This is a genomic window from Paracoccus lutimaris (assembly GCF_003337565.1).
In the GTDB taxonomy this organism is placed as follows: Bacteria; Pseudomonadota; Alphaproteobacteria; order Rhodobacterales; family Rhodobacteraceae; genus Paracoccus; species Paracoccus lutimaris.
In genome coordinates this window covers 1-53,506 of record NZ_QPJL01000016.1, presented here as the reverse complement: position 1 = coordinate 53,506, position 53,506 = coordinate 1, and the positions used below count along the sequence as shown (strand labels likewise).

General features: G+C 66.4%; 58 protein-coding genes, 1 pseudogene and 2 riboswitches (1 of these 61 cut by a window edge). Of the genes and pseudogenes, 27 read left to right on the top strand and 32 right to left on the bottom strand.

Going from position 1 to position 53,506, the window contains the following annotated elements; translation table 11 throughout:
- The 3 genes in view from DFP89_RS14155 to plsY are tightly spaced (each overlapping or abutting the next) and all read left to right on the top strand, a layout consistent with a single transcriptional unit that may run on beyond the window.
- Window positions 1–892: the 3' portion of an aspartate carbamoyltransferase catalytic subunit gene (locus tag DFP89_RS14155; RefSeq protein WP_114350046.1), read on the top strand. It extends 68 nt beyond the left edge of the window; the window shows 892 of its 960 coding nt (coding positions 69–960); its start codon lies off the left edge, out of view; its stop codon occupies window positions 890–892.
- Window positions 889–2,160 carry a dihydroorotase gene (gene pyrC, locus DFP89_RS14150; protein WP_114350045.1) on the top strand — a complete coding sequence of 424 codons (1,272 nt, stop codon included), beginning with the start codon at window positions 889–891 and terminating at the stop codon, window positions 2,158–2,160. The genes DFP89_RS14155 and pyrC overlap by 4 nt, the downstream gene beginning before the upstream one ends.
- Window positions 2,157–2,741 carry a glycerol-3-phosphate 1-O-acyltransferase PlsY gene (plsY, locus tag DFP89_RS14145; protein ID WP_114350044.1) on the top strand — a complete coding sequence of 195 codons (585 nt, stop codon included), beginning with the start codon at window positions 2,157–2,159 and terminating at the stop codon, window positions 2,739–2,741. Before pyrC ends, plsY begins: the two co-directional genes overlap by 4 nt.
- A 70-nt stretch (window positions 2,742–2,811) precedes the next feature.
- Here plsY and DFP89_RS14140 read toward each other — a convergent pair whose 3' ends face one another.
- The 6 genes from DFP89_RS14140 to DFP89_RS14115 all read right to left on the bottom strand — a co-directional run bounded on the left by DFP89_RS14140 (window position 2,812) and on the right by DFP89_RS14115 (window position 7,293).
- Entirely contained in the window at window positions 2,812–3,687 is an 876-nt protein-coding gene (locus DFP89_RS14140; RefSeq protein WP_114350043.1) for a 3-hydroxybutyryl-CoA dehydrogenase, read from the bottom strand.
- 186 nt (window positions 3,688–3,873) lie between these two features.
- Window positions 3,874–4,800: an electron transfer flavoprotein subunit alpha/FixB family protein gene (locus tag DFP89_RS14135; RefSeq protein ID WP_114350042.1), complete on the bottom strand. Its 927-nt coding sequence runs from the start codon at window positions 4,798–4,800 to the stop codon at window positions 3,874–3,876.
- Window positions 4,800–5,558 carry an electron transfer flavoprotein subunit beta/FixA family protein gene (locus tag DFP89_RS14130; RefSeq protein ID WP_114350041.1) on the bottom strand — a complete coding sequence of 253 codons (759 nt, stop codon included), beginning with the start codon at window positions 5,556–5,558 and terminating at the stop codon, window positions 4,800–4,802. The genes DFP89_RS14135 and DFP89_RS14130 overlap by 1 nt, the downstream gene beginning before the upstream one ends.
- Window positions 5,559–5,677: 119 nt before the next feature.
- Window positions 5,678–6,250 (bottom strand): cob(I)yrinic acid a,c-diamide adenosyltransferase, encoded by a 573-nt coding sequence (locus DFP89_RS14125; RefSeq protein ID WP_114350040.1) that lies wholly within the window; start codon window positions 6,248–6,250, stop codon window positions 5,678–5,680.
- On the bottom strand, window positions 6,250–6,450 hold the full coding sequence (locus DFP89_RS14120; RefSeq protein WP_114350039.1) for a twin transmembrane helix small protein: 201 nt from the start codon (window positions 6,448–6,450) through the stop codon (window positions 6,250–6,252). Before DFP89_RS14120 ends, DFP89_RS14125 begins: the two co-directional genes overlap by 1 nt.
- A gap of 24 nt (window positions 6,451–6,474) precedes the next feature.
- Window positions 6,475–7,293, bottom strand: coding sequence for an SDR family NAD(P)-dependent oxidoreductase (locus tag DFP89_RS14115; protein WP_114350038.1), 819 nt, complete (start codon window positions 7,291–7,293; stop codon window positions 6,475–6,477).
- A gap of 103 nt (window positions 7,294–7,396) precedes the next feature.
- Between DFP89_RS14115 and parC the strand changes: the two genes are divergently transcribed.
- The gene (gene parC, locus DFP89_RS14110) at window positions 7,397–9,625 is read left to right on the top strand and encodes a DNA topoisomerase IV subunit A (RefSeq protein ID WP_114350037.1); all 2,229 of its coding nucleotides are present in this window, start codon (window positions 7,397–7,399) and stop codon (window positions 9,623–9,625) included.
- Window positions 9,626–9,687: 62 nt separating this feature from the next.
- On the opposite strand, the gene DFP89_RS20345 is transcribed toward parC, so the two are convergent.
- From DFP89_RS20345 to cbiE, 9 genes are all read right to left on the bottom strand, one after another.
- Window positions 9,688–9,843 (bottom strand): hypothetical protein, encoded by a 156-nt coding sequence (locus tag DFP89_RS20345; RefSeq protein WP_181870343.1) that lies wholly within the window; start codon window positions 9,841–9,843, stop codon window positions 9,688–9,690.
- Window positions 9,844–9,989: 146 nt separating this feature from the next.
- Window positions 9,990–10,628: a cytochrome b/b6 domain-containing protein gene (locus tag DFP89_RS14105; protein WP_114350036.1), complete on the bottom strand. Its 639-nt coding sequence runs from the start codon at window positions 10,626–10,628 to the stop codon at window positions 9,990–9,992.
- Window positions 10,628–11,086 carry a c-type cytochrome gene (locus DFP89_RS14100; RefSeq protein WP_114350035.1) on the bottom strand — a complete coding sequence of 153 codons (459 nt, stop codon included), beginning with the start codon at window positions 11,084–11,086 and terminating at the stop codon, window positions 10,628–10,630. Before DFP89_RS14100 ends, DFP89_RS14105 begins: the two co-directional genes overlap by 1 nt.
- Window positions 11,087–11,453: 367 nt before the next feature.
- Entirely contained in the window at window positions 11,454–12,206 is a 753-nt protein-coding gene (gene cobF / locus DFP89_RS14095; protein WP_114350063.1) for a precorrin-6A synthase (deacetylating), read from the bottom strand.
- Window positions 12,207–12,231: 25 nt separating this feature from the next.
- Entirely contained in the window at window positions 12,232–12,897 is a 666-nt protein-coding gene (locus DFP89_RS14090) for an energy-coupling factor ABC transporter permease (protein WP_114350034.1), read from the bottom strand.
- Window positions 12,898–12,933: 36 nt separating this feature from the next.
- A riboswitch (cobalamin riboswitch) is annotated at window positions 12,934–13,132 on the bottom strand.
- 31 nt (window positions 13,133–13,163) lie between these two features.
- A complete protein-coding gene (locus DFP89_RS14085) occupies window positions 13,164–14,471 on the bottom strand; it encodes a cobyrinic acid a,c-diamide synthase CobB (RefSeq protein ID WP_114350033.1) in 1,308 nt (435 codons plus the stop codon).
- The gene (cobM, locus tag DFP89_RS14080) at window positions 14,468–15,241 is read right to left on the bottom strand and encodes a precorrin-4 C(11)-methyltransferase (RefSeq protein ID WP_114350032.1); all 774 of its coding nucleotides are present in this window, start codon (window positions 15,239–15,241) and stop codon (window positions 14,468–14,470) included. Before cobM ends, DFP89_RS14085 begins: the two co-directional genes overlap by 4 nt.
- On the bottom strand, window positions 15,238–15,588 hold the full coding sequence (locus tag DFP89_RS14075; protein WP_114350031.1) for a cobalamin biosynthesis protein: 351 nt from the start codon (window positions 15,586–15,588) through the stop codon (window positions 15,238–15,240). The genes cobM and DFP89_RS14075 overlap by 4 nt, the downstream gene beginning before the upstream one ends.
- Window positions 15,585–16,763 (bottom strand): precorrin-6y C5,15-methyltransferase (decarboxylating) subunit CbiE, encoded by a 1,179-nt coding sequence (gene cbiE, locus DFP89_RS14070; protein WP_114350030.1) that lies wholly within the window; start codon window positions 16,761–16,763, stop codon window positions 15,585–15,587. The genes DFP89_RS14075 and cbiE overlap by 4 nt, the downstream gene beginning before the upstream one ends.
- On the opposite strand from cbiE, the gene DFP89_RS14065 reads away from it, so the two are divergent.
- A complete protein-coding gene (locus tag DFP89_RS14065) occupies window positions 16,762–17,502 on the top strand; it encodes a cobalt-precorrin-6A reductase (protein ID WP_114350029.1) in 741 nt (246 codons plus the stop codon). The two genes, cbiE and DFP89_RS14065, sit on opposite strands and share 2 nt — an antisense overlap.
- Here DFP89_RS14065 and cobJ read toward each other — a convergent pair.
- The 7 genes from cobJ to DFP89_RS14030 are packed head-to-tail and all read right to left on the bottom strand — an operon-like array spanning window position 17,475 to window position 25,441.
- Entirely contained in the window at window positions 17,475–18,209 is a 735-nt protein-coding gene (gene cobJ, locus DFP89_RS14060; protein WP_114350028.1) for a precorrin-3B C(17)-methyltransferase, read from the bottom strand. The two genes, DFP89_RS14065 and cobJ, sit on opposite strands and share 28 nt — an antisense overlap.
- The gene (locus DFP89_RS14055) at window positions 18,206–18,961 is read right to left on the bottom strand and encodes a precorrin-2 C(20)-methyltransferase (RefSeq protein ID WP_114350027.1); all 756 of its coding nucleotides are present in this window, start codon (window positions 18,959–18,961) and stop codon (window positions 18,206–18,208) included. The genes cobJ and DFP89_RS14055 overlap by 4 nt, the downstream gene beginning before the upstream one ends.
- 5 nt (window positions 18,962–18,966) lie before the next feature.
- Window positions 18,967–19,596: a precorrin-8X methylmutase gene (locus tag DFP89_RS14050; RefSeq protein WP_114350026.1), complete on the bottom strand. Its 630-nt coding sequence runs from the start codon at window positions 19,594–19,596 to the stop codon at window positions 18,967–18,969.
- 56 nt (window positions 19,597–19,652) lie between these two features.
- Window positions 19,653–20,783, bottom strand: a complete 1,131-nt coding sequence (locus DFP89_RS14045; protein ID WP_114350025.1) for a precorrin-3B synthase — start codon at window positions 20,781–20,783, stop codon at window positions 19,653–19,655.
- Entirely contained in the window at window positions 20,780–24,025 is a 3,246-nt protein-coding gene (gene cobN, locus DFP89_RS14040) for a cobaltochelatase subunit CobN (protein ID WP_114350024.1), read from the bottom strand. Before cobN ends, DFP89_RS14045 begins: the two co-directional genes overlap by 4 nt.
- A 21-nt stretch (window positions 24,026–24,046) precedes the next feature.
- Window positions 24,047–25,084, bottom strand: coding sequence for a cobalamin biosynthesis protein CobW (cobW, locus tag DFP89_RS14035; RefSeq protein ID WP_114350023.1), 1,038 nt, complete (start codon window positions 25,082–25,084; stop codon window positions 24,047–24,049).
- Window positions 25,085–25,087: 3 nt separating this feature from the next.
- Window positions 25,088–25,441, bottom strand: a complete 354-nt coding sequence (locus DFP89_RS14030) for a DUF1636 family protein (RefSeq protein WP_114350022.1) — start codon at window positions 25,439–25,441, stop codon at window positions 25,088–25,090.
- Between the two features lie 85 nt (window positions 25,442–25,526).
- A riboswitch (cobalamin riboswitch) is annotated at window positions 25,527–25,728 on the bottom strand.
- A gap of 38 nt (window positions 25,729–25,766) precedes the next feature.
- Between DFP89_RS14030 and cobO the strand changes: the two genes are divergently transcribed.
- Window positions 25,767–26,378, top strand: coding sequence for a cob(I)yrinic acid a,c-diamide adenosyltransferase (gene cobO / locus DFP89_RS14025; RefSeq protein WP_114350021.1), 612 nt, complete (start codon window positions 25,767–25,769; stop codon window positions 26,376–26,378).
- A gap of 88 nt (window positions 26,379–26,466) precedes the next feature.
- Window positions 26,467–27,981 (top strand): hypothetical protein, encoded by a 1,515-nt coding sequence (locus DFP89_RS14020; protein ID WP_114350020.1) that lies wholly within the window; start codon window positions 26,467–26,469, stop codon window positions 27,979–27,981.
- Window positions 27,982–28,006: 25 nt separating this feature from the next.
- Here DFP89_RS14020 and DFP89_RS14015 read toward each other — a convergent pair whose 3' ends face one another.
- Together DFP89_RS14015 and leuD are read right to left on the bottom strand one after the other, a co-directional pair.
- Window positions 28,007–29,062, bottom strand: a complete 1,056-nt coding sequence (locus DFP89_RS14015) for an endonuclease/exonuclease/phosphatase family protein (protein ID WP_114350019.1) — start codon at window positions 29,060–29,062, stop codon at window positions 28,007–28,009.
- Window positions 29,053–29,658 carry a 3-isopropylmalate dehydratase small subunit gene (leuD, locus tag DFP89_RS14010; RefSeq protein WP_114350018.1) on the bottom strand — a complete coding sequence of 202 codons (606 nt, stop codon included), beginning with the start codon at window positions 29,656–29,658 and terminating at the stop codon, window positions 29,053–29,055. Before leuD ends, DFP89_RS14015 begins: the two co-directional genes overlap by 10 nt.
- Before the next feature lie 96 nt (window positions 29,659–29,754).
- Between leuD and DFP89_RS14005 the strand changes: the two genes are divergently transcribed.
- The gene (locus DFP89_RS14005; protein ID WP_114350017.1) at window positions 29,755–30,336 is read left to right on the top strand and encodes a hypothetical protein; all 582 of its coding nucleotides are present in this window, start codon (window positions 29,755–29,757) and stop codon (window positions 30,334–30,336) included.
- A gap of 19 nt (window positions 30,337–30,355) precedes the next feature.
- On the opposite strand, the gene leuC is transcribed toward DFP89_RS14005, so the two are convergent.
- Complete coding sequence (leuC, locus tag DFP89_RS14000) at window positions 30,356–31,792, bottom strand: 3-isopropylmalate dehydratase large subunit (protein ID WP_114350016.1); 1,437 nt, start codon at window positions 31,790–31,792, stop codon at window positions 30,356–30,358.
- A 288-nt stretch (window positions 31,793–32,080) separates the two neighbouring features.
- Here leuC and DFP89_RS13990 point away from each other — a divergent pair, with 288 nt between their 5' ends.
- The 4 genes from DFP89_RS13990 (at window position 32,081) to DFP89_RS13975 (ending at window position 35,096) form a co-directional block, all read left to right on the top strand.
- Entirely contained in the window at window positions 32,081–33,436 is a 1,356-nt protein-coding gene (locus DFP89_RS13990) for a mechanosensitive ion channel family protein (protein ID WP_114350015.1), read from the top strand.
- A gap of 77 nt (window positions 33,437–33,513) precedes the next feature.
- Complete coding sequence (rsfS, locus tag DFP89_RS13985; RefSeq protein ID WP_114350014.1) at window positions 33,514–33,969, top strand: ribosome silencing factor; 456 nt, start codon at window positions 33,514–33,516, stop codon at window positions 33,967–33,969.
- 3 nt (window positions 33,970–33,972) lie between these two features.
- Window positions 33,973–34,440 carry a 23S rRNA (pseudouridine(1915)-N(3))-methyltransferase RlmH gene (gene rlmH / locus DFP89_RS13980; RefSeq protein WP_114350013.1) on the top strand — a complete coding sequence of 156 codons (468 nt, stop codon included), beginning with the start codon at window positions 33,973–33,975 and terminating at the stop codon, window positions 34,438–34,440.
- A 218-nt stretch (window positions 34,441–34,658) separates the two neighbouring features.
- Complete coding sequence (locus tag DFP89_RS13975) at window positions 34,659–35,096, top strand: hypothetical protein (RefSeq protein ID WP_147273315.1); 438 nt, start codon at window positions 34,659–34,661, stop codon at window positions 35,094–35,096.
- A 22-nt stretch (window positions 35,097–35,118) separates the two neighbouring features.
- Here the strand turns inward: DFP89_RS13975 and DFP89_RS13970 are convergent, their stop codons facing one another.
- On the bottom strand, window positions 35,119–35,946 hold the full coding sequence (locus tag DFP89_RS13970) for an LOG family protein (protein WP_114350062.1): 828 nt from the start codon (window positions 35,944–35,946) through the stop codon (window positions 35,119–35,121).
- Between the two features lie 93 nt (window positions 35,947–36,039).
- Between DFP89_RS13970 and dapD the strand changes: the two genes are divergently transcribed.
- Together dapD and DFP89_RS13960 are read left to right on the top strand one after the other, a co-directional pair.
- Complete coding sequence (dapD, locus tag DFP89_RS13965; RefSeq protein WP_114350011.1) at window positions 36,040–36,864, top strand: 2,3,4,5-tetrahydropyridine-2,6-dicarboxylate N-succinyltransferase; 825 nt, start codon at window positions 36,040–36,042, stop codon at window positions 36,862–36,864.
- 108 nt (window positions 36,865–36,972) lie between these two features.
- Entirely contained in the window at window positions 36,973–37,221 is a 249-nt protein-coding gene (locus tag DFP89_RS13960; RefSeq protein WP_114350010.1) for a GlsB/YeaQ/YmgE family stress response membrane protein, read from the top strand.
- A gap of 70 nt (window positions 37,222–37,291) precedes the next feature.
- On the opposite strand, the gene DFP89_RS13955 is transcribed toward DFP89_RS13960, so the two are convergent.
- Window positions 37,292–37,762, bottom strand: coding sequence for a YbaK/EbsC family protein (locus tag DFP89_RS13955; protein ID WP_114350009.1), 471 nt, complete (start codon window positions 37,760–37,762; stop codon window positions 37,292–37,294).
- 240 nt (window positions 37,763–38,002) lie between these two features.
- On the opposite strand from DFP89_RS13955, the gene DFP89_RS13950 reads away from it, so the two are divergent.
- Window positions 38,003–38,656 carry a response regulator transcription factor gene (locus DFP89_RS13950; RefSeq protein ID WP_114350008.1) on the top strand — a complete coding sequence of 218 codons (654 nt, stop codon included), beginning with the start codon at window positions 38,003–38,005 and terminating at the stop codon, window positions 38,654–38,656.
- Window positions 38,653–39,861, top strand: coding sequence for a sensor histidine kinase (locus DFP89_RS13945; RefSeq protein ID WP_114350007.1), 1,209 nt, complete (start codon window positions 38,653–38,655; stop codon window positions 39,859–39,861). Before DFP89_RS13950 ends, DFP89_RS13945 begins: the two co-directional genes overlap by 4 nt.
- Window positions 39,862–39,950: 89 nt before the next feature.
- Here DFP89_RS13945 and DFP89_RS13940 read toward each other — a convergent pair whose 3' ends face one another.
- Window positions 39,951–40,487, bottom strand: coding sequence for a cytochrome b/b6 domain-containing protein (locus DFP89_RS13940; protein ID WP_114350006.1), 537 nt, complete (start codon window positions 40,485–40,487; stop codon window positions 39,951–39,953).
- On the bottom strand, window positions 40,480–40,740 hold the full coding sequence (locus DFP89_RS13935; RefSeq protein ID WP_114350005.1) for a PepSY domain-containing protein: 261 nt from the start codon (window positions 40,738–40,740) through the stop codon (window positions 40,480–40,482). Before DFP89_RS13935 ends, DFP89_RS13940 begins: the two co-directional genes overlap by 8 nt.
- Window positions 40,741–40,934: 194 nt before the next feature.
- Here DFP89_RS13935 and DFP89_RS13930 point away from each other — a divergent pair, with 194 nt between their 5' ends.
- The 3 genes from DFP89_RS13930 to DFP89_RS13920 all read left to right on the top strand — a co-directional run bounded on the left by DFP89_RS13930 (window position 40,935) and on the right by DFP89_RS13920 (window position 43,449).
- Entirely contained in the window at window positions 40,935–41,258 is a 324-nt protein-coding gene (locus DFP89_RS13930) for a hypothetical protein (RefSeq protein WP_114350004.1), read from the top strand.
- Window positions 41,259–41,337: 79 nt separating this feature from the next.
- Window positions 41,338–42,594, top strand: a complete 1,257-nt coding sequence (locus DFP89_RS13925) for a lytic murein transglycosylase (protein ID WP_114350003.1) — start codon at window positions 41,338–41,340, stop codon at window positions 42,592–42,594.
- A 102-nt stretch (window positions 42,595–42,696) separates the two neighbouring features.
- Entirely contained in the window at window positions 42,697–43,449 is a 753-nt protein-coding gene (locus tag DFP89_RS13920) for an SDR family NAD(P)-dependent oxidoreductase (RefSeq protein WP_114350002.1), read from the top strand.
- A 44-nt stretch (window positions 43,450–43,493) separates the two neighbouring features.
- Here the strand turns inward: DFP89_RS13920 and DFP89_RS13915 are convergent, their stop codons facing one another.
- Window positions 43,494–44,534, bottom strand: a complete 1,041-nt coding sequence (locus DFP89_RS13915; protein ID WP_114350001.1) for a Hint domain-containing protein — start codon at window positions 44,532–44,534, stop codon at window positions 43,494–43,496.
- Window positions 44,535–44,859: 325 nt separating this feature from the next.
- Here DFP89_RS13915 and DFP89_RS13910 point away from each other — a divergent pair, with 325 nt between their 5' ends.
- Window positions 44,860–46,626 carry an L-lactate permease gene (locus DFP89_RS13910; protein WP_114350000.1) on the top strand — a complete coding sequence of 589 codons (1,767 nt, stop codon included), beginning with the start codon at window positions 44,860–44,862 and terminating at the stop codon, window positions 46,624–46,626.
- Between the two features lie 51 nt (window positions 46,627–46,677).
- Here DFP89_RS13910 and DFP89_RS13905 read toward each other — a convergent pair whose 3' ends face one another.
- Entirely contained in the window at window positions 46,678–47,418 is a 741-nt protein-coding gene (locus DFP89_RS13905; protein ID WP_114350061.1) for an N-formylglutamate amidohydrolase, read from the bottom strand.
- A 121-nt stretch (window positions 47,419–47,539) separates the two neighbouring features.
- Between DFP89_RS13905 and pyk the strand changes: the two genes are divergently transcribed.
- The 7 genes from pyk to pheS all read left to right on the top strand — a co-directional run bounded on the left by pyk (window position 47,540) and on the right by pheS (window position 53,135).
- Entirely contained in the window at window positions 47,540–48,985 is a 1,446-nt protein-coding gene (gene pyk, locus DFP89_RS13900) for a pyruvate kinase (RefSeq protein ID WP_114349999.1), read from the top strand.
- A 31-nt stretch (window positions 48,986–49,016) separates the two neighbouring features.
- Complete coding sequence (locus DFP89_RS13895) at window positions 49,017–49,325, top strand: hypothetical protein (protein WP_114349998.1); 309 nt, start codon at window positions 49,017–49,019, stop codon at window positions 49,323–49,325.
- Between the two features lie 108 nt (window positions 49,326–49,433).
- Complete coding sequence (rpmI, locus tag DFP89_RS13890; RefSeq protein ID WP_114349997.1) at window positions 49,434–49,634, top strand: 50S ribosomal protein L35; 201 nt, start codon at window positions 49,434–49,436, stop codon at window positions 49,632–49,634.
- A gap of 12 nt (window positions 49,635–49,646) precedes the next feature.
- A complete protein-coding gene (gene rplT, locus DFP89_RS13885) occupies window positions 49,647–50,006 on the top strand; it encodes a 50S ribosomal protein L20 (RefSeq protein ID WP_114349996.1) in 360 nt (119 codons plus the stop codon).
- Between the two features lie 230 nt (window positions 50,007–50,236).
- Window positions 50,237–51,646, top strand: coding sequence for an alanine/glycine:cation symporter family protein (locus DFP89_RS13880; protein ID WP_114349995.1), 1,410 nt, complete (start codon window positions 50,237–50,239; stop codon window positions 51,644–51,646).
- A gap of 4 nt (window positions 51,647–51,650) precedes the next feature.
- Window positions 51,651–51,995, top strand: coding sequence for an arsenate reductase family protein (locus DFP89_RS13875; protein ID WP_114349994.1), 345 nt, complete (start codon window positions 51,651–51,653; stop codon window positions 51,993–51,995).
- A 57-nt stretch (window positions 51,996–52,052) separates the two neighbouring features.
- Window positions 52,053–53,135, top strand: coding sequence for a phenylalanine--tRNA ligase subunit alpha (pheS, locus tag DFP89_RS13870; protein ID WP_114349993.1), 1,083 nt, complete (start codon window positions 52,053–52,055; stop codon window positions 53,133–53,135).
- 280 nt (window positions 53,136–53,415) lie between these two features.
- On the opposite strand, the pseudogene DFP89_RS13865 reads toward pheS, so the two are convergent.
- Window positions 53,416–53,506, bottom strand: a pseudogene (locus tag DFP89_RS13865) (IS5/IS1182 family transposase); the annotation flags it as partial.

Here is a 53,506-nt window from a genome sequence, read left to right as displayed (position 1 = left end):
TCTGGCCGAAACCTACGTCGATCTGAACCGCCGCACGGTCAAGCATTCCGATGCCCTGCCCGGGATGACGCAGATCAACATGTTCTTCGAGAACTCGACCCGCACCCAGTCCAGCTTTGAGCTGGCGGGCAAGCGGCTGGGGGCCGATGTGATGAATATGTCCATGCAGAACAGCAGCGTGAAAAAGGGCGAAACCCTGATCGACACCGCGCTGACCCTGAATGCCATGCATCCCGACCTGCTGGTGGTGCGCCATCCGCAATCGGGGGCGGTGGACCTGCTGGCGCAAAAGGTCAATTGCGCGGTCCTGAACGCGGGCGACGGGCGGCACGAACACCCGACGCAGGCGCTGTTGGACGCGCTGACCATCCGCCGCGCCAAGGGCCGGCTGCATCGCCTGACCGTGGCGATCTGCGGCGATATCGCCCATAGCCGGGTCGCGCGTTCGAACCTGTTCCTGCTCGGCAAGATGGAGAACCGCCTGCGCCTTGTCGGCCCCTCGACCCTGATGCCCGCAGGCGCCCGCGATTGGGGCTGCGAAGTCTATGAGGACATGCGCGAGGGGCTGAAGGGCGCCGATGTGGTGATGATGCTGCGGCTTCAGCGCGAAAGGATGGATGGCGGTTTCGTGCCTTCGGAGCGGGAATATTACCACCGCTGGGGGCTGGATGCCGAAAAGCTGGATCTGGCGGCGCCCGATGCCATCGTCATGCATCCCGGTCCGATGAACCGGGGCGTCGAGATCGACGGCACCATCGCCGACGACATCAACCGCAGCGTCATTCAGGATCAGGTCGAAATGGGCGTTGCGGTGCGCATGGCGGCGATGGACCTGCTGGCGCGGAACCTGCGGGCCGAACGCGGCGCGAAAGCCTCGGAGATGATGGCATGATCACGCATTTCCAGAACGCCCGCCTGATCGATCCCGAGGCGCAGACGGACGAGATCGGCACGCTGACCCTGCGCGACGGCCTGATCGAGGCGGTGAATGCCGAGGCCCCGCAGGGCGCCGAGCTGATCGACTGTCAGGGCAAATGCCTGGCCCCCGGCCTGATCGACTGGGGCGTCAAGATCGGCGAGCCGGGCGAGCGGCACAAGGAAAGCTTCCGCAGCGCCGGCCTTGCGGCGGCGGCGGGCGGCGTCACCACGATGATCGTGCGCCCCGATACGCTGCCGCCCATCGACACGCCGGAATCGCTGGAATTCGTCACCCGCCGCGCGGCCGACGCGCCGGTGAACATCCGCCACATGGCAGCCCTGACCCGGGCCCGCGAAGGCCGCGAGATGGTCGAGATGTCCTTCCTGCAGGATGCGGGCGCCATCGCCTTTACCGATGGCGTGCGGGTTGTCGCCGACACCCGCCTGCTGTCGCGCTGCATGACCTATGCGCGCGGCCTTGGCGCGCTGATCGTCGGGCACCCGCAGGAGCCGGGTCTGTCAAAGGGCACGGCGGCGACCAGCGGCAAGTTCGCCTCGCTTTACGGGCTGCCCGCCGTCTCACCCATGGCCGAGGTGATGGGGCTGGACCGCGACCTTGCCTTGGTGGCGATGACCGGCGCGCGCTATCACGCCGACCAGATCACCGTCGCGGCCAGCCTGCCGGCGCTGCGGCGCGCGCGTCAGGCGGGGCTGGACGTGACCGCCGGGGTCTCGATCCATCACCTGACGCTGAACGAATATGACGTCGCGGGCTATCGCACGTTTTTCCGCTTTACCCCGCCTCTGCGCTCCGAGGACGACCGCATCGCCATGATCGAGGCGGTGGCCGAGGGGCTGATCGACACCGTCTCCAGCTTCCACACCCCGCAGGACGAGGAATCGAAGCGCCTGCCCTTTGCCGAGGCCGCACCGGGCGCCGTCGGCCTGCAGACGCTGCTGCCCGCGGCGATGCGGCTTTACCAGCAGGGGGGGCTCAGCCTGCCGCAGCTTTGGCGGGCGATGGCGCTGAACCCGGCGAAACGGCTGGGGCTGGCGGCCGGACGGCTTGGCGCGGGCGCGCCCGCCGATCTGGTGCTCTTCGATCCCGACGCGCCATTCGTGCTGGACCGCTTCACGCTCCGCTCAAAATCCAAGAACACCCCATTTGACGGCGCGCGGATGGAGGGCCGGGTGCTGGGCACCTGGGTCGCCGGCCAGCGCGTTTACGGAGAGACGGCATGACTTTGATCCTTTGGGCCGTGATCGGCTATCTGCTCGGCTCGGTTCCCTTCGGGATCGTCATCACAAGGGTGCTGGGTCTGGGCGATCTGCGCCAGATCGGCTCGGGCAATATCGGCGCGACCAATGTGCTGCGCACCGGCAACAAACCCGCCGCGCTGGCGACGCTTTTGCTGGATTCGGGCAAGGGTGCCATCGCCGTGTTGCTTGCGCGCGCGCTTGCCGGCGAGGACGCTGCGCTGATCGCGGGGGCGGCGGCCTTTCTGGGCCATCTCTATCCGGTCTGGCTGGGTTTCAAGGGCGGCAAGGGGGTCGCGACCTTCCTTGGCACGCTTCTGGCGCTGGACTGGCGGCTTGGCCTTGCGGCCTGTGCGATCTGGCTGGTGACGGCGCTGGTGACGCGAATCTCGTCGCTTTCGGCGCTGGTCGCGGCGGTGCTGTCGCCTCTGGTCGCGCTCTGGCTGGATGGGCCGCGCATGGCGCTGGTCCTTGCGTTCATGGCGGTGCTGATCTTCATCCGCCACCACGCCAATATCGCCCGCATCAAGGACGGGACCGAACCAAAGATCGGCAAGAAGGCCTGATCTCTTTCATGCCCAAGTATCCTCGGGGGTCCGGGGGCAGACAGCCCCCGGTCTTGGTGATGATCCGAACCTAGCGCGTCGGCACCGGCACCTCGCCGGAATAGTCATAGAAGCCACGCCCGGTCTTGCGGCCCAGCCAGCCGGCCTCGACATATTTCACTAGGAGAGGGCAGGGGCGGTATTTGCTGTCAGCGAGCCCGTCATAAAGCACGTTCATGATCGCAAGGCAGGTGTCCAGACCGATGAAATCGCCCAGCTCCAGCGGGCCCATGGGCCAGTTCGCGCCCAGCTTCATCGACTGGTCGATGGATTTGACCGAGCCGACGCCTTCGTAAAGCGTATAGACCGCCTCGTTGATCATCGGGATCAGGATGCGGTTGACGATGAAGGCGGGGAAATCCTCGGCGCTGGCGGCGGTCTTGCCGATCCTTTCGACGACGCCCAGCATGGTCTCGTAGGTTTCCTGATCGGTGGCGATGCCGCGGATCAGCTCGACCAGTTGCATGACCGGCACCGGGTTCATGAAGTGGAAGCCCATGAACTTGCCCGGCCGGTCGGTGCGGCTGGCCAGCCGCGTGATCGAGATCGACGAGGTGTTCGAGGTCAGGATCGTGGTCGGTTTCAGATGCGGAAGCAGGTCCTCGAAGATGGCCTGCTTGACGGTCTCGCGCTCGGTCGCGGCCTCGATGATCAGGTCGGTCTTGCCCAGATCGGCAAGCTGCATCGTGGTCGAGATGCGGGCCATGGCGGCGGCCTTTTCCTCGGCCGAAATCTTGCCGCGGCCGACCTGACGCTCGATATTGCGGTCGATCAGAGCCACCGCCTGATCCAGTGCGTCGCGCGAGATGTCGGTCATCAGCACGTCGTAACCCGCCAATGCAAAGACATGCGCGATGCCATTGCCCATCTGCCCGGCGCCGACGACGCCCACCGATTGAATTGCCATGATCCGTCTCCGCTTGGTTGCGGTGAAGATAGGGGCAGGCCGGGGGCGGGTTCAATGTGAAATTGAGGCTGGGCGAAACTGAGGCTGGGGCGAATGGCCGCGGCGTTATCCGGGCGGCGGGGTGGGGCGGGGGCTCTGCCCCCACGCCGTCGGCGTCCCCCCGGGATATTTGAACATGAAAGAAGCTCAGAGCTTCTCGGTCAATTCCGGCAGCACGGTAAAGAGATCGCCGACCAGGCCGTAATCGGCGATCTGGAAGATCGGGGCTTCTTCGTCCTTGTTGATGGCGACGATGACCTTGCTGTCCTTCATCCCGGCAAGGTGCTGGATCGCACCCGAGATGCCGACGGCGACGTAAAGCTCGGGTGCCACGACCTTGCCGGTCTGGCCGACCTGCCAGTCATTCGGCGCATAGCCCGAATCGACCGCCGCGCGCGAGGCGCCGACGGCGGCCCCGAGCTTGTCGGCCAGCTTTTCGATGATCTCGAAGCTTTCCTTGGAGCCGACACCACGCCCGCCCGAGACCACGCGCTTGGCCGAGGTCAGTTCGGGGCGGTCGCTTTCGGCGACCTCGTCGGCGACCCAGGCCGAGAGGCCCGGATCAGCGGCCGGGGCGGCATCCGCGACCGCAGCCGCGCCGTCTTCGCCCGCCGCGTCAAAGCTGGCGGTGCGGACGGTGAAGACCTTTTTGGCGTCTTTCGATTTCACCGTCTGGATGGCGTTGCCGGCATAGATCGGGCGCTCGAACGTGTCGGCGTCGATCACGGCCGAAACATCCGAGATCACCATCGCATCCAGCAGGGCCGCGACGCGGGGCATGACGTTTTTCGCATCCGTCGTCGCCGGGGCGGCGATGTGGCTGTAATCGCCTGCCAGCGACACGATCAGCGCCGCTGTCGGCTCGGCCAGGCGGTGGCCGTAAAGCGCGTTCTCGGCGACCAGAACCTTGCTGACCCCGTCGATCTTGGCGGCCTCGGCAGCGGCGGCCTGGGCCGAGGCGCCGGCGCAAAGCACGGTCACATCGCCCAGGGATTTCACCGCGCCCACGGCCTTGGCCGTCGCGTCGCGGTTCAGTTCGCCATTGGTGACTTCACCCAGCAGAAGAACAGCCATCAGATCACCCCCGCTTCTTTGAGTTTGCCGACCAGCTCATCGACCGAGCCGACCTTGATCCCGGCCTTGCGGCCTTCGGGTTCGCGGGTCGAGACGACTTCGAGGCGCGGGCTGGCATCGACGCCGTAATCGGCGGGCGTCTTTTCATCCAGCGGCTTTTTCTTGGCCTTCATGATATTCGGCAGCGACGCATAGCGCGGCTCATTGAGGCGCAGGTCGGCGGTCACCACGGTGGGCAGCGCGACCTCGATGGTCTGCAGCCCGCCATCGACTTCGCGGGTGACTTTCGCCTTGCCGCCGTCGATTTCCAGCTTGCTGGCAAAGGTCGCCTGACCCCAGCCCAAGAGCGCCGCCAGCATCTGGCCGGTCGCGTTCATGTCATTGTCGATGGCCTGCTTGCCGGCGATGACCAGCTCGGTGCCCTCGGCCTTGGCGACCGCAGCAAGGATCTTGGCGACGGCCAGCGGCTCGATGTCCTGATGCACGTCATCGGCGGCGACGACCAGAATGGCGCGGTCGGCGCCCATGGCCAGCGCGGTGCGCAGGGTTTCGGCCGCCTGCTTGACGCCAATGGAAACCGCGATGACTTCTTCGGCCTTGCCGGCCTCTTTCAGACGGATCGCCTCTTCGACCGCGATCTCGTCAAACGGGTTCATGGACATCTTGACGTTTGCAAGATCGACACCGGACCCGTCAGCCTTCACACGGGCTTTCACGTTGTAGTCGATCACGCGCTTCACTGGCACGAGAACCTTCATGGCCTCTCCCCTTTGGTTGCGTCACCTGTTCGAGGCGTTTGTTAGCGGGCCATGACCCGCAATGACAGGGAAAAATCGTCGGTTACGCCCTGTTACGCAACGATCCTGTCATGTTGACGCTAACGGCTGGCGCCGGGCACCCAAAGGATGTCCTGCGCGCCCATGTCATTGGCGACGCGGCCGGCGACGAAGAGCCAGTCCGACAGCCGGTTCAGATACTTGAGGGCTGCGGGATTGGCGTCCTCATGCGCGGCAAGGGCGACTGCGGCGCGCTCGGCCCGTCGCGCCACGGTCCGGCACAGGTGCAGATGCGCGGAAAGCGCGCTGCCGCCCGGCAGGATGAAGCTGCGCAGCGGGCTGAGGCCGGCATTCATCGCGTCGATTTCCGTTTCCAGCCGCTGGACCTGCGATTCGATGATGCGCAGGACGGGATAGGGGGCGTCGGCGTCGCGATCCATCTGCGGGCGCGACAGGTCCGCGCCAAGGTCGAACAGATCGTTCTGGATCACCGCGATCTGCGCGGCCAGATCGCCGCTTGCATGCAGGCGGGCAAGGCCCAGCGTGGCGTTCAGCTCATCGACGGTGCCGTAGGCCTCGACCCGCAGGGAATGCTTGGGCACGCGCTGGCCGTCCGACAATGCGGTCTCGCCCTTGTCGCCGGTGCGGGTATAGATGCGGTTCAGGACAACCATCAGCCGCCCCTGACCCACAGATACAGCATGAAGACCGCGATCGCGACGGCCTGCGCGATCAGGCGCCAGCGCATCATGCGGTTGCCGTGCTTGCGGTTGAATTCGCCGCCCTTGGCAAAGCCGCCAATGCCGATGGCAAGGATCACCACCACCGCAAGGCAGCAGATCACGAGCAGGTAGAACAGGGGTTTGTCTTGCATGGGCAGGGCCTTTCGCCGGTTAACCTAGCTGCGGCGCGCAAACCAGTCCAGTGCGCGCGTCGAAAGCAGCCGCCGCCCGATCCCGGCGATCCAGGTGGGCGTGGTGACGTAATAGCGCGGGCGCGGGTTCGCGCTTTCCAGCGCCAGCGCGATCTTTTCGCTGACGGCGCGGGGCGGCAGCTCGAAGCGGTCCTTTTTCGCTGACGGCTCGTAAAGGCGTTTCAGCAGCGTCTGGCGGTATTGATCCGCGCGCGCGCTGGACTGCCAGTCGATCCAAGCCTCGAAATGCGGGATCGAGTTCGCCCGGATGCGCGTGCCGATGGGGCCCGGCTCGATCAGCACCAGCCGGACGGGCGTGTCGGCCATCTCGACGCGCAGCACGTCGGTCAGACCCTCCAGCGCGAATTTCGTCGCCACATAGGCGCCGCGCCACGGAATCCCGGCCAGCCCGAGGACCGAGCTGATATTGATCACCCGCCCGCCATGCTGGCGGAAATGCGGCAGGAAATGCCGGGTCAGGTCGTGGGTGCCGAACAGGTTCGCCTCGAATATGGCGCGCAGGGCGCCGCGCGGCAGGTCCTCGGCGGCACCGGGGATGGCGAAGGCGGCGTTGTTGACCAGCGCATCGACCGGGCCAAGCGCCAGCGCATCGCGGGCGCAGCGGGCGACGCTGTCTTCATCGGCCAGTTCCAGATGCAGGGTCTCGAACCCTTCGTCGCGGCGGGCCTGAATGTCGGCCTCCTTGCGGCAGGTGGCGATGACGCGCCAGCCGCGCGCGCGCATGTGATGGGCGGCGTCCAGCCCGATGCCTGACGAACAGCCGGTGATCAGAACGGTCTTCATGCACGCCCCCTTTTGATGCGGCGGTTCTGGGCCATGGCGGGGCGCCGCGCAAGCCGCGCTTTTCCGGCTGGACCGAAGCCCCGCGCCGCCCTATTCACAGGCCATGTCCGACGATCCGACCATCCCCGATCCCAGCGCGGGTCAGACCGTATCCGAGCCGCTGTCGCGTGCCATCGGCGAGCGTTACCTGACCTATGCGCTTTCCACGATCATGCACCGCGCGCTGCCCGATGCCCGCGACGGGCTCAAGCCCGTGCATCGCCGCATCCTTTACGCGATGCGCGAACTCAGGCTGTCGCCCACCGGCGCCTTCCGCAAATCGGCCAAGATCACCGGCGACGTGATGGGCAACTATCACCCGCATGGCGATGCGGCGATCTATGATGCGATGGCGCGTCTGGCGCAGCCCTTTGCCATGCGCTACCCGCTGGTCGACGGTCAGGGCAATTTCGGCAATATCGACGGCGACAACCCCGCCGCCAGCCGCTATACCGAGGCCCGCCTGACCGCCGCCGCCGAAGCCCTGATGGAGGGGCTGGCCGAGGACGCGGTCGATTTCCGCCCGAACTATGACGGCACTCTGGAAGAGCCGGTGGTCCTGCCCGCCGCCTTTCCGAACCTTTTGTGCAACGGCGCCAGCGGCATTGCCGTGGGGATGGCGACGAACGTGCCGCCCCATAACCTGCACGAGGTGATCGACGCCTGCCTGCATCTGATCAAGTCCCCCGATGCCCGCGACGAGACGCTGGTCTCGATCATCCCCGGCCCGGATTTCCCGACGGGCGGCGTGCTGGTCGAGGATCGCGCCACCATCGCCGAGGCTTACCGGACCGGGCGTGGCAGCCTGCGCCTGCGCGCGCGCTGGAATGTCGAGGATCTGGGCCGTGGCCAATGGCAGATCGTCGTCACCGAGATCCCCTATCAGGTGCAGAAATCCAAGCTGATCGAGCGGCTGGCCGAGCTGATCCAGACCAAGAAGGTGCCGATCCTTGCCGATGTCCGCGACGAATCCGCCGAGGATATCCGCATCGTGCTGGAGCCCCGCGCGCGCTCGGTCGATGCCGAGCAGCTGATGGCGGCGCTGTTTCGGGTCTCGGACCTCGAGATCCGTTTCGGGCTGAACATGAACGTGCTGATCGACGGCCGCGTGCCCAAGGTCTGCTCGCTGAAAGAGGTGCTGCGCGCCTTCCTTGACCACCGCCGCGAGGTGCTGGTCCGGCGCGCGAATTTCCGGCTGGAGAAGATCGCGGCGCGGCTTGAGGTGCTGGAAGGCTATATGATCGCCTTCCTGAACCTTGACCGGGTGATCGAGATCATCCGCTACGAAGAGGACCCGAAATCGGTCATGATGGCCGAATTCAAGCTGTCCGAGGTTCAGGTCGAGGCGATCCTGAACATGCGCCTGCGTGCGCTGCGCAAGCTTGAGGAAATGGAGCTGCGGGCCGAGCACGAGAACCTGACCAGGGAACGCGAGGCGCTGGCCGCCATGCTGTCCGATGAGGGCAGCCAGTGGTCCCGCATCGCCGAGGAACTGCGCGAGACGCGCGGCAAGTTCGGCAAATCCGCCCCCGGAGGGTTGCGCCGGACCGAGATCGGCGAAGCCGGCGACGTGGCCGAGATCGACATGGATTCGATGATCGAGCGCGAGCCGGTCACCGTCATCCTGTCCAAGATGGGCTGGATCCGTGCCATGAAGGGCCACCAGCCGCTGGATGCCGAAGTCAAGTTCAAGGATGGCGACGGCCCGTTCCTGGCGCTGCATGCCGAGACGACCGACAAGCTGATGATCTTTGGCGCCAATGGCCGCTTCTATACCCTGCCGGCGAACAACCTGCCCGGCGGGCGCGGCATGGGCGAACCCTTGCGGCTGATGATCGACCTGCCCAACGACGCCGCCGTGATTGACCTCTTTCCGTGGCGGGACGGTGCGCGCTATCTGGTCGCCTCAAAGGCCGGCGACGGCTTCATCGTCGGCGCGGGCGACATCATGGCGCAGACCCGCTCGGGCAAGCAGGTGCTGAACGGCGATGCGCTGCTGTGCCGCCCGGTCAGCGGCGATCATGTCGCCGTGGTGGGCGAGAACCGCAAGCTGCTGGTCTTCCCCTTGGACGAGCTGCCCGAAATGGGCCGCGGCAAGGGCGTGCGGCTGCAGAAGTTCAAGGATGGCGGGCTGTCGGATGCAGTCTGCATCACCCTGGCCGAGGGGCTGCGCTGGCAGGAAAGCGGCGGGCGCACCCGCAGCGAGCCGGACCTGACCGCATGGCTGGGCAAGCGGGCGGGTGCCGGCTACATGGCCCCGCGCGGTTTCCCGCGCGACAACAAGTTCAACTGAATCTTTCTCCGAGCGGGTAGGAAAGCACAAGGGCGGCATGGATGCCGCCCTTTGCATTCCCGTCAGACGCTGCCCTTGGGCGCCTTGATCACCGGTTTCTCGGTGCTCGTCGTTGCCGAAACGTCATGCGGCTTGTTCTTTCCGGCGCATTCGGCAAAGGCCGGAAGCGCGGTCAGCGACAAGGTCAACGCGGCAAGTGCAGCGGTAAGCTTTGTCATGCGTCATGCTCCTTTCGTGGTTGCAACACGTCGGGACGGCAGCGTCAGGGGTGCGTGAACGGTGACGCCCCAAGACTCAGGCGCTGTTCCCCCTTGACCACCGTTCCTACAGGCTGCCACGGTGGCGCGATTCGATCAATATTATGTCAGCGCCCGGTCCGTTCACCTTCGGGTGTAGGCCGGTCGCCGCCGATTGCCCGGGCGATCTCCTCGGGCAGCTCCTTTTCGCCGGTCAGCATCGGGGTCACCAGATCCTCATGCTTCCAGTAGCGATAGAACAGGATCATGGCGATATGCAGCACGACCAGAAGCAGGATCAGGTTCGCGCCCAGCTCGTGCAGGCCCACCGCGGTGCTGCGGGTCGAACTGGCGACATATTTCGCCAAGGGCCCCACATTGATGTAATCGTCGGGGTCCGAGATCAGCCCGGTGGTGACCTGTGCCGCCAGCACCGCCAGCATGGCGATGACCGAAAGCGCCCCCAGCGGGTTATGGCCGGGCCAATAGCTGGGCTGGCGCAGGAACATGTGGCTGGCATAGTCGCGGATCGCGCCCGGTCCGCGCAGGAAATGCGAAAACCGTGCCGGGGCGGGGCCGACAAAGCCCCAGACCAGCCGAAAGATCAGCAAGCCGGTGATGGCATAGCCGCTCCAGAAATGCAGGGTCATTTTCGCGGGCCCGAACTGGCCTAGGCACCAGCTCAGGATCACGAAAAAGGCCAGGGACCAGTGGAACCCGCGCAGCAGCGGGTCCCACAGCCGGATCTTGCGCGGCCCGCCGGCCATCAGCTTTTTTCGCGATACTTGTCGTGGCAGGCCTTGCAGGCTTCACCCAGCTTGCCCACCACCGGGCCGACATTTTCGGCACCGCCCTTGACCGCCTCAGAGGCGCCGGTTGCAGCCTCGCCCAGACCGGCGAACTTTGCCCGGAAATCGTCCAGATTGGCCCAGATGTCGGGTTTCGCGGCGCTGTCCTCGGCCTTGCCGGATTCGCTGCCTTCGATGAACAGGCTGGGCAGGTTGTATTTCGTCAGCGCCTCGATATTGGCGGCGGCGGTGCTGGCGGCGGCCTCGTCATAGGCGATGTCGCCCTTGGCCATGCCGGCCAGCGTGCCCATGTTGATCGCCAGCATCTGGTAGAAACCGTGCCGGGCCTCGACGGCCTGATGGATCGGGTCGTCATCCTGCGCAAGGACCGTTAGTGGCAGCGCGGCAATGGCAGCGGCGGTCAGGATAAGGCGCATGTCGTCGTTCCTTTCATGTGGCGTATGGCTGCATTCGTGGATCGCGTCCGCCCAGATTTGCACAGTCGCGCAATTCTGCCAACGCAGCGTTTCATGCCAATTGCGTGAAGCCTGTGCGCCGGGACGATATTTCATGTCGGGAACGGACAGTTTTCGGGCGCTTGCGCCGGATCTGACCAATAAGCGGGCAGATATCCCAGCAGGATGCGCGGAATGCAGGTTTTTGCTTGTGCGATGCTGCGTCGCGGCACAGGCTGAGGGGGACGGGACCGCATTTCCGTCCCCCGCCGCACGGGGTCGTGCCGACAGTGACCGCCGTTCATGCCGCGTCTCTCCTCCCTCCGCGCGGGCATGGACGGCGGGCTTTTCAGCGGCTGACGCGCTCCAGCAGATAGATGTCCATGATCCAGCCATGGCGGGCGCGGGCATCAGTTCGCGCGGCGATGATTTCGGGGCCGGTGCTGGCCAAGGGGCCATGCATCAGGATCTGTTCCGGCATGGCCAGAAATGCCCCCCACCAGATGGTCACGCCCTTGGGGTCAAGGCTTTGAAACGCGCAATCGCCGTCCAGCATGACCACGATGCGGTCCACGCCTGCGGGCCAGCCATGGTCGCGCAATTGCCGGCCGGTGGTGATCTGGACCGGGGCGCCGACGGCGTTCAGGGGGATGGCATGGGCGGCGCACAGCGCCTGAATGGCGGTGATGCCGGGGATGACCCGGAGGGTCAGCGGCAGGGTCAGCCGTTCGGCGATGCGCAGGGTGCTGTCGTAAAGCGAGGGATCGCCCCAGACCAGCAGCGCCACCTTGCCCGATGCCTGCGGCAGATGGGCGCCGATCGCGGCCTGCCAGCTTTCGGCGATGGCATCGTGCCAGCGGCTGACGCCATGCTTGTAATCGGGGTCATCTGCGTCGCGTCGCGGCAGGTCGAATTCGACGATCCGCGTCTGCGGCCCGGCATGGCGCTCGCAGATGGCGCGGCGCAGCCCGGCCAGATCCTCTTTCCGGGCGCCTTTCAGCGGGATCAGGATCAGATCGGCGGCGGCGATTTCCGCCACCGCCTGCAGGCTCAGGTGATCAGGATTGCCGGTCCCGATCCCGATCAGGGTCAGTTCGATCATCTGGATCGCGGCCGGCGCGGGCGCCTTATGCAAACAGCCGCGAGGTGACCAGCCCGCTGTCTTTCAGCCCGCGCAGCGATTTCGCGCCGGCCAGAACCGCCAGATCGACCAGCGGCTCGATCAGGACGACCAGCATATAGGCCGCGCCAAAGGTCGCGATGCCGCCGATCCCGGCCAGACCCTGACCATAGATCGCCCAAAAGGCGACCCAGACCACAACGCCGCCCTGATAGGCGGTCGACAGCGCGAAGGCCTGTCCATAGCTCAGGTCCACATAGGCGGTGCCCGGCGCGATGATGCGGCGCGCCAAGGCCTGCAGCGCGAACAGCGGCACCAAGAGCGTGGTCATGTTCATGCCGTATTGCGGCAGATCGAAGGGCGCGAAGAACAGCCCCTGAAGCGCCAGCGCCAGCGCCAGCCCGATGGCGGCGGGCGCCGCGCCGAACAGCAGAAACAGCGTCGAGCCAAGGATGAAATGCACCTCGGAGACGCCGACCGGGAAATGCGGCAGGATCTGGAAAAAGCTGAAGGCCAGCGCCGTGGTCAGCACACTGCGCCCGGCAAGCGAGGGCAGGCCGCCCTGACGCAGGCTTTGCCAGGCCAGTTTCGCGGCATAGACCCCCGCCCCGGCGGCGGTGACATAGCTGAGGGCGATCTTGGCGCCGGTGACGATTCCGGGTTCGATATGCATGTTCTTCTTCTCCTGTTGCCGTCACACCCGACGGCGATTGGCGTTGTCCTGACGGCCGGTCTCCTGGCTCGCGGGTCAGGGCGTGGCCTCGGCCTTCCCGGGCGGGGGCGCCCAGTGGCATTGTCGAAGCACGCTCTCCGCTTACAGTCGCGGGGGCGGCTGGGGCTTGGAACCCCATTCCCGATTAAGCCCGACGCAGGACGTCTTGCGGGCACCGATCAGGGTTTCAGCTAAATGCCATCGCGGGGCCGGGGTCAAGGACGGGGTCAGGGCGCGGTCAGGGATTCTGCGATCAGGTGAAAGAAGCTGCCGGTGGCGTGGCCGCGATATGAACCTGTCTCGGCAACCACCTCGCCATTGGCATCGGTCACAAGGGCCAGGGGGGCGTCGGGCTGGGCAAGGATGCTGGCATAGTGGAACTCATGCCCGGTCAAGGCCTGGGCATAGGCCCCGGCCAGCGGGGTCAGCGGCTGGGCGCGGCGGTATCCCAGATGCATCCGGCGCTTGGCATAGCTGGTTTCCAGCCCCAGAAGGCCGGCCATCTGGTGGCGCGTGCCATCGGCATCGACCAGCCCCGCGCCCATCGCCATATAGCCGCCGCATTCGCCGTGGACCGGGCGGGTCCGGGCAAAGTCTTGCAGGCTGGCGCGAAAGTTTCCGGCCGCAGCCAGACGGCCGGCATGCAGCTCGGGATAGCCGCCGGGCAGCCAGCAGGCCCCGGCGCTGTCATCGGGCCCCTGATCGGCCAGCGGAGAGAATGGCAGGATCGTCGCCCCCGCCGCCCGCCAGCCCGCGACCAGATGCGGATAGACGAATGAGAACGCATCGTCCTGCGCCAGCGCGATGCGTTCGGCGGGCGGCGGCAGGGCGCGAAACGGTTCCGCCGCCAGCCCGCCCGAGGCTGCCGCGATGATCGCGTCAAGGTCCAGATGCCGCTGGGCCGCCTCGCCCGCGCGGGTCAGCAGGGCCTCAAGCGTGGCATGTTCGCGGGCCTGCACAAGGCCCAGATGCCGCTCGGGCAGCTCGATCGCGGCATCGCGCGGCAGCACGCCAAGGACGGCAATGCCCAAAGGGTCCAGCGCGTGGCGCATCAGCGCCTCGTGCCGGGCCGAGGCGACGCGGTTCAGCACCACGCCCGCCAGCCGCACATCCGCGCGCATCTGGCGAAAGCCAAGCGCCACGGCGGCGGCGGATTGCGCCTGTCCCTTGCAATCCATGACCAGCACCACCGGCCAGCCGGTCAGCGCGGCGATATCGGCACTGGCGCCGTTTCCGCAGCCGCCCTGCCGGGCCACGCCGTCGAAAAGCCCCATCGAGCCCTCGGCCAGCGCGATATCAGCCCCGGCGCCCATGCCGATCAGATGCGCGATCTGGGCCCCGCCCATGGCCCAACTGTCCAGATTATAGGATTCGCGCCCGGCGGCGGCGCGGTGAAAGGCCGGATCGATATAATCCGGCCCGCTTTTATAGGGCTGAACGGTCAGCCCGCGTGCGCGCAGGGCGGCGATCAGCCCCAGCGTGACGGTGGTCTTGCCGCTGCCGGATGCGGGCGCACTGATGATCAGGCCCTTCATTCGGGGAACCTCGGCTCCGTGCCCACGGGGCGAAAGCGCCGGTCGTAATCGCCTGCATAAAGGCGGCTTTCGTCAAAGCCCTTGGCGTCCAGAGCTTGGCCGACAAGGATCAGGGCGGTGCGCTCGCCCTTGCCGATTGCGGGGTCAAGGCTGCCCAGCGTGGCACGGATGATGCGCTGGTCGGGCCAGCTTGCACGAAAGACCACGGCGACCGGGCAATCCGCGCCGTAATGCGGGATCAGCTCGTCCTTGACGCGGTCCAGAACATGCACCGACAGATGGATGGCCAGCGTCGCCCCCGTCGCGCCGAATGCCGCCAGCGTTTCGCCGTCCGGCATGGCCGAGGCCCGCCCCGAGGTCCGGGTCAGGACGACCGACTGCGCCACACCCGGCAACGTCAGTTCCGCGTCCAAAGCGGCGGCGGCGGCGGCAAATGCGGGCACACCGGGGGTCACGTCATAGGGGATATCCAGCGCCCGCAGCCGCCGCAATTGTTCGCCCATGGCCGACCAGACCGACAGATCGCCCGAATGCAGACGCGCCACATCCTGTCCCGCTGCATGGGCGGCAGCGATTTCGTCGATGATCTGATCAAGGCTGAGCGAGGCGGTATTCACGATCCGTGCGCCGGGCGGGCAATGCGCCAGCAGTGCCTGCGGCACCAGCGAACCGGCGTAAAGACAGACCGGGCAAGCGGCGATCAGGTCGCGCCCGCGCAAGGTGATCAGGTCGGCCGCACCGGGGCCTGCGCCGATGAAATGGACGGTCATGCGGGGTCTCCTTCGGCGATGGCGGCGGTGGCCATGCCGTCTTGCGATACGGTGCGCGGGGTCACGATGCGTGCGCCGGGGCCAAGGGCGGCCAGGGCTGCGGCCTCGGCCAAAGATCCGGTGCCGTGCATGGCGATGACGCGCGCGGATTGCGTGGGGGTGGGGATGCCCGCGACCTTGACGCCGATCAGGGGCAGGCCGCGCGCCCGCGCCAATGCGGCGATGACAGGGGCCTGCGCCTTGGCGGTGCTGGTCGCCAGCGCATCGGCCGGTCCGGCGCGGTCCAGCGCATCGGTCAGCGAAGCAAGGCTTGCGGCTGATCGAAAGCCGATGCCCGCGACCCTCATGGCCAGCTCCATTGGGTGACGGATCGCGCGGGGCTCCAACCGCGCATGGTGCCAAGGGGTGCAGCTTCTTCCAGCGAAAGGCGCATCAACTGGCCGCCGCGCGCGGCCTGCAACTGGATCAGCAGCGCCTCGGTTTCCAGGGTCACCGCATTGACAACCAGCCGGGCGGGGGGCAGGGCCGCGATCAGCGCCGCATCGGCCCCGCCGCCGACAAAGATCGCATCGGGGGCGGGCAGGCCGGCCAAAGCCTCGGGCGCGCGGCCATGCAGGGCGCGCATCCGGGTGCCAAGGCCATAGGCGGCGATATTGGTTTCGATATTGGCGATGCGGTCGGGGCGCGGCTCGATGCAGATGGCGTGGCCGCCATTCAGGCACCATTCGACGCTGATCGAGCCCGAGCCGCCGCCGATATCCCACAGCATTTCGCCGGGACGCGGCGCCAAGGTGGACAGCGTTACGGCCCGGATCTGCCTGCGGGTGATCTGGCCGTCATGGACAAAACTGTCGTCAGAGAGGCCGAAGCCGCGCGGTAGACCAGCGCCCGGGGGCAGGTCCGCGCCGTCCAGCGCCACCGCAAGCGGCACCTGAAGGTCGGATGGCGCGGGGGCGTCGGCGCGCATGGTCCGGATGCGTTCCTGCGGCCCGCCCAGCCGTTCCAGCAGGGTCAGGCGCGTAGCCTCCAGCCCTTGCGCGCAGAGCCATTCGGCCAGCGCGGGGACGGCAGCCGCGTCCCGCAGCGTCGCCAGCACCCGGCAGCCGCGCGCCAGATGCGGGCGCAGCCGGGCAAAGGGCGCGGCGTGCAGGCCAAGGCAGGGCACATCTTCCAGCCGCCAGCCAAGGCGCGCGGCGGCCAGCGAGAAGACCCCCGGCACCGGCAGCGCCCGCCATTCGCCGGCGGGCAGGGCGGCGGCGATGCTGCCGCCCGCGCCATGCCAGAACGGATCGCCCGAGACCAGCGCCGCCACCCGCCGCCCGCTGAGCGCGATCAGCGGCCCAAGGTCAAAGGGCACCGGCCATTCCCGTGCCCGCGTGTCGCGCGCCAGCCCCGCCAGCGCCAGATGCCGGGGCGCGCCAAAGACGATTTCGGCCCGATCCAGCGCATCGCGGCTTGCAGTCGGCAGGCCGGCAAGGCCATCTTCGCCCAGACCGATGATGCAAAGCCAGGGATCAGCCATGACGCGCATCCTGCTTCTGGGGGGCACGAGCGAGGCCCGCGCGCTGGCGCAGGCCTTGGCCGATGCCGGGTTTGAGGCGGTCTATTCCTATGCCGGGCGGCTGCAGAACCCGGTGGCGCAGCCCTTGCCTACGCGCAGCGGCGGCTTTGGCGGCGCCGACGGCCTTACCGCCTATCTGCGCGTCGAAGGCTTCACCCATCTGATCGATGCCACGCATCCCTTTGCCGCCACGATCAGCCATAACGCCATCGCCGCCAGCGGCCGGGCGCGGGTGCCGCTGATCGCGCTGGAGCGCCCGGCCTGGGCCGCGCAGCCCGGCGACCGCTGGCGCCATGTGGCCGATTTCGCGGCGGCGGCCAGCGTGTTGCCCAATGACGGCTCGGGCGTGTTTCTGGCCATCGGGCGCCAGCAGCTTGCGCCCTTTGTCGGCTGCAATCACCGCTGGATGCTGCGTTTCGCCGAGGTCGCAAGCCATCCCCTGCGCGACGCCACGCTGATCGTCTCGCGTGGGCCGTTCACGGTCGCGGGGGATATCGCGCTGATGCAGCGCCACGGGATCGGCCTTGTCGTGACCAAGAATGCCGGTGGCCATGGCGCCGAGGCCAAGTTGATCGCGGCCCGCGAACTGGGCCTGCCGGTGGTGATGATCGACCGTCCCGCCCTGCCGGCGCGGCATGTGGTGGCGCGCGTGGCCGAGGTGATGGACTGGCTTCATGGCGCTGCCGACCGGGGCGTATAGACCCAGTGGCCCACGCGGCGGGTGGCGCTGTTGCCGACGATGACCACGCTGCGCATGTCGGCCATGTCAGGCCGCGCCTCGGCCAGTGTGACCGTGTTCAGCGCCTGTTCCGGGGTCGAAACGGCGCGGGCGAAGGAAATCAGCCGATCCGGGCCGCATTCCTCGCGCAGGATATCAAGGGCGCGGGCAAAGCCCTCGGGCCGGGATTTTGACCGCGGGTTGTAAAGGGCCATGGCGAAGTCGGCCTTGGCTGCCAGCCGCAGGCGCTGTTCGATCAGGGCCCATGGCTTCAGGTTGTCCGACAGGTTGATGGCGCAGAAATCATGGCCCAAAGGGGCGCCAAGCGCCGCCGCTGCGGCCAGCATCGCCGTAATGCCGGGCAGGATGCGGATGTCGAAATCGGGCGGGGGCGCGCCCTCCAGCGCCTCAAACAGCGCCGAGGCCATGGCGAAGACCCCCGGATCGCCCGAGGACACCACCACGACCCGCCGCCCCGCCGCCGCCATGTCCAGCGCGGCGCGGGCGCGGTCCAGCTCAACCCGGTTATCCGAAGGGTGCAGCCTGAGGCCGGGGCGCGGAGCCACGCGGGCGACATAGGGGATATAGCCGACGATATCCGTGGCCTCGGCCAGCGCGGCCTGAACCTCGGGCGTGACCAGATCGTCCGCGCCCGGCCCAAGACCGGCGACGGCCAGCCAGCCGGTCATTCGGCGGCCTCGGCATCGGCCAGTGGATTGATCTGGGGACGGCGCCCGTTGCCATGCACCAGCACGGTGGCGAAATAGGGGCAGGCCTCCAGATCGGCCTGCGCCAAGGGCGTCACGCGCTGGTTCGGCATGGTGCCGCGTTCGACCAGCCATGCGTCATCCATGCGCCCGGCGCTGGCGATGGCACGGGCGATCTTGGGCAGGTTGCGGCCGGTCTTCATCACCACCACGGCGTCGGTGGCGGCGATGTGGCGGGTCAGGTCCGGCTCAGGCAGCGTGCCCATCAGCACGGTCATGGCATCATCGCCCCATGTCATCGGTCGCCCGACCACGTTCCAGCAGCCGGTCATGCCGGGAATGCCGGGGATGACCTCGACCTCGGCCAGCCCCTGCAGGCGCGTGTGCAGATGCATGAACGAGCCGTAAAACAGCGGGTCCCCCTCGCACAGGACGACGATATCGTCGGTCGCGGCCAGCGCCGCCAGCCGGGTTGTCCAGTCGTCATAGAAAGCGGCCAGCAGACGGTTGTATTCGGGGCTGGCAAAGGGGATCTCGGTCGTGACCGGATATTCCATCGCGTGTTCCGTGACCCCTGCCGCCAGCATGTCCGAGACGATGCGCCGGGCCTGTCCCGCCCGGCCTTTCTTGCGGAAATAGGCGATCTGGCGGGCGCCGCGGATCGCGCGGTCGGCACGGACCGAGATCAGATCGGGGTCGCCGGGGCCAAGACCCGCGCAGATGACCTTACCCATGGCGGCTATTCCTTTCGGCTGGCAAGCGCGTTGACGGCGGCGACCGTCATGGCCGAGCCGCCAAGCCGCCCCCTGACGATCAGCGCGGGGGCGGGCAGGTCATCCATCAGCGCGTCTTTGGACTCAGCCGCGCCGACAAAGCCCACCGGGCAGCCGATGATGGCTGCGGGGCGCGGGCAGGAGGGATCCTTGAGCATGTTGAGCAGGTGGAAAAGGGCGGTCGGCGCATTGCCGATGGCCACGACCGCGCCTGCCAGATAGGCGCGCCACAGTTCCAGCGCGGCAGCGGATCTTGTCGTGCCCATGCCCGCCGCCAGTTCCGGCACGCCCGGCGCGTTCAGCGTGCACAGGATGCGGTTGTCGGCGGGCAGGCGGGCGCGGGTGATGCCTTCGCTGACCATGCGCGCGTCGCACAGGATCGGGGCTCCGTCCTGCAGCGCTTTCCGGGCGGCGGCGGCCATGCCGGGGGAAAAGCGCACATCACGTTCCAGCCCGACCAGCCCGGCGGCATGGATCATGCGCACGACGACCGGCTCTTCGTCGGCGTCAAAGCGGGCCAGATCGGCCTCGGCCCGGATGGTGGCGAAGGACTGGGCGTAGATCCGGGCGCCGTCGGTTTCGTATTGGTGCAGCATGGGGCGGTTCCGTTCAGGTGTCGCGGCTATCTCACGCGCGGGGGCATTGGGCAAGGTCACAGCGGAATCTGCGCGGCGCTCAGCCCGGTTTGGGTTGCGGGCGTGCGGATATCGCCGTCGCGGATCAGGTCAAAGCGGTCGGGGCCTTCAGCAATCAGCGTCAGGCTGGCCCGGCCCCGATGGGCGCAGCCTTTGGCGCAGCCGCTGAGATGCAGGCTTTGGCCGGGGGCAAGGTGCGCGGCAAGCTGTCGCGCCAGCGCCCGGACATCGGCATGCGCCTGCGGGCAGGCGGGGGCGCCGGTGCAGGCATGGATACGCAGCAAGGGATCCGAGGCGTCAAGGATCGCGCCCGGAACCGGCGGAGGCTCCGTTGCCCCCTCGATCAGCAGGGCGCGCCATGGTGTCAGGCGCAGCGGTCCCGCCTTGGCGGCAGTGGCAAGCTGGGCGGGCGTGATCTGACCAAAGGCAAAGCCCAGCATCCAGCCATTCGGCGCCGGACCGGGACCGGGCGCCTGACGCATCGGCATTTGGGGGGCAGGCCCGGCCCCGGCGGGCAGGTCCGGCTGGCGGTGCAGATAGTCGCGCATCCGCCCGCGTCCTTCGTGAATGCCGCCTTGCGCAAACCAGCGCGTCAGCGCCATTGCGGCATGGACGGCGCTGTCCGTATCAGGCGCGCTTAATCCCCAGTCGCCGCCATCGGGCAGGATCAGCCAGCCGGTTCCGATTTGCCGCAGCCGGATATCCGAGGGCACATCCCCCAGCACCGGCACGTCCTCATCGACGGCAAAGCCGAACTTGCCGGGCGTGTCGGGGGCATCCGGCTGAGTCATGGCGCGGGCAATCCCTTCGGCCACCTGCCATGCCGGTCCACCGACCGTGGCAAAGGGGGACAGGATCACATTGCGCCGCGATTCCGACCGGGCATCGCTGTCCAGCAGCCCCATTTCCGCAAGTGCTGCGATGGTGGCGGCGTGTCCCTGCGCGTTCAGCCCGCGCAATTGCAGATTGGCGCGGCTGGTCAGGTCGATCAGCCCATTGCCGTGCTGCCGGGCCAGTCCGGCGATGCCCTGCGCCTGATCGGGTGTCAGCCGCCCGTTCCGCGCCCGGATCCGCAGGACCAGCCCGTCACCAGAGGCCATGGGCCGCAATGCGCCGGGACACCAGCCCTTGATGTCGTAATCCGTCATGGTGCCGCCTCCAGCCCTTTCAGTCCCGCCAGAACCGAATTTCGCCGCGTGACCCAAAGCCCCGAGGCATGAAGCCGCATGAACATGTCGCGCATGGCGGCCAGTGCGGCGGGGTTTTCGGCCTGCATGAAGGCCACGACATCGGGGCGGCCCAATGTGGCGTCGTGGTAAAGGTCGAACAGATGCCCCGGCACCACGCCCGCCAGATTGGCGAAGGCCGCCATATGGTCCAGCGTCGCCGCGATCTCGGACGCGCCCCGGAAGCCATGCGCCATCATGCCGTCCGCCCATGCCGGATTGGCGGCGCGGGCGCGGGTGACGCGGGCGATTTCCTCGGTCAGGGAACGTGCGCGGGGGGCGTCGGGACGCGTGGCGTCAAGGTGGTATAGCGCGGGCACGGGAGCGCCCAGCCGGGCCATGGCGGCGGCGAAACCCGCCTCATGCGCGGCATAGTCGCTGGCCAGCAGCAAATCGGATTCGGGCAGGTCCTGCGCATGGACAAACCCGTCTGCGACCGCCAGCCGGTCGCGGATCGCCTGAGGGTCGTGCCGGATGCCTCCGTCCGCGCCGATCGCGTAGGATGAGGCCGCGAGCCACGCCTCGCCCGCGGCATGGCGCGCGGCCTGGGTGAAGGTCTCGGCCAGATCGGACATGCCCAGACCGTAAAGTCCGGGCTTGGGGCCAAAGACGCGGGGCGCGCGCGTGCCGGGACAGGGACCGGAATAGGGGTTGTCGGCCGGGCTTTCGTCGCGTTCGGCCAAGGCCGCCGCGCCGGCTTCAAACAATTGCGCAAGCCCAGGGAACACGTCGCGGAACAGGCCGGACACGCGCAGCGTCACATCGATGCGCGGCCGTCCCAGCTCAGCCAGGGCCAAGATGTCCACGCCGCTGACCCTCCCCGAGCTTGCGTCCCATCTGGGCGCCATTCCCGCCAGATGCAGCGCCATGGCAAAGTCTTCGCCCGCCGTGCGCATGGTGGCGCTGCCCCACAGGTCGACGACCAGCCCGCGCGGCCAGTCGCCATGGTCCTGCAAATGGCGGCGCAGCAGTTCCTCGGCCAGCTTGATGCCCTGCGCATGGGCGGCGCGGCTGGGGACGGCACGCGGATCGACAGTGAAGAGGTTGCGCCCGGTGGGCAGCACGTCCTGCCGCCCCCGCGCGGGTGATCCGGACGGCCCCGGAGCGACCCGTTGCCCCGCCAGCGCGCGTGTCAGCCCCGCGCGTTCCTGCGCTCCGCAAGGTCCGGTGCCATAGATGTGCAGCCCTTCGCCAAAGCGGCTTTCCTTGAGGTCGCAGACAAAGCGGTCGATCAGCGGAATTGCCTGCGCGGGTGCGGCGTCGGGGGGCAGGCCCAGATCTGCCTCGACGCCGGCGGCGCGGGCTTCGTCGCGGATGGCGCCGATCAGCCGGTCGCGGCGGCGCGGGTCCAGCCCGTCCGCGGTCGAGTATTCGTCCAGCAGCCGTTCCAGATAGGTCAGGCGTTCCGGCAGCGCGGCATCGGCCAAAGGCGGAGGCAGATGCCCCAGCGTCACCGCGCCAAGGCGGCGTTTGGCCTGCGCCGCCTCGCCCGGGTCGTTGACGATAAAGGGATAGGCGACCGGCAGATCGCCCAAAAGCGCCTGCGGCCAGCATTCGTCCGACAGCGCCACCGATTTCCCCGGCAGCCATTCCAGCGTGCCATGGGCGCCCATATGGATCAGCGCATCCGCCTGTCCGCGCAGCCACAGGTAAAAGGCCACATAGCCATGGCACGGCGTGCGGCTGAGGTCGTGGTAATCGTCGGCGCGGGTCTGTGCCTCTCCGCGTTCGGGCTGCAGGGCGATCAGGGCGTCATCGGTGCGGATGGCGGCGAATGCGAAGGCGCCGTCCCGTATCAGAGGGTCGGTATCCGCTGCGCCCCATGCGGCGGCAAGGTCGTTCTGCAGGCACCGGGGCAGGCTGGCCAGCGCGGCACGATAGTCGGCAAGCGGCCATGTCAGGCGCTCTGCCGTCAGCCGTTTGCCAAGGTCTTGATACGGGATGCCAAGGATTTCGCCGCAGGATGCCAGCGCGTCCAGCCCGACGGCATGGGCAAGCTGATGGGCCTTGCCGGGATAGGTGGACAGGATGACGGCCTTGCGCACAGGCACGCGCAACCTGTGCCACGCCTTGATGCGCGCGACGGCCAAAGCGATGCGGTCATGGTCAGGGGCATGGATCTGGCGGGAAAACTGCAGCGCCGGATCGCGTGGCTCTGCGGCCTTGAAGCTGACGGCGCCCAGAAAAATACGGCCGTCCACCTCGGGCAACACGACATGCATGGCCAGATCGGCGGCGGAAAGGCCACGGTCGTCGGCTGCCCAAAGATCGCGGGGCGCGGTGGACAGCGCCACCTGAAAGACCGGGCAGTCGCAGGCGTCAAAAGGCGTCGCGCCCTGATCGTCGCGGGCGGAAAATGCGGTCATGTTCACAATGGCCGCCAGTCCCGGCAGATGCGGGGCCAGCCACGCGCCAAGACCCGGCATCTTCAACGAGGGGGCAAAGACCCCGGTCGCGGCAAAACCCGCCCCCCGCAATGCCCGGATCATCGCATCCACCGGGCCAAGGTCGGCCGATGTCAGATAGCTGCGATAAAAGCTGACCAGAACCGGATTTTCACCCAAGCCGGGGGCGGGGGCAGGGATCACGCCCGTATCGGGGTCGTAAAAGCCCCATTGCGGGATCGCAGCTTCGCCGCTGACATCGCTGGCGGGCAGGCCGGCGGCGCGGGCCAGCTCTGCCAGCGCCATCTGTGCCGCGACCGCGCCGCCTTCGTCGCAAAGCGCGGTCAGGCGGTGCAGCGTGGCCGGCTTGAGCGTCGAAAAGCGTTCCAGCCTGTCATCGGGCCGCCCGTCGGCAGGCAGAAGCGCCAGCGCAATGCCCCGGCGGCGGGCGAGGTCCTGAAGACTGGCCACACCATAGGGCCAGTAAGCCTCGCCCCCGATCAGGCGCACAAGGATGGCCCGCGCACCTGCCAGCGTGGTTTCAAGGTAGGTGTCGACCGAAACCGGATGGCGCAGCGCCGAGATATTGCACAGCCGCAGCGAAGGCAGCGGGGGCCGCGCGCCTGCGGTCCCCGATTGCGCCCGGTGCCAGCCCGCCGCGAAAGCGCCAAGGTCGCTGTCGGAATAGGACAGCGCCACCATGTCGGCGGGGCTTTGGCCGGGGTCGGTCGGGACCTCGGTTTCCTCAAGCCCCCGGCTTTCGCGAAAGACGACATGCATGACGCCCGCGCCCCCCGTGCCTCAGGCCGCCAGCACGGCCCGGATCGCGTCCTCATTGATGTCGTCATGTTCGGCGATCACCACAAGGCGCGAGATACGGGACGTGTCGTTAGCCCATGGCCGGTCGTATTGATGGCGCACGCGTTCGCCCACGGCCTGCACCAGCAGGCGCATGGGCTTGCCCGCGACGGCGACATGGCCCTTGACGCGCAGGATGTTCTGTTCGCGCGCCAGCCGGGCAATCCGTTCGGCCAGATCGGCAGGGTCCGTTATTTCCGCCAGCTCGATCACGACGGAATCGAAATCGTCATGTTCGTGATCGTCCGCGCCGTCGTGATGGCTGGGGCGGGCGGCAAGGTCGTCCTCGGCCGCCGCCCCCAGCCCAAGGATCACGCGCGGGTCAATGACGCCATCGGTCAGGGGCAGGATGGGCAGCTTGCGCGGGGCCTCGGCCTCGATGACGGAGCGGGCGGCCGCGAGCCCCGCTTCGCCGGCCAGATCGGCCTTGGACAGAAGCACGATATCGGCGCAGGCGATCTGGTCCTCGAAGACCTCGGACAGCGGCGTTTCATGGTCAAGGCTGTCATCGGCCTTGCGCTGGGCGTCCACGGCGGCCTCGTCCGGGGCAAAGCGGCCGGCTGCCACGGCCTCGGCATCGGCCAGCGCGATGACGCCGTCCACGGTGATGCGCGACCGGATCGCGGGCCAGTCAAAGGCTTTCAGAAGCGGTTTGGGCAGCGCCAGCCCCGAGGTCTCGATCAGGATATGGTCGGGCTTGACCGGCATCGCCATCAGCTTTTCCAGCGTCGGAATGAAGTCGTCGGCGACGGTGCAGCAGATGCAGCCATTCGACAGCTCCATGATGTTTTCCGCCGGGCAGTTATCGTCGGCGCAGGATTTCAGGATGTCGCCATCGACGCCCATGGTGCCGAATTCATTGACCAGCACCGCCAGCCGCTTGCCCTGAGGGTTCTGCATCAGGTGCCGGATCAGTGTTGTCTTGCCCGCGCCCAGAAAGCCGGTGATGACAGTGACGGGGGTCTTGGTCAGGTCGGTCATGTGCTACCCAATCGGAGGAATACGCGCGAGGCTGCGCTTGCGGAAAATGGCGATACGTTCACGCCACGGCACAAGGCCGTCAGAGGTCGTGGCAAAGGCTGCGGCGCCTTGCAGGATTTCGGGGGCGTCGGCCTCGGTCATGTGGCCGTAAGCATAGGACCAGCGCCCGGGTCCGCTCAGCGCGACAGCCGCACCGGCGCCGCAGGCCGAAAGGCATTCGACCGGGACGATGCGCACGCCCTCGGGGGCGCCCAGATCGGTCAGCGCCCGGTGCAGCCGCGCGCCCATCGGCAGGGTCGCGTCATTGGCCGGTTCATTGGCCCGGCAGGTGATGCAGACATGCAGCGTGACGGTCATGCGCCCTTCATCCGTTCTGGCGGGTATGGGGCAGGCATACGGGCGCGCATGGCTGCGCAAGCCCGGGCAGGAACACCCCGTCCGCCGGTCAATTCTTGCGCGGGCAGGTCTCCCGGCTTGCGGATTCAGGCTTTCGCCAACGGCCGGCCCGCCTTCCCGGCATTGCTGCCAGTGGCCTCGGGCGGCCTTTCCGGTCACGGTCGCGGGGGCGGCTGCTTTCAGGCTTTCGCCTGTCGCATTCCCTCTTGGCCTGTCATAGGACAGGAACCAGCGCAGCCCATGCTCTGCGCGCCCGGTCCCGACTTGTCAAGCAAAGGAGTGCCCGATGGAGCCCGACGACAACGCCCGCCACGCCGAGAAGATGGCCAGGATCAAGGCCGCCCGCGACCGCATGATGCAGGGAAAACAGGGCGAAAAGGGGCTGGTGATCGTCCATACCGGCAAGGGCAAGGGCAAGTCGTCATCCGGCTTCGGCATGATCCTGCGCTGCATCGCGCACCAGATGCCCTGCGCGGTGGTGCAGTTCATCAAGGGCGCATGGGACACCGGCGAGCGTCGCCTGCTGACCACGCATTTCGGCGGGCTGTGCCAGTTTCACGCCATGGGTGAAGGCTTTACCTGGGAAACCCAGGACAAGGCGCGTGACATCGCCGCCGCCCGTGCCGGCTGGGACAAGGCCAAGGAACTGATCCGCGACCCCGAGATTCGCATGGTGCTGCTGGACGAAATCAACATCGCGCTGCGCTATGACTATCTGGATATCGCCGAAGTCGTGGCCTTCCTGCGCGACGAAAAGCCGCCGATGACCCATGTCGTTCTGACCGGCCGCAACGCCAGGCCCGAACTGATCGAGCTGGCCGATCTGGTCACCGAGATGGAGGTGGTCAAGCACCCTTTCCGCGACGGCATCAAGGCTCAGCCCGGGGTTGAGTTCTAGGATTTTTCCAACGTCTTCCCTTGCGTCCGGCGATTTGCCACAGTGCCGCCGGAAAAAAGAGCTGTGGCATAGTGAAGGAGCGATTTTGATGTATCTCAAGCATGGCCTCGTGGCGCTGCTGGCCCTTGGGCCGGTCTCGGCGGCTTGGGCGGTGCCCGCCACCGATGATGGCGCGGCGCGTCTGAAAGGCATTTTTCAGACCTATCTGGGGGGTGTCGATGGAGTGGTGACCGTCACCCCCAAGGGCGAGACCTATGATCTGGTGATCGATCCGACGCCCTTGCTGGCGCAGATCTCCAGCGAGTCGGACGTGAAATTCGAGGTCGGCACCCTGACCTATCACCTGACCGACAAGGGCGATGGCAGCTGGGGCGTGACCGAGAACCAGACCCTGTCCTGGTCGTTTACCATCCCGAACATGATGGAGCAGATCGGCTCGGCCAAGATCGAATCGACCGGCATCTGGGACGAGGCCCTGCCGGGCTTTCGCGAACAAACCGGGGTGATGACCGGCTATACCGTCAATACCACCCAATACCTGCCGGTGACGCCCGCGCCCGGCGCGGCTGGCGAGCCCGCGCCCGAAGCCGAACTCGAATATGAGGTCATGTCGCGTGACACTCAAAGCATCGATCGGGCCGAGACGGTGCTGAAGGCCAGCCCCGCCGCGGCGGGCGGCGTCGATCACGACATGACCTATAGCGCGCAGGGAGTGTATCAGACTGTGGAATACACGGCGGTTTCGCCGTTTGGGGCGATGAAATTCGACATCACCTCACCCGGCTATGACGGCAAGGCGACGATCAAGGGCAGCCGCAATGACGGCATGCTGGGTCTGCTGGCCTGGTTTGTCGCCCATCCGTCGCAGGAGCTGATCGCCAATTCGCAGGACGGTCTGCGCGACAAGCTCAGCGCCGCGATGCCGCTTTGGGACGACGTTGCGGTGGATATGAACCTGCGCGATCTCAAGGTCGTCTCGCCCTTTGGCGAGTTCACGGCCAGCAATGTCGGCGCCGAGATTGGCTTGTCCGGCGTCGAGGCCGATGGCCGTTTCCGCGAGATGGTCAGGATCACCGGCCTGAAAATCCCCGAAGCGATCGTGCCGCCATGGGCGCTGCCGGTGATCCCGCAGGAGGTCTCGTTTGATTTCACCGCATCCCAGTTCGATCTGGCGGCGCCGGTCAAGATGATCATCGAGGGCTTTGACCTGACCGCCGCGGACCCGATTGCCAAGGTCGATCCCGTGCAGTTGAAGGCCGCCTTCTTTGCCGGCAGCCCGATCGCGCTGGAACTGGCGCCCAGCCAGATCAAGGGCGAGGGCTATCAGATCGACTATCAAGGCCAGATGCAGCTGCCGGCCGACACGCCGCCCGGCGGCACCGCCAGGATCAGTGCCTCTGGTCTGGACAAGATCGAGGCCGCGCTGAACGCCGCCCCGCCGGAACAGGCGCAGCAGCCGCTGATGATGCTGCAAATGGCCAAGATGCTGTCGAAACCCGGCGCTTCGGGCGAAATGGTCTGGGAAATCGACGCCTCAACTCCCGGCGGACCGATTTCGGTCAACGGCCAGCAGGTCGGTGGCGGTCCGGCACCGCAGCAGTAATGCCCGGGTCGCGGGCTGGCCCCTTTCAGGGCCAGTCCAGATCGACCCAGACCAGACGATGTGCCGAGGCCGTCTGTGCGGCCTCGGCCAAGGGTCCGGCCTCGGGCCACAGGACGCCCGCGTCCAGAATCTTCAGCCCCTTTTTCGGCAGGACGTAATCGGCGCGCAGGTTGCCCGGCGGCTTGTCGTCGGGCCAGTCGCCGGTATCCAGCGCCGGATCGCCCTTTTGCCCGTCATTGACGCCGCCCTTTGCCGCCGCGCCGCCCGCGCTGCGTGGTTCGGGATCGGTGACATGGGCCATGATGCGGGCCAGCGCATCAGCGCGGCCATCGCCGTCGGCGGGATCGACATTCAGCATGCCCGCCAACACGAAGGGCGCGTCGGGCAGGTGATGCAGCCAGAAGGCCAGCTCGTCATGATTGCGCCGGCCATTCATATCCTCGGGGCCGTCAAAGACCGGGGGCGTCGCGGCCATGGCCAGCAGATGCAGGGGTTTGCCGGCAATGGTGATGGTCGCGTCCCAATGCGCCGAGGAGGACAGGCGCAGCGCCGCTGTCACCTCGGGCGGCAGCTTGGGCATGATCTGGCCGGGCAGGTCGCGCCATAGAAAACCGCTATGGTCGATGACCGGGCCGATGGGATGGCGCGACAGGATCGCCATGCCGCCCTGTCCGGTAAACTCGCCGAAACCCTGCGCATCCGCCGCGCCGCGGGTCCGGCCATCGCCGTCGATATCCAGATCGGTGGCCATGCCGGCATTGGGCCGGGCAGCAAAGCGATGCGGGTAATCCAGCCCCGCCTTGGCCAGCAGATCGGCAAAGGCCGTCAGCGCGCGACCGTCATGGTCCCAATCGAAATCCGTCAGCAGCAGGATATCGGGCCGGTTCTCGGCGATGACCTGCACCACGGCGGCGATCTGGGGATCGGCCTTTTTGCCGGTGCGGGTCAGGTCGCGCAACAAAAGCCCCGGCCCGTCGCGCGACAGGTCGGGGCCATAGGTGGCGATCCGCAGCGGATCTGCCTGTGCATTCAGGCCAAGGGCGGCCAGCAGCGCCGCCCCGGCAAGCGCCCTTAGACCCAAGGCCGGCTCTGGGCCATCTGCGTCTCGAACGTGTCGATGGCGGCGGATTTCTCCATCGTCAGGCCGATATCGTCCAGCCCGTTCAGCAGGCAATGGCGGCGGAAGGGGTCCAACTCGAAGGCAAAGCTCTGGCCGTCCGAGGTGGTGACGGTCAGGTTTTCCAGGTCAACCGTCATGCGGGCATTGGCGCCCTTGCGGGCGTCCTCCATCAGCACGTCCACGACCTCTTGGGGCATGACGATGGGCAGGATGCCGTTCTTGAAGCAGTTATTGTAGAAGATGTCGGCAAAGCTCGTCGAGATCACACAGCGGATGCCGTAATCCAGCAGCGCCCAGGGGGCATGTTCGCGCGACGAGCCGCAGCCGAAATTGTCGCCGGCGACGATGATCTGCGAGGCGCGATAGGCGGGCTGGTTCAGGATGAAATCCGCAACCTCCGAGCCGTCCGAGTTATAGCGCATCTCGTCGAACAGGTTCTTGCCCAGACCCGAGCGGTGGATCGTCTTCAGGAACTGCTTGGGGATGATCATGTCGGTGTCGATATTGACCAGCGGCATGGGCGCCGCGATGCCGGTCAGGGTGGTGAACTTGTCCATATGCTTGGTCCTCGTGGAATTGACTTGGGGCGCGGGCGCCCGTTAACCCGGTATCGACCGGCGATCTGCGCCGGATGACGGATGCGGGTGGTGTGAATGGTTCTGGGCTTCCCCGATCTTGCGGCCTTGCGCGCCTGTATCGCGCGCGACTGGACGCCGACCATCGGCGATCCCGAGATCACCGGCTGGCTGACGGTGATCTCTTACGTGGTTTGCCTTGTGCTGGCGGTCATGGTGTTGCGCCGCCGCCCGGCGCGGGCCGCGCGCGGGCTGTGGTGGGTGATCGCCCTGCTGATGGCCGCTCTGGCCGTCAACAAGCAGTTGGACCTGCAGACCGCGCTGACGGCCACCGGCCGCTGCATGGCGCGCGCGCAGGGCTGGTATGACAGCCGCCAGATCGTGCAGGTCGCCTTTATCGCCGGGCTGGTGCTGGGCGTGGTGCTGACCTGGGTCTGGGCGACGAAATCCCTGCGCGGCCAGATGCGCGGCAATGGCCTTGCCCTGTTGGGGCTGGCCATATTGTGCGGCTTTGTTCTGGTGCGCGCGGTGGGGTTCGGTCATGTCGACAGGCTCATCAGCATGGATTTCGCGGACATAAGCTACAACTTCTGGTTCGAGAATTCCGGGCTGCTGCTGATTGCGGTCAATGCCCTGATCCTGCTCAGGCGGGGACGCTGAGGCCCCCGCCCGCGCCGGATCAGACGGTTTCCACCAGGATTTCGCGCACGTCGGTCAGGTGGCCCTTGATCGCCGCCGCCGCTGCCATGACCGGCGACATCAGATGCGTGCGGCCTTTATAGCCCATGCGGCCCTCGAAGTTGCGGTTCGAGGTGGCGGCGCAGCGCTCGCCCGGCGCAAGCTGATCGGGGTTCATGCCCAGACACATCGAGCAGCCTGCAAGGCGCCATTCGAAGCCGGCATCGGTAAAGATCTTGTCCAGACCCTCTTCCTCGGCCTGCAGGCGCACGAGGCCCGAGCCGGGCACGACCATGCCGCGCACGCCCGGCGCCAGCTTGTTGCCCTTGAGGATGCCGGCGGCGGCGCGCAGGTCCTCGATCCGGCCATTGGTGCAGGACCCGATGAAGACCGCGTCGATCTTGATGTCGCTCAGCGCCATGCCGGGGGTCAGACCCATATAGTCAAGGCTGCGGCGCGCGGCCTCGACCTTGCCGCCGGTGAAGTCCTCGGGTGCGGGCACGCGGTCGGTGATCGGCAGCACGTCCTCGGGCGAGGTGCCCCAGGTCACGACCGGGGCAATGTCCTCGCCCTTGATGGTGATGACCTTGTCCCAATGTGCGCCCTCGTCCGAGAAGAGCGTCTTCCACCACATCAGCGCGGCTTCCCATGCGGCACCTTTCGGCGCGTGCGGGCGGCCTTTGACATATTCGAAGGTCTTTTCATCGGGCGCGATCAGGCCGGCGCGGGCGCCGCCTTCGATGGCCATGTTGCAGACGGTCATGCGGCCTTCCATGGACAGGTCGCGGATCGCCTCGCCGCAATATTCGATGACATAGCCGGTGCCGCCAGCGGTGCCGGTCGCGCCGATCACCGACAGCGTGATGTCCTTGGCGGTGACGCCCGGGCGCAGCTTGCCGGTGATCTCCACCTTCATGTTCTTGGATTTCTTCTGGATCAGCGTCTGCGTGGCCAGAACATGCTCGACCTCGGAGGTGCCGATGCCATGCGCGAGCGCGCCGAAGGCGCCATGGGTCGCGGTGTGGCTGTCGCCGCAGACCACGGTCATGCCGGGCAGGGTCCAGCCCTGTTCGGGGCCGACGATATGGACGATGCCCTGACGGATATCGCTCATCGGGTAATAGTTCAGACCGAATTCGCGGGCGTTCTTGTCGAGCTCGGCGACCTGGATGCGGCCCTCGGGGTTCTCGATGCCGTTCACGCGGTCGGCAGTGGTGGGCACGTTATGGTCCGGCACGGCGATGGTCTGGTCGGGGCGGCGGACCTTGCGGCCGGTCATGCGCAGCCCCTCGAAGGCCTGTGGGCTGGTCACTTCGTGGACCAGATGCCGGTCGATATAGAGCAGGCAGGTGCCGTCTTCCTGACGGTCCACCACATGCGCGTCGAAGATCTTGTCGTAAAGGGTGCGGGGCGCGCCCGCGTTGGTCTTGCCGGTCATGGCTTTCTCTTTCGTAAAGAGTAGCTGGAAAGGGGATCTGTCGACCGCCCGGATGGCCGCATCGGGGCGGGCAGGGCGCGCGCAGGCGCCCGCGCCGTCAAAGTCGAGCCGTGACGGACAGGCTTTCGCCGTAGAACCGGCCCGGCAGGCGGGCGCGGTCATGGATGTCGAAATAGACGAATCCTCGCATGAGGCGCCTTTTACGCGGCTTTAACCCTTGAGGCAATATGACTGGTGCTTGTCAGGACAGCCGGGCGGGGTTCAAATGGCCAAAGCGAAAGGGGCGGCATGGAGCAGTTGAATCCCGACATGATCGACGCCGCGCAGGGCCTTTGGGGCAGCGTGGCGACCTTTTTCAAGCTGCTGTGGCTGCCCTCGCGGCGCAATCAGCTGATCGCCATTGCCGGGCTGATCGCCGTGTCATGGGCGCTGGCGCGGGTGCTGTCGCCGATGCTGACGAACTGGCTGCGCAACCGCGAGAACTGGGCGAAATGGCGGCTGCGGCTGGGTCTTCAGGTCGAGCGGCGGCTGATGCTGATCGTCTTTGCCATCCTGTCCTGGGCCGTGGTGCTGGTCATGCGCGAGATCACCTGGCCTTCGCGCAGCCAGGTCATCGCGCTGGCGGCGACCATCGCCACTGCCTGGGTGATGATCTTTTTCCTGGCGCGGGTGATCGCCAACCGCTTCCTGCGCCGGATCGTCAGCTGGGCGGCCTGGATCTGGGTGACGCTGCACCTGATGGACCTGACCGAATCGGTCAGCAAGGTGCTGGACCGGGCGGCGATCAGCTTTGGCGATTTCCGGCTGTCGGCGCTGACGGTGATCAAGGCGCTGGTGGTGACCGGGCTGTTGATCGCGGGGGCGCGGCTCTTGTCGCAGATCATCTCGGCGCGGCTGGCGCGCAACGAAGACATCTCGCCCACGATGCGGGTGCTGACCGCCAAGCTGTTGCAGGTGGTGCTGTTCAGCATGGCGCTGATCATCGGGCTGAAGGCGGCGGGGTTCGACCTGACCGGGCTTGCGGTATTTTCGGGCGCGGTCGGTGTCGGGCTGGGTTTTGGTCTGCAGAAAGTGGTCTCGAATCTGGTGTCGGGGATCATCATCCTGCTGGACCGCTCGATCAAGCCGGGGGATGTGATCAGCCTTGGCGACACCTTCGGCTGGATCGAGGAACTGGGCGCGCGCTATGTCAGCGTCGTCACCCGCGATGGGCGTGAGTATCTGATTCCAAACGAGGATCTGGTCACCGGCCAGGTCGTCAACTGGTCCCATACCAACAATTACGTGCGGTTGGACCTGAAATTCGGCGCCTCATATGCCGACGATCCCCACAAGGTCAGCGAGATCGCGATCAAGGCCGCGCTGGGGGTGGGGCGGGTGATTTCCAGCCGCCGGCCGGTCTGCTGGATCACCGGTTTCGGCGACAGTTCGGTCGATTATGTGCTGCGTTTCTGGATCGGCGATGCGACCGGCGGGCTGACCAATGTGCGCGGGCAGGTGTTCCTGGCGCTCTGGGACGCGTTCAAGGAGCACGGCATTTCCATCCCCTTCCCGCAGCGCGAGCTGCGGCTTCTGAACGCGGGCGCGGTCCCGGGGGCGCCGCCCGTTTCCCGCGATGAGCCCGAATCCGCTGGCGGTCATTGAGATGGGCCGAAAAACTGCTATCTTTAGGACATCCCCTGCGCCGGGGGCGATCGGCGCGCTGACCGGAGGATGAACCCCTGTCCAATACCGCTTCGTCGGCCTCAACGCCGGCCGCGACCCCCGCCGGGTCCGAACTGACCAGTGATCAGATTCTGGACCGCATTCTTGCCTCCCTTGACGACGACAAGGCCGAAGATGTCGTGACCATCGATTTGCGCGGCCGTTCGGCCATGGCGGATCACATGGTCATCGCCTCGGGCCGCAATGCGCGTCAGGTGGCCGCGATCGCCGAAAAACTGGTCGAGCGTCTGAAGGCGCAGACCGGACAATCGGCCCGCGTCGAGGGCAAGGACACCGGCGACTGGGTGCTGATCGACACGGATGACGTGATCGTCCATGTCTTCCGCCCCGAGGTCCGCGAGTTCTATCAGCTGGAAAAGATGTGGATGCCCGCGGATGCGCTGCGTTCGGCCACGCTGGACCGGCTGCGCGCGGAACACGCGGCCGAAGAGACCCGCAAGACCCAGAACTAGGTCATGCGCATGGTCATTGCCGCAGTCGGGCGGCTGCGGCAGGGCCCCGAGGCCAAGCTGATCGACGACTATCTGGACCGCCACGCCAAGGCCGGTCGCGCCCTTGGCCTGCCGCCGGTCACCCTGACCGAAGTCGAGGACAGACGCGGCGGCGGCATGAGCGCCGAGGCCCCCCTGCTGGCGCGTGCCATTCCTGACGGCGCCGCGCTGGTGGTGCTGGACGAGCGCGGCCAGATGCTGACTTCCCCCGAATTTGCCCAGAAGATCGCCGGCTGGCGCGATCAGGCCCGCGACGTGGCCTTTGTCATCGGTGGCGCCGATGGCATCGACCCGTCCTTGCGCGACCGCGCCGATCTGGCGATCAGCCTGGGCCGCATGGTCTGGCCGCATATGCTGGTGCGCGTCATGCTGGCCGAGCAGATCTATCGCGCTACCACCATCCTTGCCGGCAGCCCCTATCACCGCGAATAATGGCAAGCTATTTGTACTATTAAGTTTTTAGATAATTTCCGGACACTTGCCCCGTGAGATTTACCGATTTTTCGCTATGATGGGCGGTATCAAATCATAAGCATTCGGGGTGCAGGATGTTGCCAATTACGAATCAGGTTCAAACCCGCGGCAGTCCGGTTCCGGTTCAGCCGACCCGTGCTGTCGAGGCGACCGCGCAGATCAGCGCGAGCGCCCAGTTGGACATTCCGCCTGTGGACGAGGCCGATGCCGCGGCCGACACGTTTCAGCGTGGCCGCGACGATATCGACCGCACGCATGACGCCCAGTCCGTCGCCGCGCTGCGCCAGCGCATGCGGCAGGCCCGGCAATCGGCCATCGACGCCGATTCGCCGCAGGACCGGGCGGTGTTTCGCGCCAAGGTCATCCGCTTTCTGCAATCGATCTATCGCGACGATGTTTCGTTCCAGCGCGCCCTGCAGCGCGGCACCATCGTGATCCGCGCGGTCGAGGACATGCCCGAACCCGACCTGCGCCCGGAAATCGCCTATGCGATCTATCGTCAGGGCGCCATGCAGACCGGCCAGACCGCGATCGAGCTCAGTTCGCCACGCCGGGCACGCGGCGCGCAACTGGGTGTGGGCGCCAGCGATTTCGTCGCTTGGTGGCCGAAATAGCGGCTGAAACAAGCGCCCGCCCCTAGGGGCAGGGCACCTCCCAATTGTCGATGATCGCGACGGCCTCGTCGGCGGTTTCGACAAAGCTGATCAGCTCCAGATCCTCGGGGCTGATCGTGCCGGCATCGGCCAGCGCCTGCCAGTCGATGACCTTGTTCCAGAATTCCGGCCCGAACAGGATGAAGGGCACCCGCTTCATCCGTCCGGTCTGGATCAGGGTCAGGGTCTCGAACATCTCATCCATGGTGCCAAAGCCGCCCGGGAACACCGTCACCGCCCTGGCGCGCATCAGGAAATGCATCTTGCGGATGGCGAAATAGTGGAAGTTGAAGCACAGGTCCGGCGTCACATATTCGTTCGGCGCCTGTTCATGCGGCAGCACGATCGACAGCCCGATCGAGGCGCCGCCAGCCTCATGCGCGCCCAGATTGCCCGCCTCCATCACGCCCGGCCCGCCGCCGGTGCAGATGACGTTTTCCGCACCATAGCTGTCCATGCTGCGTTCGGTCATCAGCCGGGCAAAGCGCCGCGCCTCGTCGTAATAGCGCGACAGCTCGGCCAGCATGGGCGTGCGGGCGCTGGCCTTCTCGGCCGGGGACGGGATGCGGGCGCCGCCGAACATCACCACGGTCGAGCGGATGCCGCGCGCATCCATGATCATCTGCGGCTTGAGCAGTTCAAGCTGCAGGCGCACGGCGCGCAATTCCTCGCGCAGCAGGAACTCGGTGTCGGTAAAGGCCAGCCGATAGGCCGGCGCCCGCGTCTGCGGCGTGTCGGGCAGGGTGCGGGCGGCGGCCGCGTCCTGCTGGCTGTCGCGGAAAGGGTGGCTGCGCTCGTCGTCTTGTGTCATCCGGGCCTCTGAAGGATCGCCGCGCATTGCGCGACCGTGCCCCCCGGCTTATAGCCCTTGGGCAACATTTTCCACCTCAGAGAGGCCAAGCCCATGTCGAACGCCGCCCTTGAAGCCGCCATCGAAGCCGCCTGGGAGATCCGCGACCAGATCACCCCCGCCACCAAAGGCGAGGCCCGCGAGGCCGTCGAGGCCACGCTGGAGGCGCTGGACAAGGGCGCGCTGCGCGTTGCCGAAAAGCAGGGCGCCGACTGGCATGTGAACCAATGGGCCAAGAAAGCCGTGCTGCTGGGGTTCCGGCTGAAGGACATGGAGATGCAGCCCGGCGGGCCGCAGAATGGCGGCTGGTGGGACAAGGTGGACAGCAAGTTCGCCGGCTGGGGCGAGAACCGCTGGCGCGATGCCGGTTTCCGGGCGGTGCCGAACTGCATCGTGCGCAAGTCGGCCTATATCGCCAAGGGCGTGGTGCTGATGCCCAGCTTCGTGAACCTTGGCGCCTATGTCGATGAGGGCACGATGGTTGATACCTGGGCCACGGTCGGCTCTTGCGCCCAGATCGGCAAGAACGTGCACCTGTCGGGCGGCGTCGGCATCGGCGGCGTGCTGGAACCGATGCAGGCCGGCCCCACCATCATCGAGGACAATTGCTTCATCGGCGCCCGCTCCGAGGTGGTCGAGGGCTGCATCGTCCGCGAGGGTTCCGTCCTTGGCATGGGCGTCTTCATCGGCAAATCCACCAAGATCGTGGACCGCGAGACCGGCAATGTGAGCTATGGCGAAGTGCCGGCCGGCTCGGTCGTGGTTGCCGGCTCGATGCCGTCAAAGAACGGCATCAACCTTTACTGCGCGGTGATCGTCAAGCGGGTGGATGCGCAGACGCGGTCCAAGACTTCGATCAACGAGTTGTTGCGCGACTGATCCGGGACCCGGTTTTCGCAGGTCTGAAAATTCGCAAGCCCGGCGTGAACCGCGCGCCGGGTTTTCGCGTTCATCCTGCGGAAAAGTCCTGACAGGCGGAGTTTTGAGATGCAGGGTTTGGGTTGGCTTGCGGCGATCATCGTCGGCGGTCTGGCGGGCTGGATCGCCAGCAGCATCATGAAGGCGGATACGGGGATCATCCTGAATGTGATCCTTGGCATTGTCGGCGCGGTCATCGGCAACGCGCTTCTGGGTCTTGTGGGGCTGAACGCGCAGGCGGGAAGCTGGGTGGCGCAGGGCGTCGCCGGCCTGTTCGGCGCGGTGGTGCTGATCTGGCTTTACCGGGCCGTGACCTGATCGGGTCGCAGTCGAAGGCCGGATATCAGGGCGGGGTTTCCCGCCCTTTTTCATGTCCGGGGGCCGTCTTTCACGCGGTGAAATCCGCCTGCGTGGCGCCCGTCACCCGCAAGAGGTCCCCGGGCGCGATGGCAAAGACATGGCGGGGCGTGCCGGCCGCCGCCCAGACCGTGTCGAATTCCAGCAGGCGCGGGTCCAGATAGGCCTCGATCTTGCGCAGATGCCCGACCGGGGCCACGCCGCCGATGGCAAAGCCGGTCTCGGCCCGGATCAGGTCGGCATCGGCCTTGCCCAGCGTCTGACCGGCCACCGCCGTTGCCTTGACCGGATCGACGCGATTGCCGCCCGCGGTCAGGAACAGCACCACATGGCCCGAGGCCTCGCCGCGAAAGATGATCGATTTCGCGATCTGGTCGACCGCACAGCCGACCGCCGCCGCCGCGCCCTCGGCGGTGCGGGCGCTGTCATCGGTTTCGCGGATATCGATTGTCAGACCGGTGGCCTCAAGTGCCGATTGCACGCGGCGCAAGCTCTTGCTCATGATTGTTCCCGATCCGGCTGATTCGTGGCGAACTGTGCCGGCATAGAACCGCAAGACGCGGCCAGATGCCATGCCGCCCGGCCTGCCCGCACTGGCGGGCAGGGCAGCGCCGACCGTCAGATCCTTGCCCTTGCGGATCGCGTCGAAAGCCAGCCGCGCCGGTACGGGCCGATGCGATGACGATTGAATTGCCGTGTCGGCGGGGCCATGACTTGGCCACGGGCAAGGGAAGGGGACCATATGCGCGTGCTTCTGGTCGAGGACGAGGCGGATATCGCGGACGCCCTGCAACGCTTCCTGCAGGGGCAGGGGCATGCCGTCGATCATGCCGTCGATCTGGCCGATGCCGAGGCGGCGCTGGCGGTGGCGGAATTCGACGCGGTGCTTTTGGATCTGGCGCTTCCCGATGGCTCGGGGCTGGAGCTTTTGCGCCGCGAAAGACGGCGCGGCAACCGGGTGCCGGTGCTGATCGCCACCGCCCGCGACCAGATCGAGGACCGCATCGCCGGGCTGGATGCGGGGGCGGATGATTATGTGGTCAAGCCCTATGACCTTGGCGAGATCGAGGCGCGGCTGCGCGCCCATCGCCGCCGCGCCACCGGCGATCCGGCGGTCGAGGCGTTTCTGGGCGATCTGCGCATCGACCGCATCGGCGCGCGGCTGTTTCGCGACGAGACCGAGATCCGCCTGACCTCGCGCGAATGGGCGGTGTTCGAGGCGCTTTTTTCCGCGCGCGGCCGGGTTCTGTCCAAGCCGGTTCTGGAGGAACGCCTTTACACCTTCGATGACGCCATCGAGGGCAACGCGGTCGAGGTCTATGTCTCGCGGCTGCGCACCAAGCTGGGCAGCGGCGTGATCGAGACCCGGCGCGGCCTTGGATACCTGATCCCATGAGCACGGGCTGGTCGCTGCGCAGGCGGTTGCTGCGGCGCGTCGTTCTGGGGATCGGCGCGGGCGGGCTTCTGGGTCTCGTGCCCTCGCTTCTGGTGCTGGATCACGAGATGGGCGAGCTGATGGATGACAGCTTGCGCGCCTCGGCGCGGTTCTCGCTGGCGCTGTATCAGCGGGCGGGGGCGATCGATCTGCCGGCGCGGACGGACGCGCCCGCCATGCGCATCCTTGACGACGGCGTCGAGATCATCGGCGCCGACTGGCCGGCCCTGACCGAGAATGGCGGGCAGGATGTTGCGGGCTGGCGGGTCTTTCGGGTGTCCGATCCGGCAAGCGGCATCAGCGTCGAGGTCGGGCAAAGCAATGAATGGCGGCACGAGGAATTGCTGGAAAGCGTCGGCTGGCTGCTGGTGATGATGCTGCCCGTCTCGCTGGTCATGGTGGTGGTGGTCGGCCGCGCCGTCACCTCGGCGCTGCGTCCGGCGACGCGCTTTGCCGAGCGGCTGCAATCGCGCAAGCCCGGCGATCTGTCGCCGGTCGCGGCGGGAAATCTGCCGCGCGAGCTGGCGCCGATATCGCAGTCGATGAACCTGTATCTGGACCGGATCCGCGACCATGTCGAAGCCGAGCGCCAATTCGCCACCCATGCCGCGCATGAGCTGCGCACGCCGATCGCGGCGGCCTCGGCGCAGGCGCAGCTGATGGCGGCGGGCATGGCCGAACCGGGCAGTGCCGCGCGCATGGTCGAGGCACTGCGCCGCCTGTCGCTGCTGGTTGATCGGCTGCTGCAACTGTCGCGGGCCGAAGCCGTCGGCAGCGGCGAGGCGCATTGTGACCTGGTCCGGGTGACGCGGATGGTGATTGCCGATACCGGCATCGCGGCGATCTTTGACGATGGCGATGTCGAGACCGCCGAGGTGCCGATCCGGCCCGAGGCGCTGGCGCTGATCCTGGGAAACTTGCTGCGCAACGCGCGCGACCATGGCACCGGCGATATCCGGGTCCGGCTGCGTCCGGGTCCGGTGCTGACGGTCTCGAACCGGGTGGCGCCGGATGCGGTCTTTCACCACCACATGTTCGAGAAATCCGCCCGTTCCCCGGGGACCGGGCTGGGCCTTGGCATCGTCCAGAAGATCGCCGGCAAAGAGGGAATCGGCCTGAATTTCGAGATCGGCGAAGGCCGCGCCTGCGTCTCGCTGCAGTTCTGACCCGCATTGCCGTCCCGGTCGCCTGACCGAGGCGTGCGCCCCGCCTCTGCGCCGCCGGGGCACCGCGGCAGGGCTGTGTACATGCCGGGCTAATCCCTGCGTCCGGTCCGCAGGCGCTTGCGGCCGGTCAGCATGGCGGCGACCAGATTTTCGTGGTGGCGCCAGCTTTCCAGGATGACCCCGCCAACATGGAGGCCGGCAAGGACAAGGATCATCACCGCGAAAGCCTCGTGGATCTGCTCCATCGCCGATGAGCCCCAGAACGCATCCGTGGTCTGCAGCCAGCCCGTCACCACCGTGCCGGCGACCATCGCCAGCAGCGCGACGATCATCGCGCCGCCGGCGGGGTTGTGGCCAAGATAGCGCCGCTCACGCCCGGCAAGCAGGTCGCGCAGATAGGACAGGACGGCGCCCGGCCCGCGCACGAAATCGGCAAAGCGGGCATGGCGGGGGCCGATGAACCCCCAGACCAGCCGCATCGCGATCAGCGCGCCAATGGCGTAGCCCATCGTCTCGTGCAGGGTCTTGCCTGAATCCGAGGTCGCCCAGCAGCCCGCGATCAGCACCAGCTGGGACCAGTGGAACAGCCGCACGAAACGATCCCAGACCAGAACCCGTTCAGTCATCCGAGCCGACCGCCTCGAAACTGACCGGATCGAAGAAGATCTCGACCTTCTTGCCGGTTTCGTCCTTGCCATAGACCTCGTAGCAGCCATCCTCGGTCTTGACGTTGCTGATGGTCCAGCCCTTGCCCTCAAGCTGGGTCTTCAGCTCATCGACCGGACGCCATTGATCCTGCGGCGCCTCGCAGCGTTCAGAGGCAAGGACGGGCCCGGCCAGCAGCGTGGCGAGCAGCGGAACCAGATGATACGCGCGCATGAAACTCTCCCTTTTTTGCGGTGCGATGGATGCTGTGTCGCGGATGAGGCTTGCAGCTTCCTTACAGCCGCCGAGCGATCCGGCGCCTCTGCCGCAAGGCCGCCATTCTTAGCGACCCGGTCCCGGACGAGGGCGCATTGTCAGCCGGGCCGGTTTCGGGCGATATGGCGGCAGATCGCCACAAAGGACATGACATGGCCCAACAGGTCTATACGCTTCTGGTCGAGGTCGGACGCGCGAAGGATGACGGTTTGCCCGAGGATGCGACCGGCGCGGCGCTGGTCTGCTACGCCTCGGGCAAGGATGAGGAGGAGGCGGTGCGCGAGACGGTTGCCATCCTCAAGCAGGCGGGGCTGGCGCCGATCGAGGTCACGGGCCATGGCAGCATCGACGAGCGGCTGGCCGAGGGCCATGAGATCCCCGACGAAGAGCGCGCCCTGATGGATCGCGCGCTGGCCGAAAATGCCGTCATCGTCGCCCAGATGGAGCCGCTTTTCGGGGATGAGGACGAGGCTTGATCCGCCCCTATCCAGCCCGCGCGGGCTGGGCTAGACTGCCGGAAAACCCAGAGCAGACAACAAGACGGACAGGCCCGACATGACCAGACGCTTTACCCGGATCGCCCTTGCGGCGCTGCTGATCGGCTCGCTCAGCGGCTGCGGCGTTTCGCTCAGCCAGACGCCCGGCGCGGTGATCGGCGGCAATTTCAGCGGCCTGCCCACCGCGAATGGCCAAGGCAGCGAGGCGGGTTTCCGCAACTGGGTCATGGCCTTCCGCCCGCGCGCGCTGGCCGCCGGGGTTTCGCCCGTCACCTTCGACAGTGCCATGGCGGGCGCGCATTTCCAGCCCAGCCTTGTGGCGCTGGACCGCCGCCAAAGCGAGTTTTCCAAGCAGATCTGGGAATATCTGGACGGGGCCGTGGGCGGAGCCCGCATCTCGACCGGGCGCGAGATGGCCGCGCGTCATGCCGGCACGCTGTCCGCCATCGAATCCCGCTACGGCGTCCCGCGCGAAATCGTGCTGGCCGTCTGGGGGATGGAATCGAATTACGGTGCCGGGCGCGGCAACACGCCCATCGTCCCGGCGCTGGCGACGCTGGCCTATGACGGCCGGCGCGGCGAATTCTTTGCCGGCGAGCTGGTCGCGGCGCTGCGCATCCTGCAGGCGGGCGACGTGGACAATGCCCATATGGTCGGCAGCTGGGCCGGGGCGATGGGGCATACGCAATTCATGCCATCGTCCTTCCTGAACCATGCCGTCGATTTCAACGGCGACGGCCGGCGCGACATCTGGTCGAACGATCCGACCGACGCGTTGGCCTCGACCGCATCCTATCTGCGCCAGATGGGCTGGCGCCCCGGCCAGGTCTGGGGGACCGAGGTGATCCTGCCGCAGGGCTTCGACTATGGCCAGACCGGGAAATCGGTCACCCGCTCGGGCAGCCAATGGGCGGCGCTCGGGGTGCGTGCGGCCAATGGCATGGCGGTGCCGTCGGGCTCGATCCTGGTGCCGGCGGGGTCGCGCGGCCCGGCCTTCCTGATCACCGAGAATTTCCGCGCCATCCTGAAATACAACGCCTCCGACAGCTATGCGCTGGGGGTGGCCTATCTGGGTGAGGCGATTGCCGGGCGTTCTGGCATCCGCGGCAGCTGGCCGCGCGGCGACCGGCCGCTATCCACCACCGAGAAATCCGAGATCCAGCGCATGCTGAACGCGCGCGGCTTTGACACCGGCGGCGTGGATGGCAAGATCGGCAGCCAGACCTCCGAGGCGATCAAGGCCTATCAGCGCACGCGCGGGGTCACGGCGGATGGCTATGCCGATACCCGGCTCTTGGCGCTTTTGCGCGGCTGAGGGGCGCAAGGATCACGGCGGGCTTGCGTCCGCCGGCAATTCGCCCTGAAACTGCTTGGGCAGCGGCGGCTGGGATCGCGTCCGGCGCAGGGGGAGGGACGAATGGCATTCGGCATCTATCCGAGTCTCAAGGGCCGCACGGTCTATATCACCGGCGGCGCATCCGGCATCGGCGCCGAGCTGGTGCGCGAATTCGCCGCTCAGGGTTGCCGCGTCGGCTTTGTCGATCTGGATGCCGGCGCGGGCGTGGCGCTGGCCCGCGAGACGCCGGGCGAACTCGCCTTCGAGCCCTGCGATCTGCGCGACATCCCGGCCCTGCAAGCCGCTTTTGCCCGGCTGCGGGACCGTGTCGGCCCGGCGCAGGTGCTGGTCAACAATGCCGCCCGCGATGATCGCCACGATTGGCGCGACGTGACCGTGGACTATTGGGACGAACGCGCGGCGACCAATATCCGCCACATGTTCTTTGCCATTCAGGCCGTGGCGCCCGACATGATCGCGGCGGGGTCCGGGTCGATCATCAATATGGGCTCAGTCTCGTGGATGATGCCGCAGGGCGGCTTTCCGGCCTATACGACCAGCAAATCGGCGGTGCATGGGCTGACCCGCAACATGGCGCGCGATCTGGGGCCGCACCGCATCCGCGTCAATACAGTCGTTCCCGGCTGGATCATGACCGAGCGGCAAAAGCAGCTATGGCTGACCCCCGAGGCGCTGGAGGCGCATCGCGACCGCCAATGCCTGAAAGACATGATCGAGCCGGTCTATGTCGCGCGGATGGCGGTGTTTCTCGCCTCGGATGACGCGGCCATGTGCACGGCGCAGGATTTCCTGGTCGAGGCCGGCACGATCTGAGCCCGGCCGGCGGGCAGGCGGGTGGCCTGCCGCGCCTGACCCGTTCAGACCTGCTCGGCCACCAGCGACTTGCTGTTGCGCTGGTGCCGCCGCACCAGCTCCTTGATGGATTTCCCGGTTTCGGGGATCGGCCGGGCGGGAATGGCAGACGGCAACCCCGCAAGCGTCAGGTCGCCGAAAATCTCGACAAGCTCGGCCAGCGCCTCAGGATCAAGGCCGTTGACCGCCTCGGATCCCATGAGCAGGCTTTCCGAAAGGGCGCCCTCGGCGTGGATGATCTGGTGGCTGTCGAACAGAAGATGGAAATATTCCACCTCGCGGCAGGAGTCGTCGATGCGGATGCCGGCAAGACCCACGAGCTTGTTGGCCGGGACCAGCACCTCGTCGGTGTCGAACATGCGCCGCGCGATGATCGAGCGGACCAGCATCCGGTGCTGCGGCGAGACGCGCAGCTCCTCGCGCGGCGCGCCGCAACCCAGCGCGCCCTTTTCGATCACCACCGGCCGCAGCTTCGGCTTGGCCAGCAGCGCCCCGATGCCCAGTTTCGTCGCGCCGATCCACCTGATCGCCTGATAGCCGTTATCCAGCGTCAGCACCCGATCGCCGACAGACAGATCCTCGATCCGGACCGGGCCGGTCTCGGTCTCGATCCGCGTGCCGCGGGCAAAGCAGCGCACCACGGCGTTGTAATTGACGGAACCGTTCCGGTTGAAGGCCCCGAAGGTATAGGTGACGCTGGGGTCAAGCGGAGTGGTCGAGAGGATCAGCGAGCCGTAATTCGTGCCGCTATTTGTCGCCAGGAAATACACCGTACCGGTTGAGCCGTCGCTGCCGGTGAACGTGTACATGTAGCGGGAATCCACCACATTGCCGGCCACGATCCCGGTGACGGTCGATGCGGTGACGTTCTGGTCGGGAACATCCGCCACCCCGGTATCGGTGAAATCGCCCAGGGCATTGTCGCCAGTGCCATTCGAGTCATCGATCGTGATCGTGCCGGCGATCTCGATCCCGAAATTTCCGCTGTGCTGATAGCTCGTGTCACCAGATGTGATTCTGTAGACACGCAGGGATTCCAAAGCCATTGGTCACCATCCAAATATGGGTACAACACACCATTCCGCCACGATATGCGTGGCAGGTCTCGATCATCGAGGGCAGCAATCAAGCATTAAGAAAAGCGCAGGTCATTGCGGCTGTTATACGGCTGAATCGTCCGTTATTGCAAGCATGACGAGGACTTGCGCCTCTGTCGCCATCTCGCGGCGATCTGTGCGACCGGGGGCGGAGCGGCAATATCCCGCAAGAATCTTTCCCAAAACGGATCTTTCAGGACGTTTCGTGTCTCGTCGCTTGCCCCTGCGTCGATATAGGCCATGATGACAGTCATTCATTGTGGGAGGATGGTTCATGTCATCTATGATGTTTATCGCCGCGCTCGTTCCGATCGCGGCGGTTTTCATATTTCTGGTCGTGATGCAGCTTTCGGCCAAGGTGGCGATGCTCTTCGCCTATCTGGCCACGGTCGTCCTGGCGGTGATGCTGTGGGGGACCGATCTGGCCAAGGTGGCGGGGGCGACCGCGAATGGCGTCATCACTGCGATCACGCTGCTTTATATCGTCTTTGGTGCGATCCTGCTGCTTTATACGGTGCAGGAATCCGGCGCGATCCAGGCGATCAAGCGCGGCTTTACCGAAATCTCGCCTGACCGCCGGGTGCAGGCCATCATCATCGCCTGGCTTTTCGGCGCCATGGTTGAAGGGGCCTCGGGCTTTGGCACGCCGGCCGCCGTGGCCGCGCCCCTCTTGGTTGCCATCGGTTTCCCGGCCATGGCGGCGGTCATGGTCACGCTGATCATCCAGTCCACGCCGGTGTCCTTTGGCGCCGTCGGCACGCCGATGCTGGTGGGGGTGCAGACGGGGCTGTCGAACAGCGATACCGTCAACGCCGCCATCGCGCCCGCGACCCTGCCCGAATATATCCCCGTCATCGCCGAGCGCGTGGCCTTTCTGCATATGGCGATCGGCTTTGTCATCCCGCTGTTGATGGTGGCGATGATGACGCGGTTCTTTGGCGCCCGGCGCAGCTTCCGCGAGGGCTTTGGCGCCTGGAAATTCGCGATCTTCGCCGGGCTGGCCTTTACGCTGCCCTATTATCTGGTGGCCAAGTTCCTTGGGCCGGAGTTCCCCTCGCTGGTCGGGGGCATGCTGGGGCTGCTGATCGTCGTGCCGGCGGCGCGGCGCGGGCTGTTTTTGCCCAAGACCGTCTTCGACTTTCCTGCGCATCGCGACTGGGATACCAGCTGGAAGGGCAAGATGGACGAGGAAATCGCCCATGAGGCCGAGGATGTTGCCCATCCGCATGGGCGCAGCGATATCTCGTTGATGACGGCATGGAGCCCCTATGTCATCACCATCGGGCTTTTGGTGCTGACGCGGGTGATCGGGCCGCTGAAGGCGTGGCTGACCGGCCCCTCGACCACCATCGCATTCGAGAACCTGTTCGGATCGGGCATCACCTCCAAGGTGCAGATGCTTTATTCGCCGGGCACGGTGCTGATCCTTGCCTCGCTGATTTCCTATTTCATCTATCGGATGAAGGCCCCGGATTACGCGCGGGCCTGGGGGCTGTCGGCGCAGACGATGATCGCCGCCGCCCCGGCGCTGCTTTTGGCGGTGCCGATGGTACAGGTCTTCATCAATTCCGGCTCCGAGGGCGTGCAATCCATGCCGCTGACACTGGCGGCCGGCATGTCGGCGCTGGTGGGCACGGCATGGCCGATGTTCTCGGCGCTGATCGGGGCCTTGGGGGCCTTCATCGCCGGGTCGAACACGATCTCGAACATGATGTTCTCGCTCTTCCAGTTCTCGACGGCGCAGGGGATTGGGCTGGACTTAGCGGGCGCGACCATCGTTGTCGCGCTGCAGGCCATCGGGGGTGCCGCCGGCAACATGATCTGCGTCCATAACGTCGTCGCCGCCTCGGCCACGGTCGGGCTGGTGGACCGCGAGGGCGACCTGATCCGCAAGACGCTGGTGCCGATGACCTATTACGTCGTGCAGGGCGCCTTTATCGGCATGGCGCTGATCTATGGCGGCTTCTGGTGGCTGCTGGCGCTGGTCTGGCTGGCGGTGGTGCTGGCCGGGATGTACAGCCGCGACGGCGCGAAAGCCTGACAATCGCGCGGGGGCGGTGGTGACGCCGCCCCCCGTTCCCAGATCGCGTTTTCAGATCCCGTGACGATCCAGAAAGCCGCGCAGGATTCCCGCCAGTCGGTCCGCCCAAAGCTCTTGCCCGGCGGCGTCCGCGATCAGGTCGTTGCGGACCTCGATCAGCACGTTCGGGCGGCCATGGGCCAGGGCATGGCGGTCGATGGAATCGCCCTGCAGATGCCCGGAATAGGGTTCATTGTCGCCGGTGATCCAGCCCGCCTCGCGGCATTCGCGGATCAGCGCCGGACCCAGCCTTTCATCGCGATGCGAATAAAGCACGCCCACCGCCCATGGCCGGCGCGGGCGGCCGCGCAACTGGCGGGTAAAGCTGTGGATGGCGCAGATCGCGCGGTCGGGCCGCGCTGCCGCCAATGCAGCATAGGCGGCGTGATAGGGGCGGTAAAGCTGCTCGAGCCGGGCCTCGCGTTCAGGGGCGCCGGCATGGCGATTCGTAGGAATGACGGTGCCGTCATAGATGCGCATGAGCAGGGTGGGGTCGTCCTCGCCGCGGTTGGGGTCGATGACCAGCCGCGAGAAATCCGACAGGATCGCCGGCGCATCAAGCCGCTGGGCCAAGGCGCGGGTCAGTCCCGCCGCGCCGACATCATAGGCGATGTGGCGGGCCATATCCTCGGGTGCGATGCCCAGATCGCCGCCGCCGACCCAATCCGGCACCCGGTTCGTCGCGTGATCGCAGGTCAGCAGCCAGCGCGACGGGCGCCCCGCGCCAATGATGGAATATGCCTCAGCCGTCATGATACCTTCGCCTTGCATGAGGCAACCTTTAGTGCAAACGCTTGTTCATGCGCCAGTTGCCGCGACGTCGGGAATGTGGCTATAACACGCGTGCTAGCGCAAACATCGACGGGAGATACGCATGAGACGGCATCGCAAGGTCAAGATCGTGGCAACGCTGGGACCGGCCTCAAGCGATTTCGCGACCATTCGCGCCTTGTTCGAGGCGGGCGCGGACGTGTTTCGCCTGAACATGAGCCACGGCACTCATGACGAACAGCGCGCGCGCTATGACATCATCCGCCGGGTCGAGGCCGAATCGGGCCGCCCGATCGCGGTGCTGGCCGACCTGCAGGGCCCCAAGCTGCGTGTCGGCGCCTTTGCCAATGGCCCGCATGATCTGGCCGACGGGCAGGCCTTCCGTTTCGATCTGGACGACACGCCGGGCGATGCGAACCGCGTGCAACTGCCCCATCCCGAGATTTTCGCCGCGCTGGAATCCGGCGCCGAACTTCTGGTCAATGACGGCAAGATCCGCCTGCGGGTGGAAAAATGCGGCCCCGATTTCGCCGATTGCGTGGTGACGGCGGGCGGCGCGATTTCGAACCGCAAGGGCGTGAATGTGCCGGACGTGGTGCTGCCGCTGGCCGCACTGTCGGCCAAGGACAAGGACGACCTGGAATTCGCCTGCGAGATGGGCGTGGACTGGCTGGCGCTATCCTTTGTCCAGCGCCCCGAGGACGTGATCGAGGCGCGCGAACTGGCCAAGGGTCGCGCCGCCATCCTCTCCAAGATCGAAAAGCCGGCCGCCGTGCGGGCCTTCGCGGAAATCCTGAAGGTCTCGGACGGGATCATGGTGGCGCGGGGCGATCTGGGCGTGGAACTGCCCGTCCATTCCGTGCCGCCGATCCAGAAGCGGCTGGTCCGCGCCTGCCGCGCCGCCGCCAAGCCGGTGATCGTCGCCACGCAGATGCTGGAATCGATGATCGAAAGCCCGATGCCGACGCGGGCCGAGGTCTCGGACGTCGCGACCGCCATCTATGAGGGCACCGACGCGATCATGCTCTCGGCGGAAAGCGCCGCCGGCGCCTATCCGATCGAGGCGGTGACCACGATGGATAATGTCGCGCAATCGGTCGAAAGCGACCCGACCTATCGCGACATCATCGAAAGCTCGCGCAGCGCCCGCCGCCAGACCGTCGCCGACGGCATCGTCGCCGCCGCGCGCGAAATCGCCGAGACGACCGATATTTCGGCCATCTGCGCCTTTACCTCGTCGGGGACCACCGTGAGCCTGGTCGCGCGCGAGCGTCCGCGCGTGCCGATCATCGCCATGACCGCCGAAGAGACGACCTTGCGCCGGCTGTGCCTGACCTGGGGTGCGCATTGCGTGCTGACGCCCGAGCTTGAGCGCTTCAAGCAGGCGGTGGTCAATGCGGCCAAGGCTGCACGCGATTTCGGCTTTGCCGATGAAAACAACCAGATTGTCGTGATGGCCGGCGTACCCTTCAACGTGCCGGGCACCACGAACATCCTGCGCATCGCACCCTGCGACGAACGCTTGATCTATCGCACCGACCCGGAATAAAGGCGCGTAAGTCAACCGGAGGGTAACCTACATGTCCGATATCCTGCTGCTGGTCGGTGCGGCGCTATGCGCGCTGTCGGTGCTGATGGCCATTGCCTCGGTCCTGCGCACGCAGCCGCCACGGGCGGCGGCGATCGCGCTGGTCCTTGGCATCGTGCTGATGTTCGGCGGCGCGACGCTTGCGCAAGAGCCCTTTGGCATCGAGACGCTGACCGGTGCCGGGCAGCGTCTGATCGACGGCCAGATCAGCCTGGGCACCGATACCGTCAGCGCCCCTCCGCCCGCCGAGGCGGTCGCCGCGACCGAGGGCGGCACGGCCCCGGCCGCGCCCAGCCAATAAGGCTTGCCAATCCGCGCGTGCCCGACTATAGGGCACGCTTCCACCCGCGCGGCCGGCCGATATGGCATTGCCGAGTCGCGCGTTCACTCTGACCGCAAGGAGAGTAAAATGCCGAAGATGAAGACCAAATCGGCCGCGAAAAAGCGGTTCTCGATGACGGCCTCGGGCAAAGTGAAAGCTGGCCCGGCTGGCAAGCGCCACGGCATGATCAAGCGCTCGACGAAATTCATCCGCGATGTGACCGGGACCATGATCCTGTCCGAGTCGGACGCGAAGATCGTCAAGAAATACATGCCCTATAACCGCTAAGGAGAACCGGACATGGCACGAGTCAAATCGGGTAAAGTCACCCACGCCCGCCACAAGAAGGTTCTTGACGCGGCAAAAGGCTATTACGGCAACCGTTCGCGCAACTTCCGCACCGCCACCCAGGCCGTGGACAAGGCGAACCAGTACGCCACCCGCGACCGCAAGACGCGCAAGCGCAACTTCCGCGCGCTGTGGATTCAGCGCATCAACGCCGCCGTCCGTCTGGTCGATGCGGAAATGACCTATTCGCGCTTCATCGCCGCGCTGGCGAAAGCCGGGATCGAGGTGGACCGCAAGGTTCTGGCCGATCTGGCCGTCAACGAGCCCGAGGCATTTGCCGCCGTGGTCGCGCAGGCGAAAGCCGCCGCCTGATTTCAGGCGACAGATCGAGACTGACGAAACCCGCGCCGCAAGCGCGGGTTTTTTCATGGCCGGAACACAGGTCCAGAACGCGCGGGCAGGGCGCAAGCCCCGGCATCGGCGGCCGATCTCCGCCAAGCCCCTGAATCCGGCGGAAAGCTGCGTTAGCGATAACGTGGTAGTGCTTGCGTCACTCACGGAACCGTTACACTATCCGCCGCAGGGTAACCGGAGTGTGCGTCATGATCGCCATCATCAATTTCCTGAATACGATCTTCTGGGGCTATGTTCTGATCTACGGTCTGCTGGCCGTGGGGATCTATTTCACCGTCCGTCTTGGCTTCATCCAGTTCCGCCATTTCGGCGAGATGTTCCGATGTGTCATCGGCTCGCGCGAGGTGGACAAGGACGGCATCTCGCCCTTTCAGGCGCTGACCGTCAGTCTGGCCAGCCGCGTCGGTACCGGCAATATCGCCGGGGTCGCGGTGGCGATCACGCTGGGCGGACCGGGGGCGATCTTCTGGATGTGGATGGTGGCGCTGGTCGGCATGGCCACGGCCTATGCCGAATCGATGCTGGCGCAGCTTTACAAGGAACACGGGCCGGGCGGCATGTATCGCGGCGGTCCCGCCTATTACATCAAGAAGGGGCTGGGGCAGGGCTGGCTGGCGTCGATCTTTGCCGTAGCGCTGATCATCGCCTTTGGCCTGATCTTCAATGCCGTGCAGTCGAACTCGATCGCCGAGGCCGCTGCGGGCGCCACCGGCATCGACAAGATGTGGATCGGCATTGCCACCGCCGTTCTGACCGCCGTCATCATCTTTGGTGGGATCCCGCAGATCGCGCGGGTGGCGGAGTTTGTCGTGCCCTTCATGGCCGGTGCCTATCTGCTGGCGGCGATCTGGGTGCTGGTCACCAATATCACCGAAGTGCCCGGCGTTCTGGGCCATATCATCGGCTCGGCCTTCGGCCTGCAAGAGGCGGCGGGCGGTGTTGCCGGCGGCATGGCCGCTGCGATGCTGAACGGGGTCAAGCGCGGCCTGTTCTCGAACGAGGCCGGCATGGGCTCGGCCCCGAACATCGCCGCCGTCGCCGTGCCTGATCCGCACCACCCCTCGAGCCAGGGCTTCGTGCAGGCGCTTGGCGTCTTCATCGACACGATCCTGGTCTGCACCGCCACCGCCATCATGATCCTGCTGTCGGGCGCGATCCCCTCGGCGGAAAATACCGGCGTGGTGCTGACCCAGAACGCGCTGACCGAGCATTTCGGTGTCTTCGGGCAGTATTTCGTGGCCATTGCCATCTTCTTCTTTGCCTTCACCTCGATCATCGGCAACTACGCCTATGCCGAGAACGCGATCATCTTCCTGGGCCATGGCAGCCAGGGGCCGGTCATCGCGCTGCGTGCGGGCGTGCTGGGCATGGTGATCTGGGGTGCGATCCAGCAGGTGCAGACGGTCTTTGACTTTGCCGATGCCTCGATGGGGCTGATGGCGACGATCAACCTGATCGCCATCGTGGCGCTGTCGGGCACGGTCGCCTATGTGACGCAGGACTATCTGCGCCAGCGGCGCGAGGGCAAGAACCCCACCTTCCATCTGTCCGAGCATCCGGAAATCGCGCCGGGCGTCAGCAAGACCATCTGGAAGTGATCCGGTGATCACCATCTATCACAAAACCACCTGCAGCACCTCTCGCAAGGTGCTGCAGATGATCCGCGAGGCCGGGTTCGATCCGCAGGTCATCGACTACATGGCCACGGGCTGGACCCGCGCCCAGCTTCTGGGCCTGCTGGCCGCAGCCGACCTGACGCCGGCGCAGGCGCTGCGGGTCAAGGGCACCGATGCCGCGGCGCGCGGGCTGATCGGCGCGGACGGCGACACCATCCTTGCCGCCATGGTCGAAAACCCGATTCTGGTCGAGCGTCCCATCGTCTGCGGTCCCGGCGGCGTGCGCCTGTGCCGGCCGGTCGAGCTGGTCGCCGAAACCTTTGCCCGCTAGGCTTTTCCCCGGCCCCCGCGCGTGCTAATCGGCGGCGGAACCGCAAGGAAATCCGCCATGTCCGATCTTGATACCCTTCGCCAGTCCTATCTCTCGCGCATTTCGGGCGCTGCCGATCCCGATGCGCTCGAGCAGGTCCGCCTTGCCGCCCTTGGCAAGAAGGGCGAGATCAGCGGCATGATGAAGGAACTGGGCCGCATGACGCCCGAGGAGCGCCAGACCACCGGCGCCGCCCTGAACCGCCTGCGCGACGAGATCGACACCGCGCTGCGCGCCCGCAAGCAGGGGCTTGAGGATGCAGCGCTGGACGCGCGCCTCAAGGATGAGTGGCTGGACGTGACCCTGCCCGGGCGCCCGCGCCCCATGGGCAGCATCCATCCGGTCAGCCAGGTGACCGAGGAAGTCACCGCGATCTTTGCCGATATGGGCTTTTCGGTGGCCGAGGGGCCGCAGATCGAAAGCGACTGGTTCAATTTCGACGCGCTGAATATCCCGCCCGAGCATCCCGCCCGGCAGGAACACGACACCTTCTTCATGGCGCGCGCCTCGGACGATCCGCGCCCGCCGCATGTGCTGCGCACCCACACCAGCCCGGTGCAGATCCGCGCCATGCAGGCCAGCGGCGCGCCGATCCGGGTGATCTGCCCGGGCCGCGTCTATCGCATGGACATGGACCAGACCCATACGCCGATGTTCCATCAGGTCGAGGGGCTGGCGCTTGGCCGCGACATCTCGATGGCGAACCTGAAATGGACGCTGGAGGAATTCTGCCGGGCCTTCTTTGAACTCGATGAGGTCGAGCTGCGTTTCCGGGCCAGCCATTTCCCCTTCACCGAGCCTTCAGCCGAGGTCGATATCCGCTGCTCGTGGGAGGGCGGAAAGCTGACCATCGGCAAGGGCGATTCATGGCTGGAGATCCTGGGCTCGGGCATGGTCCATCCCAAGGTGCTGGCGGCGGGCGGGATCGATGCCAGCCAGTGGCAGGGCTTTGCCTTTGGCATGGGCATCGACCGGATCGCCATGCTGAAATACGGCATCCCCGATCTGCGCGCCTTCTTTGAAAGCGACCTTCGCTGGCTGCGCCATTATGGGTTTGCGGCGGGTGATGTGCCCAGCGTGTCGGGTGGGTTGTCGCGGTAGGGTTGTCTGGACAATGAAAGCTGGTCCATTTGTTTGGGCATGCAGGTTGGCCTGCCTTGTGTCTTGTTTGGCGATTATTCTGCTTGCTATTCTGGGTTATTCACCCGCTATGGTTGCCTATGCAATCTTTCTGATAGAAGCGCTGCTTTGGTTGCGGGTTACATCCGAGCCAATTGACGATAGAGACCTTCTCGAGACCAGATTGGCCGGGTATGCGAAGCTGAAGGGAGGCTCCAGTAGAGCTAGGAGTAAGAAGCTTGCCAGATTTGAAGCGCTTAGGTCATGTTGACAAATGGCGGAGCCAGAGGCGGATCGACGTGATATCGATGAAGCCAAGGAAGCTTTCGGCGGTCTTGTCGTAGCGGGTGGCG

Bases quoted from the DNA above. Each gene is read 5' to 3' on its own strand.
- pyrC (WP_114350045.1), top strand. From the start codon at position 889: ATGATCACGCATTTCCAGAACGCCCGCCTGATCGATCCCGAGGCGCAG.
- plsY (WP_114350044.1), top strand. From the start codon at position 2,157: ATGACTTTGATCCTTTGGGCCGTGATCGGCTATCTGCTCGGCTCGGTT.
- DFP89_RS14140 (WP_114350043.1), bottom strand. From the start codon at position 3,687: ATGGCAATTCAATCGGTGGGCGTCGTCGGCGCCGGGCAGATGGGCAAT.
- DFP89_RS14135 (WP_114350042.1), bottom strand. From the start codon at position 4,800: ATGGCTGTTCTTCTGCTGGGTGAAGTCACCAATGGCGAACTGAACCGC.
- DFP89_RS14130 (WP_114350041.1), bottom strand. From the start codon at position 5,558: ATGAAGGTTCTCGTGCCAGTGAAGCGCGTGATCGACTACAACGTGAAA.
- DFP89_RS14125 (WP_114350040.1), bottom strand. From the start codon at position 6,250: ATGGTTGTCCTGAACCGCATCTATACCCGCACCGGCGACAAGGGCGAG.
- DFP89_RS14120 (WP_114350039.1), bottom strand. From the start codon at position 6,450: ATGCAAGACAAACCCCTGTTCTACCTGCTCGTGATCTGCTGCCTTGCG.
- DFP89_RS14115 (WP_114350038.1), bottom strand. From the start codon at position 7,293: ATGAAGACCGTTCTGATCACCGGCTGTTCGTCAGGCATCGGGCTGGAC.
- parC (WP_114350037.1), top strand. From the start codon at position 7,397: ATGTCCGACGATCCGACCATCCCCGATCCCAGCGCGGGTCAGACCGTA.
- DFP89_RS20345 (WP_181870343.1), bottom strand. From the start codon at position 9,843: ATGACAAAGCTTACCGCTGCACTTGCCGCGTTGACCTTGTCGCTGACC.
- DFP89_RS14105 (WP_114350036.1), bottom strand. From the start codon at position 10,628: ATGGCCGGCGGGCCGCGCAAGATCCGGCTGTGGGACCCGCTGCTGCGC.
- DFP89_RS14100 (WP_114350035.1), bottom strand. From the start codon at position 11,086: ATGCGCCTTATCCTGACCGCCGCTGCCATTGCCGCGCTGCCACTAACG.
- cobF (WP_114350063.1), bottom strand. From the start codon at position 12,206: ATGATCGAACTGACCCTGATCGGGATCGGGACCGGCAATCCTGATCAC.
- DFP89_RS14090 (WP_114350034.1), bottom strand. From the start codon at position 12,897: ATGCATATCGAACCCGGAATCGTCACCGGCGCCAAGATCGCCCTCAGC.
- DFP89_RS14085 (WP_114350033.1), bottom strand. From the start codon at position 14,471: ATGAAGGGCCTGATCATCAGTGCGCCCGCATCCGGCAGCGGCAAGACC.
- cobM (WP_114350032.1), bottom strand. From the start codon at position 15,241: ATGACCGTCCATTTCATCGGCGCAGGCCCCGGTGCGGCCGACCTGATC.
- DFP89_RS14075 (WP_114350031.1), bottom strand. From the start codon at position 15,588: ATGAGGGTCGCGGGCATCGGCTTTCGATCAGCCGCAAGCCTTGCTTCG.
- DFP89_RS14065 (WP_114350029.1), top strand. From the start codon at position 16,762: ATGACGCGCATCCTGCTTCTGGGGGGCACGAGCGAGGCCCGCGCGCTG.
- cbiE (WP_114350030.1), bottom strand. From the start codon at position 16,763: ATGGCTGATCCCTGGCTTTGCATCATCGGTCTGGGCGAAGATGGCCTT.
- cobJ (WP_114350028.1), bottom strand. From the start codon at position 18,209: ATGACCGGCTGGCTGGCCGTCGCCGGTCTTGGGCCGGGCGCGGACGAT.
- DFP89_RS14055 (WP_114350027.1), bottom strand. From the start codon at position 18,961: ATGGGTAAGGTCATCTGCGCGGGTCTTGGCCCCGGCGACCCCGATCTG.
- DFP89_RS14050 (WP_114350026.1), bottom strand. From the start codon at position 19,596: ATGCTGCACCAATACGAAACCGACGGCGCCCGGATCTACGCCCAGTCC.
- DFP89_RS14045 (WP_114350025.1), bottom strand. From the start codon at position 20,783: ATGACGGATTACGACATCAAGGGCTGGTGTCCCGGCGCATTGCGGCCC.
- cobN (WP_114350024.1), bottom strand. From the start codon at position 24,025: ATGCATGTCGTCTTTCGCGAAAGCCGGGGGCTTGAGGAAACCGAGGTC.
- cobW (WP_114350023.1), bottom strand. From the start codon at position 25,084: ATGACCGACCTGACCAAGACCCCCGTCACTGTCATCACCGGCTTTCTG.
- DFP89_RS14030 (WP_114350022.1), bottom strand. From the start codon at position 25,441: ATGACCGTCACGCTGCATGTCTGCATCACCTGCCGGGCCAATGAACCG.
- cobO (WP_114350021.1), top strand. From the start codon at position 25,767: ATGGAGCCCGACGACAACGCCCGCCACGCCGAGAAGATGGCCAGGATC.
- DFP89_RS14020 (WP_114350020.1), top strand. From the start codon at position 26,467: ATGTATCTCAAGCATGGCCTCGTGGCGCTGCTGGCCCTTGGGCCGGTC.
- leuD (WP_114350018.1), bottom strand. From the start codon at position 29,658: ATGGACAAGTTCACCACCCTGACCGGCATCGCGGCGCCCATGCCGCTG.
- DFP89_RS14005 (WP_114350017.1), top strand. From the start codon at position 29,755: ATGGTTCTGGGCTTCCCCGATCTTGCGGCCTTGCGCGCCTGTATCGCG.
- leuC (WP_114350016.1), bottom strand. From the start codon at position 31,792: ATGACCGGCAAGACCAACGCGGGCGCGCCCCGCACCCTTTACGACAAG.
- DFP89_RS13990 (WP_114350015.1), top strand. From the start codon at position 32,081: ATGGAGCAGTTGAATCCCGACATGATCGACGCCGCGCAGGGCCTTTGG.
- rlmH (WP_114350013.1), top strand. From the start codon at position 33,973: ATGCGCATGGTCATTGCCGCAGTCGGGCGGCTGCGGCAGGGCCCCGAG.
- DFP89_RS13970 (WP_114350062.1), bottom strand. From the start codon at position 35,946: ATGACACAAGACGACGAGCGCAGCCACCCTTTCCGCGACAGCCAGCAG.
- dapD (WP_114350011.1), top strand. From the start codon at position 36,040: ATGTCGAACGCCGCCCTTGAAGCCGCCATCGAAGCCGCCTGGGAGATC.
- DFP89_RS13960 (WP_114350010.1), top strand. From the start codon at position 36,973: ATGCAGGGTTTGGGTTGGCTTGCGGCGATCATCGTCGGCGGTCTGGCG.
- DFP89_RS13955 (WP_114350009.1), bottom strand. From the start codon at position 37,762: ATGAGCAAGAGCTTGCGCCGCGTGCAATCGGCACTTGAGGCCACCGGT.
- DFP89_RS13950 (WP_114350008.1), top strand. From the start codon at position 38,003: ATGCGCGTGCTTCTGGTCGAGGACGAGGCGGATATCGCGGACGCCCTG.
- DFP89_RS13945 (WP_114350007.1), top strand. From the start codon at position 38,653: ATGAGCACGGGCTGGTCGCTGCGCAGGCGGTTGCTGCGGCGCGTCGTT.
- DFP89_RS13940 (WP_114350006.1), bottom strand. From the start codon at position 40,487: ATGACTGAACGGGTTCTGGTCTGGGATCGTTTCGTGCGGCTGTTCCAC.
- DFP89_RS13935 (WP_114350005.1), bottom strand. From the start codon at position 40,740: ATGCGCGCGTATCATCTGGTTCCGCTGCTCGCCACGCTGCTGGCCGGG.
- DFP89_RS13930 (WP_114350004.1), top strand. From the start codon at position 40,935: ATGGCCCAACAGGTCTATACGCTTCTGGTCGAGGTCGGACGCGCGAAG.
- DFP89_RS13925 (WP_114350003.1), top strand. From the start codon at position 41,338: ATGACCAGACGCTTTACCCGGATCGCCCTTGCGGCGCTGCTGATCGGC.
- DFP89_RS13920 (WP_114350002.1), top strand. From the start codon at position 42,697: ATGGCATTCGGCATCTATCCGAGTCTCAAGGGCCGCACGGTCTATATC.
- DFP89_RS13915 (WP_114350001.1), bottom strand. From the start codon at position 44,534: ATGGCTTTGGAATCCCTGCGTGTCTACAGAATCACATCTGGTGACACG.
- DFP89_RS13910 (WP_114350000.1), top strand. From the start codon at position 44,860: ATGTCATCTATGATGTTTATCGCCGCGCTCGTTCCGATCGCGGCGGTT.
- DFP89_RS13905 (WP_114350061.1), bottom strand. From the start codon at position 47,418: ATGACGGCTGAGGCATATTCCATCATTGGCGCGGGGCGCCCGTCGCGC.
- pyk (WP_114349999.1), top strand. From the start codon at position 47,540: ATGAGACGGCATCGCAAGGTCAAGATCGTGGCAACGCTGGGACCGGCC.
- DFP89_RS13895 (WP_114349998.1), top strand. From the start codon at position 49,017: ATGTCCGATATCCTGCTGCTGGTCGGTGCGGCGCTATGCGCGCTGTCG.
- rpmI (WP_114349997.1), top strand. From the start codon at position 49,434: ATGCCGAAGATGAAGACCAAATCGGCCGCGAAAAAGCGGTTCTCGATG.
- rplT (WP_114349996.1), top strand. From the start codon at position 49,647: ATGGCACGAGTCAAATCGGGTAAAGTCACCCACGCCCGCCACAAGAAG.
- DFP89_RS13880 (WP_114349995.1), top strand. From the start codon at position 50,237: ATGATCGCCATCATCAATTTCCTGAATACGATCTTCTGGGGCTATGTT.
- pheS (WP_114349993.1), top strand. From the start codon at position 52,053: ATGTCCGATCTTGATACCCTTCGCCAGTCCTATCTCTCGCGCATTTCG.